Origin of the sequence: Blautia sp. HCP3S3_C12 (assembly GCF_052064155.1) — a bacterium.
In the GTDB taxonomy this organism is placed as follows: Bacteria; Bacillota; Clostridia; order Lachnospirales; family Lachnospiraceae; genus Blautia_A.
In genome coordinates this window covers 115,343-173,013 of record NZ_JBQHWC010000003.1, presented here as the reverse complement: position 1 = coordinate 173,013, position 57,671 = coordinate 115,343, and the positions used below count along the sequence as shown (strand labels likewise).

48 protein-coding genes (2 of these 48 running past the window's edge) are annotated in these 57,671 nt (G+C 42.8%); 44 read left to right on the top strand and 4 right to left on the bottom strand.

Translation table 11 applies throughout. The features are described from left to right. Nucleotides 1-480, bottom strand: the 5' portion of a protein-coding gene (locus tag ACTNDS_RS04805) for an ATP-binding protein (protein WP_441034069.1). It extends 66 nt beyond the left edge of the window; only the first 480 of its 546 coding nucleotides appear in the window; it begins with the start codon at nucleotides 478-480; its stop codon lies beyond the left edge, outside the window. A 190-nt stretch (nucleotides 481-670) separates the two neighbouring features. Beyond that, entirely contained in the window at nucleotides 671-1,195 is a 525-nt protein-coding gene (locus ACTNDS_RS04800) for a LytR/AlgR family response regulator transcription factor (protein ID WP_441034067.1), read from the bottom strand. Between the two features lie 257 nt (nucleotides 1,196-1,452). Between ACTNDS_RS04800 and ACTNDS_RS04795 the strand changes: the two genes are divergently transcribed. The 11 genes from ACTNDS_RS04795 (at nucleotide 1,453) to holA (ending at nucleotide 10,936) form a co-directional block, all read left to right on the top strand. Continuing rightward, the gene (locus ACTNDS_RS04795) at nucleotides 1,453-1,827 is read left to right on the top strand and encodes a response regulator (protein WP_441034065.1); all 375 of its coding nucleotides are present in this window, start codon (nucleotides 1,453-1,455) and stop codon (nucleotides 1,825-1,827) included. A gap of 26 nt (nucleotides 1,828-1,853) precedes the next feature. Beyond that, entirely contained in the window at nucleotides 1,854-1,994 is a 141-nt protein-coding gene (locus ACTNDS_RS04790; protein ID WP_441034063.1) for a hypothetical protein, read from the top strand. 229 nt (nucleotides 1,995-2,223) lie between these two features. Continuing rightward, nucleotides 2,224-2,811 carry a GGDEF domain-containing protein gene (locus tag ACTNDS_RS04785; protein WP_441034061.1) on the top strand — a complete coding sequence of 196 codons (588 nt, stop codon included), beginning with the start codon at nucleotides 2,224-2,226 and terminating at the stop codon, nucleotides 2,809-2,811. Nucleotides 2,812-3,008: 197 nt separating this feature from the next. Then, the gene (locus ACTNDS_RS04780; RefSeq protein ID WP_441034059.1) at nucleotides 3,009-3,443 is read left to right on the top strand and encodes a DMT family transporter; all 435 of its coding nucleotides are present in this window, start codon (nucleotides 3,009-3,011) and stop codon (nucleotides 3,441-3,443) included. Nucleotides 3,444-3,584: 141 nt separating this feature from the next. Continuing rightward, nucleotides 3,585-4,358, top strand: a complete 774-nt coding sequence (locus ACTNDS_RS04775; RefSeq protein ID WP_441034057.1) for a helix-hairpin-helix domain-containing protein — start codon at nucleotides 3,585-3,587, stop codon at nucleotides 4,356-4,358. A gap of 10 nt (nucleotides 4,359-4,368) precedes the next feature. Continuing rightward, nucleotides 4,369-5,061: a response regulator transcription factor gene (locus ACTNDS_RS04770; protein WP_019160710.1), complete on the top strand. Its 693-nt coding sequence runs from the start codon at nucleotides 4,369-4,371 to the stop codon at nucleotides 5,059-5,061. A gap of 98 nt (nucleotides 5,062-5,159) precedes the next feature. Continuing rightward, nucleotides 5,160-6,584, top strand: a complete 1,425-nt coding sequence (locus ACTNDS_RS04765; protein WP_019160711.1) for an ATP-binding protein — start codon at nucleotides 5,160-5,162, stop codon at nucleotides 6,582-6,584. Nucleotides 6,585-6,595: 11 nt separating this feature from the next. After that, nucleotides 6,596-7,543 (top strand): GerMN domain-containing protein, encoded by a 948-nt coding sequence (locus ACTNDS_RS04760; RefSeq protein ID WP_303242133.1) that lies wholly within the window; start codon nucleotides 6,596-6,598, stop codon nucleotides 7,541-7,543. A gap of 11 nt (nucleotides 7,544-7,554) precedes the next feature. Beyond that, nucleotides 7,555-8,940, top strand: coding sequence for a ComEC/Rec2 family competence protein (locus ACTNDS_RS04755; protein ID WP_441034054.1), 1,386 nt, complete (start codon nucleotides 7,555-7,557; stop codon nucleotides 8,938-8,940). Between the two features lie 35 nt (nucleotides 8,941-8,975). Continuing rightward, nucleotides 8,976-9,896, top strand: a complete 921-nt coding sequence (locus ACTNDS_RS04750) for a ComEC/Rec2 family competence protein (protein ID WP_441034052.1) — start codon at nucleotides 8,976-8,978, stop codon at nucleotides 9,894-9,896. Between the two features lie 56 nt (nucleotides 9,897-9,952). After that, nucleotides 9,953-10,936: a DNA polymerase III subunit delta gene (holA, locus tag ACTNDS_RS04745; protein ID WP_019160714.1), complete on the top strand. Its 984-nt coding sequence runs from the start codon at nucleotides 9,953-9,955 to the stop codon at nucleotides 10,934-10,936. A 74-nt stretch (nucleotides 10,937-11,010) separates the two neighbouring features. Here holA and rpsT read toward each other — a convergent pair whose 3' ends face one another. Further along, on the bottom strand, nucleotides 11,011-11,274 hold the full coding sequence (gene rpsT / locus ACTNDS_RS04740; RefSeq protein WP_019160715.1) for a 30S ribosomal protein S20: 264 nt from the start codon (nucleotides 11,272-11,274) through the stop codon (nucleotides 11,011-11,013). A 301-nt stretch (nucleotides 11,275-11,575) separates the two neighbouring features. On the opposite strand from rpsT, the gene gpr reads away from it, so the two are divergent. The 31 genes from gpr to ACTNDS_RS04585 all read left to right on the top strand — a co-directional run bounded on the left by gpr (nucleotide 11,576) and on the right by ACTNDS_RS04585 (nucleotide 54,059). Continuing rightward, nucleotides 11,576-12,478, top strand: a complete 903-nt coding sequence (gpr, locus tag ACTNDS_RS04735) for a GPR endopeptidase (protein ID WP_441034049.1) — start codon at nucleotides 11,576-11,578, stop codon at nucleotides 12,476-12,478. A gap of 58 nt (nucleotides 12,479-12,536) precedes the next feature. After that, nucleotides 12,537-13,679, top strand: a complete 1,143-nt coding sequence (locus ACTNDS_RS04730) for a stage II sporulation protein P (RefSeq protein ID WP_441034047.1) — start codon at nucleotides 12,537-12,539, stop codon at nucleotides 13,677-13,679. Nucleotides 13,680-13,778: 99 nt separating this feature from the next. Next, nucleotides 13,779-15,587 carry a translation elongation factor 4 gene (lepA, locus tag ACTNDS_RS04725; protein WP_173742799.1) on the top strand — a complete coding sequence of 603 codons (1,809 nt, stop codon included), beginning with the start codon at nucleotides 13,779-13,781 and terminating at the stop codon, nucleotides 15,585-15,587. Nucleotides 15,588-15,618: 31 nt separating this feature from the next. Next, complete coding sequence (locus ACTNDS_RS04720; RefSeq protein WP_433845092.1) at nucleotides 15,619-15,861, top strand: hypothetical protein; 243 nt, start codon at nucleotides 15,619-15,621, stop codon at nucleotides 15,859-15,861. Further along, on the top strand, nucleotides 15,851-16,990 hold the full coding sequence (hemW, locus tag ACTNDS_RS04715) for a radical SAM family heme chaperone HemW (protein ID WP_441034044.1): 1,140 nt from the start codon (nucleotides 15,851-15,853) through the stop codon (nucleotides 16,988-16,990). The genes ACTNDS_RS04720 and hemW overlap by 11 nt, the downstream gene beginning before the upstream one ends. 94 nt (nucleotides 16,991-17,084) lie before the next feature. Further along, a complete protein-coding gene (gene uvrA, locus ACTNDS_RS04710) occupies nucleotides 17,085-19,925 on the top strand; it encodes an excinuclease ABC subunit UvrA (protein WP_441034042.1) in 2,841 nt (946 codons plus the stop codon). Between the two features lie 118 nt (nucleotides 19,926-20,043). After that, nucleotides 20,044-21,033, top strand: a complete 990-nt coding sequence (locus ACTNDS_RS04705; protein WP_441034040.1) for a rod shape-determining protein — start codon at nucleotides 20,044-20,046, stop codon at nucleotides 21,031-21,033. 146 nt (nucleotides 21,034-21,179) lie between these two features. Further along, the gene (gene recD2 / locus ACTNDS_RS04700) at nucleotides 21,180-23,432 is read left to right on the top strand and encodes an SF1B family DNA helicase RecD2 (RefSeq protein ID WP_441034038.1); all 2,253 of its coding nucleotides are present in this window, start codon (nucleotides 21,180-21,182) and stop codon (nucleotides 23,430-23,432) included. Beyond that, the gene (locus ACTNDS_RS04695; protein WP_441034036.1) at nucleotides 23,429-24,133 is read left to right on the top strand and encodes a ComF family protein; all 705 of its coding nucleotides are present in this window, start codon (nucleotides 23,429-23,431) and stop codon (nucleotides 24,131-24,133) included. The genes recD2 and ACTNDS_RS04695 overlap by 4 nt, the downstream gene beginning before the upstream one ends. A gap of 87 nt (nucleotides 24,134-24,220) precedes the next feature. Next, a complete protein-coding gene (locus ACTNDS_RS04690) occupies nucleotides 24,221-24,655 on the top strand; it encodes a hypothetical protein (RefSeq protein ID WP_303242125.1) in 435 nt (144 codons plus the stop codon). Further along, nucleotides 24,652-25,749, top strand: a complete 1,098-nt coding sequence (locus ACTNDS_RS04685) for a hypothetical protein (RefSeq protein ID WP_441034034.1) — start codon at nucleotides 24,652-24,654, stop codon at nucleotides 25,747-25,749. The genes ACTNDS_RS04690 and ACTNDS_RS04685 overlap by 4 nt, the downstream gene beginning before the upstream one ends. A 61-nt stretch (nucleotides 25,750-25,810) precedes the next feature. Beyond that, nucleotides 25,811-26,698, top strand: a complete 888-nt coding sequence (cdaA, locus tag ACTNDS_RS04680) for a diadenylate cyclase CdaA (RefSeq protein ID WP_441034032.1) — start codon at nucleotides 25,811-25,813, stop codon at nucleotides 26,696-26,698. Next, the gene (locus tag ACTNDS_RS04675) at nucleotides 26,676-27,986 is read left to right on the top strand and encodes a CdaR family protein (RefSeq protein ID WP_441034030.1); all 1,311 of its coding nucleotides are present in this window, start codon (nucleotides 26,676-26,678) and stop codon (nucleotides 27,984-27,986) included. The genes cdaA and ACTNDS_RS04675 overlap by 23 nt, the downstream gene beginning before the upstream one ends. Before the next feature lie 15 nt (nucleotides 27,987-28,001). Then, a complete protein-coding gene (locus ACTNDS_RS04670; protein ID WP_441034028.1) occupies nucleotides 28,002-28,265 on the top strand; it encodes an HPr family phosphocarrier protein in 264 nt (87 codons plus the stop codon). 47 nt (nucleotides 28,266-28,312) lie between these two features. Next, complete coding sequence (locus ACTNDS_RS04665; protein WP_441034026.1) at nucleotides 28,313-30,853, top strand: L,D-transpeptidase family protein; 2,541 nt, start codon at nucleotides 28,313-28,315, stop codon at nucleotides 30,851-30,853. Nucleotides 30,854-31,136: 283 nt separating this feature from the next. Beyond that, on the top strand, nucleotides 31,137-32,588 hold the full coding sequence (locus ACTNDS_RS04660) for a GH25 family lysozyme (RefSeq protein ID WP_441034023.1): 1,452 nt from the start codon (nucleotides 31,137-31,139) through the stop codon (nucleotides 32,586-32,588). Nucleotides 32,589-32,606: 18 nt separating this feature from the next. Next, nucleotides 32,607-33,929 carry an N-acetylmuramoyl-L-alanine amidase gene (locus ACTNDS_RS04655; RefSeq protein WP_441034021.1) on the top strand — a complete coding sequence of 441 codons (1,323 nt, stop codon included), beginning with the start codon at nucleotides 32,607-32,609 and terminating at the stop codon, nucleotides 33,927-33,929. Between the two features lie 171 nt (nucleotides 33,930-34,100). Then, complete coding sequence (locus ACTNDS_RS04650) at nucleotides 34,101-36,206, top strand: pyridoxal-phosphate dependent enzyme (RefSeq protein WP_441034019.1); 2,106 nt, start codon at nucleotides 34,101-34,103, stop codon at nucleotides 36,204-36,206. Nucleotides 36,207-36,208: 2 nt separating this feature from the next. Then, a complete protein-coding gene (locus tag ACTNDS_RS04645; protein WP_441034017.1) occupies nucleotides 36,209-37,396 on the top strand; it encodes an ATP-grasp domain-containing protein in 1,188 nt (395 codons plus the stop codon). A 15-nt stretch (nucleotides 37,397-37,411) separates the two neighbouring features. Then, complete coding sequence (locus tag ACTNDS_RS04640; protein ID WP_441034015.1) at nucleotides 37,412-37,801, top strand: transporter; 390 nt, start codon at nucleotides 37,412-37,414, stop codon at nucleotides 37,799-37,801. Further along, nucleotides 37,794-38,138: an EamA family transporter gene (locus ACTNDS_RS04635; RefSeq protein WP_173682747.1), complete on the top strand. Its 345-nt coding sequence runs from the start codon at nucleotides 37,794-37,796 to the stop codon at nucleotides 38,136-38,138. Before ACTNDS_RS04640 ends, ACTNDS_RS04635 begins: the two co-directional genes overlap by 8 nt. Before the next feature lie 80 nt (nucleotides 38,139-38,218). Then, nucleotides 38,219-39,229: a glycosyltransferase family 2 protein gene (locus ACTNDS_RS04630; protein ID WP_441034012.1), complete on the top strand. Its 1,011-nt coding sequence runs from the start codon at nucleotides 38,219-38,221 to the stop codon at nucleotides 39,227-39,229. After that, complete coding sequence (gene rffA / locus ACTNDS_RS04625) at nucleotides 39,222-40,352, top strand: dTDP-4-amino-4,6-dideoxygalactose transaminase (protein WP_441034010.1); 1,131 nt, start codon at nucleotides 39,222-39,224, stop codon at nucleotides 40,350-40,352. The genes ACTNDS_RS04630 and rffA overlap by 8 nt, the downstream gene beginning before the upstream one ends. A gap of 54 nt (nucleotides 40,353-40,406) precedes the next feature. Next, nucleotides 40,407-41,678 carry a D-alanyl-D-alanine carboxypeptidase family protein gene (locus ACTNDS_RS04620; protein ID WP_441034008.1) on the top strand — a complete coding sequence of 424 codons (1,272 nt, stop codon included), beginning with the start codon at nucleotides 40,407-40,409 and terminating at the stop codon, nucleotides 41,676-41,678. Between the two features lie 20 nt (nucleotides 41,679-41,698). Then, nucleotides 41,699-42,253: a dTDP-4-dehydrorhamnose 3,5-epimerase gene (gene rfbC, locus ACTNDS_RS04615; RefSeq protein ID WP_173682751.1), complete on the top strand. Its 555-nt coding sequence runs from the start codon at nucleotides 41,699-41,701 to the stop codon at nucleotides 42,251-42,253. Between the two features lie 12 nt (nucleotides 42,254-42,265). Then, nucleotides 42,266-43,081: an ABC transporter permease gene (locus tag ACTNDS_RS04610; RefSeq protein WP_441034005.1), complete on the top strand. Its 816-nt coding sequence runs from the start codon at nucleotides 42,266-42,268 to the stop codon at nucleotides 43,079-43,081. Nucleotides 43,082-43,192: 111 nt separating this feature from the next. After that, a complete protein-coding gene (locus ACTNDS_RS04605) occupies nucleotides 43,193-44,422 on the top strand; it encodes an ABC transporter ATP-binding protein (protein ID WP_303242171.1) in 1,230 nt (409 codons plus the stop codon). Nucleotides 44,423-44,424: 2 nt separating this feature from the next. Then, entirely contained in the window at nucleotides 44,425-46,614 is a 2,190-nt protein-coding gene (locus ACTNDS_RS04600) for an SAM-dependent methyltransferase (RefSeq protein ID WP_441034003.1), read from the top strand. Between the two features lie 27 nt (nucleotides 46,615-46,641). Further along, nucleotides 46,642-49,161 carry a glycosyltransferase family 2 protein gene (locus tag ACTNDS_RS04595; protein ID WP_441034001.1) on the top strand — a complete coding sequence of 840 codons (2,520 nt, stop codon included), beginning with the start codon at nucleotides 46,642-46,644 and terminating at the stop codon, nucleotides 49,159-49,161. Continuing rightward, nucleotides 49,154-51,589: a glycosyltransferase family 2 protein gene (locus ACTNDS_RS04590; protein WP_441033999.1), complete on the top strand. Its 2,436-nt coding sequence runs from the start codon at nucleotides 49,154-49,156 to the stop codon at nucleotides 51,587-51,589. The genes ACTNDS_RS04595 and ACTNDS_RS04590 overlap by 8 nt, the downstream gene beginning before the upstream one ends. Nucleotide 51,590: 1 nt before the next feature. Further along, on the top strand, nucleotides 51,591-54,059 hold the full coding sequence (locus ACTNDS_RS04585) for a YfhO family protein (RefSeq protein WP_441033997.1): 2,469 nt from the start codon (nucleotides 51,591-51,593) through the stop codon (nucleotides 54,057-54,059). Between the two features lie 90 nt (nucleotides 54,060-54,149). Here the strand turns inward: ACTNDS_RS04585 and ACTNDS_RS04580 are convergent, their stop codons facing one another. Continuing rightward, nucleotides 54,150-55,427 (bottom strand): D-alanyl-D-alanine carboxypeptidase family protein, encoded by a 1,278-nt coding sequence (locus tag ACTNDS_RS04580; RefSeq protein WP_441033995.1) that lies wholly within the window; start codon nucleotides 55,425-55,427, stop codon nucleotides 54,150-54,152. Nucleotides 55,428-55,589: 162 nt separating this feature from the next. Here ACTNDS_RS04580 and ACTNDS_RS04575 point away from each other — a divergent pair, with 162 nt between their 5' ends. Continuing rightward, nucleotides 55,590-57,512: a glycosyltransferase family 2 protein gene (locus tag ACTNDS_RS04575; protein ID WP_441033993.1), complete on the top strand. Its 1,923-nt coding sequence runs from the start codon at nucleotides 55,590-55,592 to the stop codon at nucleotides 57,510-57,512. Next, nucleotides 57,478-57,671, top strand: partial view of a glycosyltransferase family 2 protein gene (locus ACTNDS_RS04570; protein ID WP_441033991.1) — the 5' portion only. It continues 763 nt past the right edge of the window; only the first 194 of its 957 coding nucleotides appear in the window; its start codon is at nucleotides 57,478-57,480; the stop codon falls past the right edge of the window. Before ACTNDS_RS04575 ends, ACTNDS_RS04570 begins: the two co-directional genes overlap by 35 nt.

Sequence of the window (57,671 nt, the reverse complement as noted above, 5' to 3'; positions counted from 1 at the left end):
TTCGATTCCTATTCCGTTTCCGGAGTGTTTGGAGGATTGGAAAATATTGTTTTTTTGCTGTATTTTGCCATCGAAGGTATTTTCCACATGGATCAGAAGGAGATGATTATGGTGGGGATAAACTTCCACATTAATCTTTCTGCGGGCGGGTACTGTTTTCACGCTTGCCTGGATGGCATTTTCCAGCAGATTGGAGAACACAAGGCACAGATTGATCTCATCTATGGAAAGATCAGCAGGCAGGGAAACCATTGCATGAAAAGGAATGTTTTCTCTTTGGGCAAGGGTGGAATAATATCCGAAAACACTGTCAACAGCCTGATTTTCACAGAAATGCAGATTATAGTCAGAGATTTTGCCGGTTGCAGCAGAGAGATATTCTTTAATTTTTTCTATGTCACCCTGTTCTGCCAGAGCGGACAGACGGACAAAATGATGGCGGATATCGTGACGTGCCTGCCTTGCTTCTTCAATGGCCATGCAGAGATTCTCGTATCTTTCCTGTTGAAGGGAAAGAAAATGGTTCTCCTGCTGAAGTCTGGCATTTCTGTTCAGGCTGACTGCCATTATAAGAAACATGGCATAAAACATGAGCAGGATTATGAGCAGTACAAGACTGAAAACAATATAGCACTGCAGGATCCGTTCGGTATATAAAGTACTGCGGTATTTAGGAATCAAAGTACTGACGGGTGACCAGTTCCTTTTCACCGGCAGTGTGGATGTGGATCATATGGGAAAAATGCTCTGCGTAGATTATTTTCCGGAAGGGAATCTGAATATTGCTGCCGTTTACCTTTACATCTATGTATTTCCCGGAATCCGGGATGCGGGAAAGGATTTCATCTGTCAGTGCGGAAATATCATTTTCACTGTAGGGCTTTACAAGATAATGCAGAGCCCGGACCTGAAATCCTTCTAAAGCATGGTCAGTGGAAGTTGTTGTAAAGATCAGCAGACAGTCAGTATCTGATCTGCGAAGTTCTTTTGCTGTATCAATCCCGTTAGAACCATTCATATAAATATCCAGAAACACTACCGTGAAAGGACATTCCTTCGCTGCAGAGAGGAAAGTTTCTCCATTTTCATATTCAAATATATCTACGTGGACATTGCGCCTGGAAAACTGAGATTCCAGTCTGTTGCGAAGCAGTGTCCGTTCTTTTGAAATATCATCAACAATTGCAATTCTCATAGTAAATCTTCCTTATATATATTTATAAAATTTCGCCTGCTGAGACTTTTTCATCTGTACAATCTATAGCCGCAGACGAGCAAGTGGTGTAGCTATTTCAAAAACGCTCTGATAACAATATATCACAAAACAATATCATAGATTTGCAATTCGTGTCATTTTTTGTCGTTTCGTGACAGAATTATTGAAAAAATTTCTGACTTTTTTATAATGAGAATAACAAATGGGAGTACATCGAATGGAAGAGGAGGGATGTCGTGTATTGTATTGCCATATTGACTGATCAGGAACAGGAAGGACAGAACTGTGCGGAATACATCAGAAATTACTGTACAGAAAAGAAAGTTTTTCCATTGATTGAAATCTATCAGGATCAGGAACAGTTTTTTGGGCGGACACGAAAAACAGTACCGGCAGTGGTGTTTCTTGCATTGCCAGGGGTGTCCGGGCTGAATGCGGCAGAACATCTCCGTTCCCTATATCCGAAATGTGGGATCATCTGGTGCAGTGATCTTGATTTTTCGCTTCATGCGTTCAGGATGCGGATAGAATATTTTTTTATGAAACCTGTGGAAGAGCAGAAAATAAAAGAAGGACTCTCCATCTGGTTTGAACGCAGAAATGTAATATGACAAAAACACTCAGGAGGAAAACAATTATGAAGAAAAGAGCTTTAATTCTTGCAATGATCGCTTTTATAGCAGCTACAACATCTGAACCGTCAATAAATATGGTACGTGCAGAGGAAACACAGGTAGAAGAAACGCAGACAGAGGAAAGCTTCTTATCTCATTTTTGAAAATGCGTAATTCATTTATAAAGTCAAATAAAGAGGCAAAGCTCAGTAGTTATTCGTCGCTTTCCAAAATCTATACATCTATGCATTTGGTTGATGTGCAGACAAAAAGATATCACATTGTAAAAATGACAGATCAGGTTCTGGAATATTTGGGAAAAGATTTTAAAATGGGAGAAGCCGAAGCAGGTTTATTCCTGTAGACTACGATGAAGATGGAAAACTTTTGCATGTGCTTTTCTGTATTGAGTGTATAGAAGAAGAAAAAAAGCGTGAGAACAGGCTGATTTATCTGGCGCAGACAGATCTTACGACAGGATTATGTAATCGTGGAAGCGGAGAAAAAAAGATTACTGAATTTTTAAAGAAAAAAACAGGAGGATTGCTTTGCCTGATCGACTGTGACAAATTTAAATCCATCAATGATAATTACGGACACTCTGTAGGAGATAAGGTGATCATAGCCGTTGCGGAGAAGTTACAGAAAACATGTCGTGACAGTGATGTGGTTTTGCGGCTCGGAGGTGATGAGTTCGCAATATTTATGCCGAAAATGTTGGAGCGAACAGTAGCTGAGAAATTTTTTGAACGACTTTTTGATAATATTCGACAGATTGATATCATAGAGATGCAGGGAAAGAGCATAGAAATAAGTCTGGGTGCATGTTTTTATGATGGATATGAAGAGGCTTCTTTTGATCAGTTATACAGAAAGGCTGACAGGGCAATGTATCAGAGTAAAAATCAGAAAGGCTGCAGCGCTGTAATTTACGGGGAGGAGATGTCGAATTCTTTTCGGATGCAACCGGGTCAACTGTAACCGAATAAAAATATCGTTATCAATCAGGGAGTGAATGCTAGCTGTCACTGCATAAAATCAGTCGGAATAATATTTGTAAAACAGAATAAACTAATAATAAAGAATAAAAGAGGTACTGCTAAACAGCGGTGCCTCTTTTCGACATAAGAAAACGAAAACTGTTTTGTAATTTATCAGGTTATCAGGAGGGGAAGTTTATGTGGGGATTTATAGTGGCGCTGATTTCGGGAGTACTGATGAGCATTCAGGGTGTTTTTAATACGGAAGTGACAAAGCAGACCAGCCTTTGGGTATCAACCGGATGGGTGCAGCTGTCGGCTTTTGCAGTCTGTGTTTTGGCCTGGTTTTTCACAGGACGAGAAAGTGTGGCTGCACTTTGGCAGGTGGACAATAAATATACACTCCTTGGTGGTGTGATCGGAGCGTTTATTACAATTACAGTAATCCAGAGTATGGGAGCACTTGGACCGGCAAAGGCAGCAATGCTGATCGTTATTTCGCAGCTGGCAGTTGCTTATGTAATTGAATTGGCTGGGTTGTTTGGGGTAGATAAAGAACCATTTGAATGGCGTAAGGTAATGGGATTGCTTATTGCAATAGCCGGAATTGTAATATTTAAATGGGAAAATTGACGGGAAAGAATAGGTGCTGTTATTGCAGGGTGAGATAGGAATTTTTTAAAATTACTATTGTAAAAACGTTAAGATTTCGTTACAATAGAGTATGGCATTATGGACAAGGGGACTCTGACTTTGAAAGGGGAGGAGAGAACCTTGCGGAAAAACAGAAATCAAAAACGTCTGTGCTGTCTGATGATGGCAGTGTTATTTTTGATTTTTACAGCTCTGACAGGATGTAAAAATCAAGAAGCACAGTTTCTCATCGATGGATTTCAGGAGGCAAAGGCTGAGGTAGATGCTGAGGAAGCGCAGAAAGCAGACTCCGAAGGACAGGAACGGCAGACGGAAACTGATAAAAAGGAAAAGCATTCTGAAAAAGAACAGGTTCGGGAACCTGAGACAGAAGCTACAGAGGTTTCTCAGCAGGAGAAACCAGAAAAGAGTAAGATTTATGTGGATATTTGTGGAGCAGTGGTGAATCCGGGTGTGTTTCAGTTTGAAGAGGGAAGCCGGGTTTTCCAGGCAATAGAAGCAGCCGGTGGATTTTTACCGGAGGCAGCGCAGACCTGCGTAAATCGTGCCGGCATTCTCACAGACGGGGAACAGCTTTATATACTGACCCGGGAGGAGCAGACACAGATGAACCTGAAGCCAGGGCAGAGTGCTGACGGAACCGGACAGATTCAGGAAACAGCCGGAGGTACTGTGACAGGCGAAGGCCTGGAACAGAATGGAAAGGTTAATATAAATACAGCGGATGAGTCAGGTCTGACCACGTTAAGTGGAATCGGGGATACCAGAGCGAAGGCGATTATTGCCTATCGGGAAGAGAATGGACCATTTGCAACAATTGAGGACATTATGAATGTATCGGGCATCAAGGAAGGTACATTTGAAAAGATAAAAGATGACATAGTAGTAGGATAAGGAGAAGCTGATGAGCAGGAAAGTTTTGGTAGTAGACGATGAGAAGTTAATTGTAAAGGGAATCCGTTTCAGCCTGGAGCAGGATGGAATGGAGGTTGACTGCGCCTATGACGGTGAGGAGGCAGTGGAGAAAGCCAAGGAGAAAAAATACGATATCATTCTTCTGGATCTGATGCTTCCAAAGATGGACGGTCTGGAGGTATGTCAGCAGATCCGTGAATTCTCCAATGTGCCTATTGTCATGCTTACTGCCAAGGGTGAGGATATGGATAAGATCCTGGGTCTGGAATATGGCGCTGATGATTATATTACCAAGCCCTTTAATATTCTGGAGGTAAAAGCCCGTATTAAAGCTATTATGCGCCGTGCCGGAAGTGACCACGATGAGAAAGAAAAGGCAAAGACAATTGAGGTTGGAGATCTCCACATGGACTGTGAGGGAAGACGTGTATTTATTGCAGGAAAAGAAATTAACCTTACTGCAAAGGAATTCGATGTTCTGGAACTTCTGGTATTCAATCCCAATAAAGTATACAGCCGTGAGAATCTGTTGAATATTGTCTGGGGATATGAATATCCGGGAGATGTCCGTACTGTGGATGTACATATCCGTCGCCTTCGTGAGAAGATTGAGACCAATCCAAGTGAGCCGAAATATGTGCATACCAAATGGGGCGTGGGCTATTATTTCCAGGCACAATGATCTGTCAGAATGAAATGAAGAAACTGGCACAGTATGATAACTGATTATCTGCTGTGCTTTTTAAATTAACATGACAAAAGAGAACGAGGTTAGGCAAAATGAAAAAGAGAACAAATTTTTTCAAAAGTCTGCGTTTTCGTATTTTGATTATCTTAATTATTCTTGGAATTGTACCCAGCGTGATTGTGACCTATACGATGCTTCATAATTATCAGGATCGTGCAGTTTCCATGCTTACGGAGACGGTGCAGGATCAGAGTGAGATCCTGTGCAATTTGATCATTAAGGAGAATTATCTGAATGATACCGGCTCTCAGACTGTAAATACCAAGCTGGAAATGTTTGCAGACCTTTACAATGGTCGTGTCCTTCTGGCAGACAGGGATTTTAAGATTGTAGGAGATACGTTTCACACAGAAGAGGGAAAAACACTTCTCAGCTCTCTTGCAGTGAAGTGTTTTAAAGGAGAAAAAGCAAGCAATTTTGATCTGAAAAGTAAAGTGCTGGAGGTTGCAGTCCCTGTACAAAGCCCGGATGTACAGCAGATACAGGGTGTGATGCTGATGACCATTTCTACCATTGAGATCGGAGATATGATGGCTGAACTGGAGCAGAAAGGAATGATGCTGATTGGTATTATTGTAGTGCTTTCTATTTTCCTGTCATGGCTGCTGTCAACGATCCTTGTAAAACCACTGGCAAGAGTTACCAAAGCAATAGAGGATCTTACGGACGGTATGCAGGATGATGCCATCAGCGTACCTGATTATACAGAAACTGAGCTGATCACAGATGCTTTCAATAAGATGGTGAACAGGATGAAAATCCTGGATGAATCCCGTCAGGAGTTTGTATCAAATGTGTCTCATGAATTAAAAACACCTTTGACTTCCATGAAGGTTCTGGCAGATTCACTGGTGGGACAGCAGGGAGTTCCGGAGGAGCTTTATCAGGAGTTTATGGGAGATATCACAGCGGAGATTGACCGGGAGAATAAGATTATCACAGATCTTTTGTCATTGGTAAAAATGGATAAAAAGGCGGCAGATCTGAACATTACCCATATGGATATCAATCAGCTGCTGGAGGACATTTTGAAGAGATTACGTCCTATTGCAGACAAGAGGAATATTGATCTGATCCTGGACTGCTTCCGTCCTGTGGAAGCAGATGTGGATGAAGTAAAATTTACTCTTGCCATCAGCAATCTGGTAGAAAATGGTATTAAATACAATGTAGATGATGGATGGGTCAGGGTATCTCTGGATGCGGATCATAAATATTTTTATGTAACTGTGGCAGATTCCGGTATGGGAATTCCTGAGGACAGTATTGAGAGGATTTTTGAACGTTTTTACCGTGTGGATAAGTCACATTCCAAAGAAATCGGCGGAACAGGACTTGGACTTGCCATCACAAGAAGTGCCATTGCCATGCATCACGGAGCAATCAAAGTATTCAGTAAAGAAGGGGAAGGGACTACTTTTTCTGTTCGCATTCCTCTGTCTTATATTGCGTCCTAGGAGGTGCTGTTGTGAAGAGATTGATTTACGGGATTTTTACTGTACTGTTGCTTGGAATCCTTCTCACAGGATGCTCTGTAGAGGTACAGGAGGATCAGGATAAAAATAATACTGCCGAATACTATCTGTATGATATTAACGGGGATGAGACGGCTCTGGTCAGGGAAGCTTATACGCCGGAGGAAAGCACGGCAGAATATATGCTGAAAGATATGATGCAGCGGATGAATAACAAAGAGTCCGGAAAAGAAGCCATAAGTCTTCTGCCGGATGAACTTCAGATGAATTACAGTGTTGAAGCTCCTGTTCTGGTTGTGAATTTTAACAGCAGCTACAAGGATATGAGTGCTGCAAGGGAAATTTTGGTACGTGCAGGAGTAGTAAAGTCTTTTCTGCAGGTGCCTGGGATCACAGCAGTGCGCTTTACTGTAGAGAATGAAGAACTTCTGGATTCCAGAGGAAATCCGGTGGGAGATATGACTGAGGATACCTTTGCAGAATTTACAGGAAATGAGCCGGATGCCTATTGCAGCAATACGTTTACTCTGTATTTTACAGATAAGGAAGGAACCCACCTGGTAAAGGAACAGAGAACTGTGCGATATAAGCGTACAATTCCAAGGGAACGGATCATTCTGGAACAGCTGATGAAGGGGCCCATGGAAAAAGGACATTATCCTACCATTCCGGAGAATACGGAGCTTCTGAATGTAACCATTGCAGACGGAGTATGCTATGTGGCATTTGATCAGGTGTTTTCCTCCTATGCACTGGAGGTGTCAGAGAAGATTCCAGTATATTCAGTGGTGAATTCTCTGCTGGATGCAGTGGATGCAGATAAAGTGCAGATTACTGTAGGGGAAAAAGAAAAATTAGACACTTTTGGCCAGAAAATGGCTCTATATCGTTTTTATGAGAGAAATGACAAGCTTGTAGTTGATGAAAAAGAGACAAAATAAGGAGGCATGCAATGAGGGGACGGCCTGTCTGTATCCTGTGCCTGCTTCTGGTTGTTTTTCTGTGTGTGACAGACTGGCTGGGGTTTTCCATGACAAGTGGAAATCCTCTGCCGGAACCTGTACAGACATGGATTAAAAAGCACCCGGAATCCACTATCTGCGGGGAGGTGGTCAGGTGCCAGGAAAATGAAAATTATCAATCTATATATCTGAGAAATACATATCTTATTTACAATTCTGAAAAAGTTTCCATTGATGAAGTAAAAGTTTATATGAAAAATAAGAAGCTTCCCGGTGATTTGCCAAAGGCAGGAAGTATGATTTTGGTGTCCGGAAAACTGGAGGAAATAGAAGGTCCGCGTAATCCAGGCGAATTTAACAGTAAAAATTACAATGCCTGCAGACACATTTATTATGCATTGAAAAAAGCAATAATAAAGAAGCAATCCCGGACCCATTCTGTATATGGACAGTTTTTGATCAGTCTGAGAGAAAGATTTACAGAGATATTGGAAACTGTCTGTGACAGTGAGGCGGGAGCCTTTGAAGCAATTGTTCTGGGAGACAAGACCAATCTGGATCCGGAACTGAAAATGCGTTACCAGATGGGCGGAATCATTCATATTCTGGCTATTTCGGGACTACACATCAGCCTGTTGGGTCTGGGGCTTTATAATTTCCTGAAATGGATAGGTCTGGGAATCTGGCCTGCCGGGATGCTGGCGTTGGTGATCATAGTTCAGTATGGAATGATGACAGGAGGCGGAGTTTCCACAATGAGAGCTGTGACCATGTTTTTGCTGTCTGTAGGAGCGAAGATTGTCGGACGGATTTATGATCTGCCCACAGCCATGGCTGTGGCTGCAATCCTGATTCTTGTGGAAAGTCCGGCATATATGCTGGACGGGGGATTTCTGTTGTCTTTTGGTGCTGTGACAGGAGTTGGATGTATATGGCCATTGATATGGGAAGGAATGGAAAGAGCAGAAAAAAGGAAAAGCACAGGCGGAAAGTTCCGGCAAAGCTTTCTGGCATCTGTGGTAGTACAGCTTACCACACTTCCCATTGTGCTGTGGTTTTATGGAGAAGTGTCGGTGATAGGGATTTTTCTGAATTTACTGGTACTTCCTACAGTGGGAGTGGTGCTGGGAAGTGGGACTGCAGCAGCTTTGATGGGACTTTTCAGCCTGAGGGCATCCTGGCTGGCAGCTATTCCGGGCAGAGTGGTGCTTGGGGCCTATGAATGGATATGTATAGCTGCCGGAAGGCTTCCGTTTTGTACCTGGGTGGGAGGAAAACCGCGGATTTGGCAGATTGCAGGGTATTATTTGCTGGTGGGTGGGAGCATATGGATATATAGAGTTTATTGTATGGGGAAAGAGAATTCCATAAGCTGAAATTTATTATATGTTAGAGAGCGCAGTATTTTACAATGATGTATGAAAAACGGATAGAGAGAATACAGAGGGTGCGTATACGCAGATGGAAGCTTCCAATGTTGTGTGTCGGGATGCTTGGGTTTGGAATTTGGCTGTTGGGGTACAGGGCAAGACCAAATCTGCGGATTGCCTGTCTGGATGTGGGCCAGGGGGATGGCATTGTACTGGAGATTGAAGGAACCTGGAATCTGCTTATTGACGGAGGAAGCAGCAACAAAAGTGCTGTGGGACAGTATCAGATCCTGCCTTATCTGAAAAGCAGGGGCATATCCAGGCTGGATGGGATTTTTATTTCCCATACAGATGGAGACCATATCAGTGGTACAGAGGAAATTCTTGAGTATGTGGGGAAGGGGCTCACTTCCATAAGGGTCGATCATTTGATTTTGCCGGACTGGGAAGAAGAACCGGAAAATTATCTGAAACTGAGAGAGCTTGCGCAGACTGCAGATGTGCAGGTGCTTCAGGTAAAGGCAGGAGACAGGATCTGTTATGGAAATGCGCAGCTGGATATTCTCTGGCCGGAAAAAGGTGCTGTGGGGGAGGATGTGAATGAGGAAGCCATGGTGATGGAACTGGAATATGGGAAATTCAAGGGGCTTTTTACAGGAGACATTGGTATGGAAACAGAGAAAAAACTTCAGAGTGCCCACCGTCTGGAGAATGTGGATTTTCTAAAAGTAGCCCATCATGGTTCGCGGTATTCTACAGGTGAAGAATTTCTGAATGTAGTAAAACCAGAGCTGGCAGTAATTTCCTGTTCCGCCTCTAATACCTATGGGCATCCTTCACCGGAAACACTCCGCCGCCTGGAGAATGCAGGAACTGAAATCTGCAGGACAGACAGAAGTGGAGCAGTGATAGTGGAAGTTGATGAGGAAAAAATGAAAGTACAGAGGTTTGTTATTGACTGATCTTCAGATTTCCGCTAGACTGAAAGAAAATGAACAGAAATGGCTGGTAAAGACTATTGAAAAATATACAGGAAGACATTAAAACAGGGAATTTCAGAAAAGCATATCTTTTATATGGAGAAGAAGCTTATCTGAAGCAGCAGTATAAAACAAATCTGGAAAAAGCCTTGAATCCAGACGGAGATACTATGAACTTTGCGCATTATGAAGGAAAAGGCATTGATATCCGTCAGCTTATTGATCTGTGTGAAACTATGCCCTTTTTTGCAGACAGAAGAGTGATTATTCTGGAGGATACCGGCTTTTTCAAAAATAAATGTGAGGAACTGGCAGAGTACATGAAGGAGCTTCCGGATTATCTCTGTATGGTATTTGTAGAATCAGAGGTAGATAAGCGCAGCCGTATGTATAAAGCGGTGAAGTCCTGTGGGGCTATCGCGGAATTTATCAGACAGGATGAGAAAACATTGATGCGCTGGGCAGCCGGACTTCTGGGAAAAGCCGGAAAAAGAATTACACAGAGGGATATGGAGCTGCTTCTGACAAAAACAGGTACAGACATGGGAAACCTGCGCATGGAGCTTGAAAAGCTGATCTGCTACACAGAAGGACGGGATGTTGTCACTGGGGGAGATATTGAAGAGATTTGTACGACTCAGACCACGAACCGTATTTTCGATATGGTGCGTGCAGTAACGGAGAAAAATCAAAAACGGGCCCTGGAGCTTTATTATGATCTCCTTACTCTGAAGGAGCCTCCTATGCGTATTCTTTTTCTTCTTGCCAGACAATACAGACAGCTTCTTCTGGCCAAACAATTTACAGCTTCCGGTCTTGGGCAAACTGAGATCGCTTCTAAACTTGGAATTCCGGTTTTTGCCCTTCGCAACGTTCTTTCCTGCGCCCGGGCCTATACGGTCTCAGAGCTGGAATGTGCAGTAGAAGATTTTGTGGATGCAGAAGAAGCTGTAAAAACCGGCAGGCTGGAGGATAAGCTCAGTGTAGAATTGCTGATCATCAAATACAGTTCAAAAGCATAAAAAAAGACAGCCACATGACGGTGATGGCTGTCTCTTTTAATCATAAGCTTATAATTAAAATCTAAAATATATTATTATGCAATGCTGTTAACAGCTTTGGATAAACGAGCAACTTTTCTTGCGCAGTTGTTTTTGTGGTAAACACCTTTAGATGTAGCCTTGCTGATTGTAGAAACTGCATCCTTTAATGCTACTTCTGCAGCTGCTTTATCCTTGTTCTCTACAGCAACCTCAACTTTTTTGATAGAAGTCTTAACAGCAGATTTGATAGATTTGTTTCTAGCTGCTTTTGTTCTGTTTACTAAAATTCTTTTCTTAGCAGATTTAATGTTAGCCAATTCGTACACCTCCAATTTTATTCGATTTAAATGTCCTGTCATAGAAACAGACACGGGCGTTCCTATGAACATGCTTATATATATTATTACAGTTTTTTTGACTTGTCAATATATTTTTGGCCTAAAATAAAGAAAAAATCATATTATTATAGAGGAAAATACAACATATTTGTGACAGTGTATAATTTATCATGAAAACGTGGAAAATGACAATGTAAAAATAAATTTGCACTTCGCAGGGAATCCAGTGTAAATGGCAATAAAGACTTTGAGAGTACATTAGATACACAGGAGGAAAATTATGTTGGGAAGTTACGAAATCCGGACAGACCTGGCACTGGAAGCCAGGGAGCAGTTTACAGAAAAAAATATGGAAATACGGGGCGTTGAGGTTCGTGAGAATTATGATGAGGAAAAGGATATTCGGACTACAGTGGTAAAAATAACTACAGAAAACGGTGCCAAAGCAATGGGAAGACCTCAGGGAAATTATATTACAATAGAAGCCCCGGGGCTTTCTATGCCGGATGAGGATTATCACAGAGAAATTTCCCGGGAAATTGCCACACATCTCAGAAATCTGATCTCATTGGAACGGGAAACGTCCATATTGGTAGCAGGGCTGGGAAATTCGGCTATCACAGCAGATTCCCTGGGACCTCATGTGGTGGAAAATCTCCGGATCACAAGACATATGATAAAGGAATACGGATTAAAGAGTCTGGGAAAAGAACAGATGCACCGCATCAGTGGGATTATTCCCGGTGTAATGGCGCAGACAGGAATGGAAACTTCCGAGATCCTTAAAGGAATTGTGGCAGAGACCAGACCGGATGTGGTAATTGCCATAGATGCGCTGGCAGCCAGAAGTACCAGACGGTTAAACAGAACTATACAGATCACAGATACAGGAATCCATCCGGGATCCGGCGTTGGAAATCACAGAATTGGACTGACAGAGAAAAATTTACAGACAAAAGTGATCGGAATCGGAGTTCCTACAGTGGTAGATGCAGCAACGATTGTTCATGATTCCATGGCCCATCTGCTGGATGTCCTGGAAGAGGCCGAACGGAAGGAATTTCTGGAGGAAATGATCTCACCTCATCTTCATACCATGTTTGTAACACCAAAGGATGTGGATGAAACTGTAAAATATTTAAGCTTTACTATTTCAGAGGGGCTGAATCTGGCTTTTTGCTGACAGGTCAGAAGTATATTTAAGGAAAGTTTGTCATAGGATTCTCCTGAGAGGTGATCATGTGACCAGATTTCAGAAAGCGCTTGGAATATTGCTGAGTCTGTGCTTTTTTACAATTCTGACAATTGTGCCAGAGCCTGTTTTTACAGGAAAAAATGTGTACAGGCATCTGCCGCTGTATCGTTTTCTGGAAAAGAAATCCCGGGAAATAGACCAGTATGGTGATCAGAAAACTTATGAGGCCATTGCCAGTGAAAATGGAAAATATCTGAGACAAAAGGCGAAGGAAGAGCAAACTTCAATTTCAGAGAAGGAAAAGAAGAAAAATTCCAAAAGCAAGAAGAAGCAGAAAACAAAGAAACAGAAAACCAAGAAGACTGAAAAAAAGGATACTTCCCGGGAGACTATTTCAACAGCAGTTCCTGATCCGGCAATTGATCTGTCTCCTGATCTGCTGGCTGACTATGATTATCTGCTGGGACAGTTTTATATTGTAGATTCCAATACAGAAACCAATCCTGCACAGCTGAATGCTCAAGATTTTCTGAAACAGGATTTTAAAATTTCAAAAGACACAGATACACCCCAGATCCTAATCTATCACAGTCATTCACAGGAAACATTTGCAGATTCCAGAGAAGGGGAAGAAGCGGATACTATTGTAGGAGTGGGAGATTATCTGACACAGCTTCTTGCAGAAAATTATGGATATCAGGTTGTCCATCTCAAAGAACAGTTCGACATGGCAGGAGGGGAACTGGATCGCAGTGCTGCCTATGATTATGCCCGGGATTATCTGGAACCCTATCTTCAGGAAAATCCGGATATCCAGGTGATCATAGACCTCCATCGAGATGGTGTTCCCGAGGACCGCCACCTTGTAACAGAGATTAATGGAAAACCTACAGCTCAGATCCTTTTTTATAATGGATTGAGCTACACTACAGCTAAAGGTTCACTGGAATATCTTCCAAATCCATACATACAGCAAAACCTGGCATTTTCTTTTCAGCTGGAATACCAGACAGCCCAATATTATCCTGAATTTTACAGGGGAATCTACCTTGCAGGCTATCGTTATAACCTTCATTTACGCCCCCGTTCCATCCTTCTGGAAGCCGGTGCACAGACCAATACTGTCCAGGAAGTAAAAAACGCCATGGAACCATTTGCTTACATCCTCAATAAAGTCTTGCAGGGATAAGAAGTAGATGACAAACCCTTCCCCCATATGCTATAATACAAAATTAGCAAAACCAACAACTACAGTAGATTAAGAAAGAACTTAGGAGGGAATTCCTGAATGATAGATCAGAGCAAAATCAGAAATTTCTGTATTATTGCACATATAGACCATGGCAAATCCACTCTTGCCGACCGAATCATCGAAATGACCGGAACTTTGACTGAACGTGAAATGCAGTCACAGGTACTGGACAACATGGAACTTGAAAGAGAGCGCGGGATCACCATCAAATCCCAGGCAGTGCGTATTGTATACAAAGCCAAAGATGGGGAAGAATATATCTTTAATCTCATTGATACCCCTGGACATGTGGATTTTAACTATGAGGTATCCCGAAGCCTTGCAGCCTGTGACGGTGCGATTCTGGTAGTAGATGCAGCACAGGGAATCGAAGCCCAGACACTGGCAAATGTATATCTTGCACTTGACCATGATCTGGATGTTCTTCCTGTTATCAACAAGATCGATCTGCCAAGTGCAGAGCCGGACCGTGTAGTAAATGAGATTGAAGATGTCATTGGCCTTGAAGCTCATGACGCTCCGAGAATCTCTGCCAAAACAGGACTTAATATAGAAGAAGTGCTTGAACAGATCGTGACAAAGATCCCGGCACCTCACGGTGATGTAGATGCACCACTGAAGGCACTGATCTTTGACTCAATCTACGATGCATACAAAGGCGTTATCGTATTCTGCCGTGTTATGGATGGACGTGTGAAAAGAGGCACCCAGATCCATATGATGGCAACAGGCTTTACCACAGAGGTTGTAGAAGTAGGATACTTTGGTGCAGGTCAGTTTATTCCATGCGAGGAACTGACAGCAGGTATGGTAGGCTACATTACTGCCAGCATTAAAAACCTTGGTGATACTCGCGTAGGTGATACAGTTACAGATAAGGACAGACCATGTGCAGAAGCACTTCCGGGCTATAAAAAAGTAAATCCTATGGTATACTGCGGATTATATCCTGCAGACGGTGCTAAATATGGAGATTTAAGAGATGCACTTGAGAAACTTCAGCTTAACGATGCTTCTCTTTTCTATGAGCCGGAGACTTCTGTAGCTCTTGGATTTGGTTTCCGCTGTGGTTTCCTGGGACTTCTTCATCTGGAAATTATTCAGGAACGTCTGGAAAGAGAATATAACCTTGACCTTGTAACTACAGCACCCGGTGTTATCTACAAGGTACACAAAACCAATGGTGAAGTTATCAATCTGACGAATCCAAGCAATCTGCCTGATCCGTCAGAAATCGAATATATGGAAGAGCCTATGGTAAATGCTGAGATCATGGTAACAACAGAATTTATCGGTGCCATCATGGATCTCTGTCAGGAGAGAAGAGGACAGTATCTGGGAATGGATTATATGGAAGAAACACGTGCGCTTCTGAAATATAAGCTTCCATTAAATGAGATCATCTACGATTTCTTTGATGCTCTGAAATCCCGTTCCAGAGGTTATGCTTCCCTGGACTATGAACTCTGTGGATATGAGAGAAGTGAACTTGTGAAGCTGGATATTCTGGTAAATAAAGAAGAGGTGGATGCCCTTTCTTTTATTGTACATGCAGATACTGCCTATGAGAGAGGCCGTAAGATGTGCGAGAAACTGAAGGATGAGATTCCGCGTCAGCTCTTTGAAATTCCCATCCAGGCTGCCATCGGAAGCAAGATCATTGCAAGAGAAACGGTACGTGCTATGCGTAAGGACGTTCTTGCCAAATGTTACGGTGGTGATATTTCCCGTAAGAAGAAACTTCTGGAGAAACAGAAGGAAGGTAAGAAGCGTATGCGCCAGGTAGGTAATGTGGAAATCCCGCAGAAAGCCTTTATGAGTGTACTGAAGCTGGATGATAAATAAAAACCGCACAGAAGAATAGAGGGTGTTTGGCATGATGAAAATAAATAGAAGGGCAGTGGTCATTTTACTGACAGGTTTATCCTGTGTCATAATAGCTGGCTGTGGAAAAAAGAAGGAATTGGATGCGGCTTCTTCCAAGGTGCTGCCTATTACTGTGGCGGCGCCTTCTAATACACCTACTCCTTCTGTGGAACAGGTGGACTCTGCAGCGGTTACTACAAACGGAAACCTGACAATGGTGAATGAATATCTGGCAGGGGAAAATGAAGAATAGGAAAGAAAATTCTCCCATGGAAATCTATATCCACATTCCGTTCTGTATCAGAAAATGTGATTACTGTGATTTCCTTTCAGGGCCTTCGGGACCAGAAGAGCAGGCTGATTATGTACAGGCTCTTCTGAGGGAAATACAGGCAGTAGAGGAAGGTGAAGGAAGGAGTGTATCCTCCATATTTATTGGAGGAGGCACTCCTTCTGTGCTGGATGAGAGACTGCTGGGAGATATACTGAGAGAAATCAGAAACAGATTTAAAATGGAAGAGGATGCAGAGATTACCATAGAGGTAAATCCTGGAACAGCAAATATCGGAAAGCTTCAGGCATACAGAGAAATGGGAATCAACCGATTGAGTATAGGACTGCAGTCCCCTGAGGACAGGGAGTTGAAAATTCTGGGAAGGATTCATAATTACGGGCAGTTTTTGGAAACCTATCAAGAGGCAAGGACAGTTGGATTTGACAATATTAACATTGATTTAATGAGTGCGATCCCGGATCAGACCTATGAGGGATGGGTGAAAAATCTGCGCACAGTTGCAGAATTGGAACCGGAACATATTTCTGCATATAGCCTGATCGTGGAAGAGGGGACACCTTTTGCTGCGCGGAAGCTTAATCTGCCTGATGAAGATACAGAATACAATATGTATGAGGCAACTGCGCAGATCCTGAAGGAATATGGGTTTGAACAGTATGAGATTTCCAATTATGCCAGAAAAGGAAGGGAATGCAGACATAACGTAGGCTACTGGACCAGACAGGATTACCTGGGATTTGGTCTGGGAGCTTCTTCTCTTTATGGAAAAGAACGTTTTGCCAATACGGCAGATATGAAAAAATATCTGGAAAACAGCAAAAATCCGGAAAAAATAAGGGAAAAAGAGCCATCCCTCACAAGAGAAGATGAGATGGCAGAGTTTATGTTTCTTGGGCTTCGCATGACGAAGGGAATCTCAAAGGCTGATTTTCAGAGGTGTTTTGGCTGTACAATAGAGTCAGTATATGGAGAGGTTCTGGAGAAATATGAGTCCATGGAACTGCTGTTGGAGAAAGACGGCAGGATTTTCCTAAGCAGGGAAGGAATCCATGTAAGTAATTCGATTATGGCGGAATTTTTGCTGTAAACAGCTTGACGAACAAATGTTCCTATATTATACTGGGAACAGAATTCGGAAATGAAGTGGTGGAATGAAGTACTATAGGAAACAGGAGGCAGAAATGGCTGCGGATACAACGAAGAAACAATTTATCAGAATCAGAGGCGCCAATGTAAACAATCTTAAGAATTTAAGTGTGGATATTCCCAGAGACCAGTTTGTGGTGCTTACCGGACTGAGCGGTTCCGGCAAGTCATCACTGGCTTTTGATACCATTTATGCAGAGGGACAGAGACGATATATGGAATCCCTTTCTTCTTATGCGAGACAGTTCCTGGGGCAGATGGAGAAGCCGGATGTGGAGAGTATCGAGGGCTTGCCCCCTGCCATTTCCATTGATCAGAAATCGACTAACCGCAATCCACGTTCCACAGTAGGGACTGTGACGGAGATTTATGACTATTTCAGACTTCTGTATGCCAGAGTGGGAATTCCCCATTGTCCCAAATGCGGAAGAGAGATTAAGAAGCAGACAGTAGACCAGATGGTGGACAGTATTATGTCTTTTCCTGAGAGAACAAAGATTCAACTGCTGGCTCCTGTTGTGAGAGGACGTAAGGGAACCCATGCCAAGCTTCTGGAGCAGGCCAAGCGAAGCGGTTACGTCCGTGTGCAGATTGATGGAAATATGTACGAATTATCTGAGGAGATCAGTCTGGATAAGAATATCAAACATAATATAGAGATCGTTGTAGACCGTCTGATCGTAAAGCCGGGGATCGAGAAGAGGCTGTCCGATTCCATTGAGACTGTACTGGAGCTGGCAGAAGGGCTTTTGATGGTAGATACCATGGATGGGAATATCCATAATTTCAGCCAGAGTTTCTCCTGTCCGGACTGTGAAGTGAGTATTGATGAGATCGAGCCCAGAAGTTTTTCCTTCAACAATCCCTTTGGTGCCTGCCCGGACTGTCTGGGACTGGGATATAAGATGGAATTTGACATTGATCTGATGATTCCGGATAAATCATTGAGCATCCTTGAGGGTGCCATTGTGGTGACAGGATGGCAGTCATGTACAAGCGAGGGCAGTTTTTCCAGAGCAATCCTGGATGCACTTGCCAGGGAATATGATTTCAGTCTGGCAACCCCGTTTGAGAATTATCCGGAGAAGATCAAGGATATCCTGATTAATGGAACCAATGGGCATTCTGTTAAGGTTTATTATAAAGGCCAGCGCGGAGAGGGTGTTTATGATGTGGCATTCCCGGGACTGATCCGAAATGTGGAGCAGAGATACCGGGAGACAGGCTCAGATACCATGAAGCAGGAGTATGAGTCTTTTATGCGCATCACTCCCTGTAAAACCTGTAAAGGACAGAGACTGAAGAAAGAATCCCTGGCTGTAACAGTGGCAGATAAGAATATCTATGAGATTACCAATCTTTCTATAGAGAAGCTGAAGGCTTTTCTGGCGGATATGCAGTTATCGGAACAGCAATTGCTGATCGGTAAGCAGATACTGAAGGAAATCAGAGCGAGAGTCAGCTTTCTGTCTGATGTAGGTCTGGATTATTTGTCCTTGGGCCGTGCTACGGGTACTCTTTCCGGCGGGGAAGCACAAAGGATCCGTCTGGCTACACAGATCGGCTCCGGTCTGGTAGGTGTTGCCTATATTCTGGATGAGCCCAGTATCGGACTTCATCAGAGAGACAATGACAGGCTTCTCAGTTCTCTGATGAAGCTTCGTGATCTGGGAAACAGTCTGATCGTTGTAGAACATGATGAGGATACCATGCGTGCTGCAGACTGCATTGTGGATATCGGGCCGGGAGCAGGAGAGCATGGTGGACAGCTGGTTGCTATGGGAACAGCCGAAGATCTGATGAGGAATGAAAATTCTATTACAGGAGCTTATCTGAGTGGAAAATTAAAGATTCCGGTGCCTGCGCAGAGACGTAAACCCACCGGGTTCCTTACAATCAAAGGGGCAGCAGAGAATAATCTTAAGAATATTGATGTGAAAGTTCCGTTGGGGATTATGACCTGCATTACCGGAGTTTCCGGATCAGGTAAGAGTTCTCTGATCAATGAGATTCTGTATAAGCGTCTGGCCAGAGATCTGAACCGGGCCAGAGTGATTCCTGGTAAACATAAGGATATTCTGGGAGTAGACCAGCTTGACAAGGTGATCAATATTGACCAGTCACCGATCGGGCGTACACCCAGATCCAATCCTGCAACTTATACCGGAGTGTTTGATCAGATCAGGGATCTTTTTGCGGCCACAGCAGATGCCAAGGCGAGAGGTTACAAGAAGGGACGCTTCAGCTTTAATGTGAAAGGCGGCAGATGTGAGGCCTGCAGTGGTGACGGTATTATTAAGATAGAGATGCATTTTCTTCCGGATGTATATGTGCCCTGTGAAGTCTGCAAGGGAAAACGCTATAACAGAGAAACTCTGGAAGTAAAATATAAGGACAAGAGTATTTACGATGTATTGAATATGACTGTGGAGGAGGCACTGACCTTTTTTGAAAATGTTCCTTCGATTAAAAGAAAGATCCAGACCCTTTATGATGTGGGACTTTCTTATATCCGCCTGGGACAGCCTTCTACAGAGCTTTCCGGAGGAGAAGCCCAGAGGATCAAGCTTGCCACAGAATTGAGTAAGAGAAGTACAGGCAAAACCATCTATATTCTGGATGAACCCACAACAGGCCTTCATTTTGCTGATGTGCATAAACTTGTAGAGATTCTGAAACGATTATCAGAGGGCGGCAATACGGTAGTAGTCATCGAACATAATCTGGATGTGATCAAGACAGCCGATTATATTATTGATATTGGTCCGGAAGGGGGCGACAAGGGAGGTACGGTAGTTGCTTGTGGAACACCGGAGGAAGTAGCACAGTCACCGGTTTCTTATACCGGAAAATATGTGAAAAAATACCTGGAATAATATCTGAAATAACATTGCAGGGCTTTCTTTTTCAATAAAAGTTGTATATAATGAATACGCAAACAGCAGAGCGGATGATTTTATCCGCTTGATCAAAACAGAAAGAAAGGGGATTCCTATGCCTGCAAGTGATATTGGAATTGACCTGGGGACCAGGAACAGTCTGGCTTATTCTACAACAAGAGGTCTGGTGCTTAATGAGCCTTCCGTTGTAGTTTATGATAAAAATACAGAGAAGATCAGAGCAATCGGGGAAGAAGCACGCAGTGCGGAGGCACACATTACTTCTGATATGGAGATTATCCGCCCTATCCGACAGGGCGTGATCGTAGATTATAATGTTATGGAAAAAATGCTGAAATATTTTATTTCCAAAGCAATGGGAAGGCGTGCTTTCCGTAAGCCCAGGATCAGTATTTGTGTTCCAAGCGGAATTACAGAGATTGAGAGAAAGGCAGTAGAGGAAGCTACTTATCAGGCGGGAGCCAGGAATGTTTATATGGTGGAGGAGCCTATTGCAGCAGCCATCGGAGCAGGACTGGATGTGACCAAGCCCTTTGGAAATCTGGTAGTGGATATTGGCGCCGGAACTACAGATGTTGCAGTGATTTCCATGGGAGGAGTAGTTGTTTCTGCTTCTATCAAGGTGGCCGGAGATATTTTTAACCAGGCGATCATGAATTATGCCAGAAAAAGTCATGGCCTTTTTATAGGAGAAGATATGGCAGAGAAGATTAAAATACAGATCGGAACTGCCTGTGAGGAACCAGACCCCAGAACTATGGAGGTAAAGGGACGTAATATAAACACAGGACTTCCCAAGGTTGTTACACTTACCTCAGAGGAAATCCGGGTGGCCCTTAAGGATGCTACAGGACAAATCGTGGAAGCAGTTCATGGGGTTCTTGAGAAGACCCCTCCGGAACTGGCAGCAGATATTGTGGACAGGGGAATTGTCCTTACCGGAGGTGGGGCATTACTTCATGGAATGGACGCATTGATCGAGCAGAGAACCGGTGTGAGTACGCTGACAGTGCAGAATGCAATGGGTGTAGTTGCAGTAGGTACAGGAAAATATGCAGAAGTCGTGGCCAGGCTCGACGGATAAATGAAAGAGGGTTGCCGGAGTAAGCATTTTTGGATATTATATATGCTTATATGGCAGCCTTTTTGCTTTAGGAATGGGTTATGACTTCAATGGCAAGCAGTAATTTACCTCATAGATTGGACGGATCAGGGAAAGGAAGAAAATAAATGAGTGAAACTGTTACAGGATATATAGATCATATCATTTTTAGAAATGAAGAAAATGGTTATACAGTTATGGTGGTGAAAAATTCAGAAAACGAGGAAGAACTAACCTGCGTGGGAAGCTTTCCGGCTGTATCGCAGGGGACAACCATCCAGGCATCCGGTATTTATACCCATCATCCTGTATATGGAAAACAGTTTCAGATTTCATCTTTTGTAGAGAAGATTCCGGAGGACACATATGCTATGGAACGATATCTGGGTTCCGGAGCGATCAAAGGTATTGGTGCAGCACTGGCAGCCAGGATTGTGCGCAGATTTGGCGAGGATACCATCCGGATTGTGGAAGAGGAACCGGAGAGACTGGCTGAAGTGAAGGGAATCAGCGAGAAGAAAGCTAGAGAAATTGCAGCTCAGGTAACAGAAAAAACAGAAATGCGCAAGGCTATGATTTTTTTGCAGAAGTATGGGATTTCTCTGAATCTGGGAGCTAAAATATATCAGAAGTACAAGGATTCCCTTTATACAGTACTGCAGGAAAATCCCTACAGACTGGCAGAGGACATTTCGGGGGTAGGATTTAAGATCGCAGATGAGATTGCAGCCAGAATAGGAATCCATGCAGATTCAGATTACAGAATCCGCAGTGGAATGTTGTATACTTTGCTGCAGGCTTCGGGAGAAGGACATACGTACCTTCCAAAGGATCAGCTTTTTGCCAGATGTGCAAAGCTTCTGGGAGTGGATGAATCTTATATGGAGAAGCATCTAATGGATATGCTTTTGGACAGAAAGCTGGTAATGCAGGAAAAGAAGGGCGAAAAAATCATCTATCCCAGCCAGTATTATTATCTGGAGCTGAATACTGCCAGAATGCTCTGTGAGTTGAATATCTGTTGTCCTGAGGATGAGAATATTGTAGAAAAGAGGATCGCATCTATTGAAAAGGAAACAGGTACAGTGCTGGATGAAATGCAGAAAAAAGCAGTGACAGAAGCAGCTGGCCATGGACTTTTCATACTGACCGGAGGACCAGGTACAGGAAAAACAACTACGATCAATGCAATCATCCGATTTTTTGAGGGAGAAGGTGCTGAGCTTCGGCTGGCTGCACCTACAGGCAGGGCAGCCAAACGAATGACAGAGGCTACCGGATATGAGGCACAGACCATACACAGACTTCTGGAGCTGAATGGGATGCCGGAGGATGACAGAAGTACAGGGGCTGTGCATTTTGAGAGAAATGCACAGAATCCTCTGGAGGCAGATGTGATTATTATTGATGAGATGTCTATGGTGGATATTCATCTGATGCATTCCCTGCTTTTGGCAATTACAGCGGGAACCAGACTGATCCTGGTAGGGGATGAAAACCAGCTCCCCAGTGTGGGACCGGGAAATGTGCTGAGAGATATTATCCACAGCGGCTGCTTTCCGGTGATAGAGCTGACGAAGATCTTCCGTCAGGCTTCTGAAAGTGACATTGTGGTGAATGCCCATAAGATCAACCGTGGAGAACCGGTAGAGATCCATAATAAAAGCCGAGATTTCTTTTTCCTGAAGAGATATGATGCGGATATGATCATCCGTGTGGTGATTGCGTTGATCCAGGATAAGCTGCCCAGATATGTAAATGCCAGACCTTTTGAAATCCAGGTACTGACACCCATGCGAAAAGGTCTTCTGGGAGTGGAACGGCTAAACCAGATGCTCCAGAGATATCTGAATCCTCAGGATGGTTCCAAAAAGGAAAAAACACTGGGAGACCGCCTGTTCCGTCAGGGGGATAAGGTAATGCAGATCAAGAATGATTATCAGATGGAATGGGAGGTCAGAGGAAGATACGGGATCCCGGTAGAAAAGGGAATTGGAGTTTTTAACGGTGATACCGGAATTTTACGTGAGATTAATGAATTTGCCGAAACTGCGGAGGTTGAGTTTGAGGATGGACGTTTTGCAACCTATTCTTTTAAGCAGCTGGAGGAGCTGGAGCTGGCCTACGCCATTACCATACATAAATCCCAGGGTTCGGAATATCCGGCAGTGATCCTGCCTGTTTTGTCCGGCCCTCAGATGCTTTTAAACAGAAACCTTTTGTATACTGCTGTGACCAGAGCCAGGAAATGTGTAACTGTGGTAGGCAGTGAGGAAACCTTTGCGGAGATGATTCGCAATGAAAAACAGCAGAAACGTTACAGTGCCCTGGATGAGCGGATCCGGGAGCTGAATGAGTCAATAAAGAAAGGCGAAGAGTGAATTCACTGCTGAGAAATATCTTGAATGTTTTTTACCCCAGATGTTGTCCGGTGTGTCAGAAAATACTAAAGGATCAGAACAGACTGATCTGTCCGGAATGTGAAAAAAAACTGAAACCTATCGGTCAGCCCAGATGCTATTTGTGTGGGAAGCCTGTGGAAAAAGGGGAATACTGCGCAGATTGTCTCAGGCATCCCCACATTTTTGATCAGGGCAGAGGTATCTTTGTATATGATGACAGGATGCGAAAATCTGTTCTCAGATATAAATACAGTGGATGCAGGGAATACGGAGAGTTTTATGCCAGGGCAATGTATCTTTACGGCAACAGGGATGTAAGAGACTGGAATCCGGATCTAATCGTGCCTGTGCCTGTACATCGTACAAAGCTTCGGATGCGGGGATTTAATCAGGCTGCATTTCTTGCAGAAAAACTGGGCAGTTACACAGGAATTCCTGTCAGCCAGGAGCTGGTTCTTAAAATCCGGAAGACAAAATCTCAGAAAAAGCTCAGTGCAGTACAGAGAAGAAAAAATCTGGAGGAAGCCTTTCTGGTAAATGAAGATGTGTTGGGAAAGAGGATTCTGGTGGTGGATGATGTTTATACTACTGGCAGTACCATAGATGCCATGGCTTCCTGTCTGAAGAAAAAAGGGGCATCGGCAGTTTATTTTCTCACTGTGTGTATCGGCAGGATATAAATTGGATTTAAGGCTTTCATTAACCGATGATGTATGATACAATTAATCTGTATGATTACAAGTTCACGTGCGTTTAAGGAGTTATTTATGTTAAATGAAGAAAAGATAAAAATCATGAATAAGCTTGCAATGTATGAACAGGGAGAGGGGAAAAAATATCTTCCGGTGAGTAAATATTACAGAAGTGATTATATCGGTCTGGCTCTGATCAAGAATTTTTTCCTTGTGACCATAGGATATGGCCTGGCACTGGCTGGAGTTGCAGCATATTTCGGAGAATACCTGATGGAGAATATCCATAAAATGAATCTGGTAAAGCTGGGAACAGAGATTGTTGTGGGGTATGTGGCCGTGTTGATCGTTTTCTCACTGCTTACATACATACAGTATTCTGTGAAGTATCACCGTGCCAAAAAAAGCGTGAAAAAATATTACAGTGAACTGATACAGCTGAACAAGATATATGGACGTGAAGAGAAAAAATCCTCGGCCAGAGGAATTCCAGGAGGGTATAAAAAATGACAGCATTACTTGAATTAAAACAGAAGATTAAAAATTTATATGGGCAGTATGAAATTTATATCCTGCCGGTGCTTCGTTGTATTCTGGCATTTTTGTATTTTACATGGATCAATGTAAATATGGGATATATGAGCCAGCTCAATAATATATTTATTGTTCTTATCCTGGCTCTGATCTGTTCGATTTTACCTTCCGGAGTTATGATTTTTGCAGGTTTTGCTCTGATGATTGCTCACGGGTATGCGTTGGGGGTGGAAGTGGCAGGTTTTCTGCTGTTACTGATCTTATTTATGCTGATCCTTTTTCTGAGATTCAGTTCAGGTACAAATCTGGTACTGGTATTTACTCCTCTTTCTTTCGGATTCAGAATACCGGCTCTTCTTCCTATTGGAAGTGGTTTGTTAAGCAGTGCAGTTTCTGCGCTTCCGGCAGGCTGTGGAGTAATTGTTTATTATTTTATTCGTTTTCTGAAGGTGCAGCATAAGCTTCTGGAGAATCCGGATGTTCTTATGACAGATAAGCTGAAGCTTCTGGCAGACGGAGTAGTACAGAACTGGGGAATGTGGATCACAGTGGTGGCTTTTGTGGCGGTGATCCTCCTTGTGAATCTGATCCGTACCCGTTCTTTTGATTATGCATGGAGAATTTCCATTGTAATGGGCGGCGTGGTTTATGTGCTCATAATTCTGGCCGGTGGTTTCTATTTTGGACTGAATATTAATATTGTGCAGACTATTATTTATACAGTAGTATCTGTAGTGGTAGGATTACTTCTGGAATTTCTGGTATTTGGTGGAGATTACAGCCGGACCGAGAGACTGGAATATGAGGATGATGAGTATTATTACTATGTGAAAGCTGTTCCCAAGGCAGCGGTAGCTACTTCTGAGCGGAGTATCAAGAAGATAAATGCGGAACCTGTAAAAGAGGATACAGCAGTGGAGGATCAGGTGGTTTCCTATGCAAATCCTATTTTCCACGGTGAAAATACTGCATCACAGCAGGCTGCAGATGCAGTGCCTGTGGTCAGGCAGAATGAGGTGGATCCCTCAGATTTTGAGAAAAAACTGGAAGAATCTTTAAAAGATTTATAAAATTCGAATTACAGATTTAAAATAACCGGGGGCGCTCTGTTATTTTGGAAAGGAGAACGTTATGCAGAATATTGCGGGAAATCTGGTGGAAATGTTATCAAGAATCGCTTTTCCCAAGGTAGGCATAATCGACATTATTCAGATTGCACTGATCGCTTTTTTTGTATATCAGTTCATGGTATGGATAAAATATACCCATGCTTATACCCTGCTGAAAGGAATTCTGGTAGTTCTCCTGTTTATCCTTGTTGCTTATATCTTCAAGATGAATACCATTTTGTGGATTTTTTCCAATCTGGCCAGCACTTTGATCGTAGGTGTGATCGTTATATTCCAGCCGGAGCTTCGTAAAGTTCTGGAGCAGCTGGGACAAAAGAAGATCATGGCTGCCCTCATTCCCTTTGACGCGGGCAAGGAGGTTAAGGAGAGATTTACAGATAAAACAATCAGTGAACTGGTGAAGGCATGCTTTGACATGGGAGAAGTAAAGACAGGGGCATTGATTGTGATTGAGCAGGAGGAAAAGCTGACAGATTATATTCGTACAGGTATTAATGTGGATGCAATTCTGACCAGCCAGCTTCTGATCAATATTTTTGAACACAATACTCCGCTTCATGACGGAGCTGTGATCGTGAGAGAGAACCGAATTGTGGCAGCAACCTGTTACTTGCCTCTTTCAGATAATATGGAACTGAGTAAACAGCTGGGAACACGGCACAGAGCAGGTGTTGGAATCAGTGAACAGACAGATTCTGTGACGATTATTGTATCGGAGGAGACAGGACAGGTATCTGTGGCTCAGAATGGAAGATTGATCCGGGGAGTAAACAGTGCCAAACTCAGAGAGATTCTGGTAAGGGCTCAGAATAAACAGGTTGTAGACAACAGCAAGCTTCGGCATTTACTGAAAGGAAGAATGAAGCATGAAGAAGAGAAAAATCACTGATAATCTTTCTTTGAAGATCATGTCTGTGGCAATCGCAATTGTTGTATGGCTAATTGTAGTGAATATCGATAATCCTGTTGGTACGAATTATTATACGATTACAGATGTGGAACTGATCAATAAGGAATATGTAGAATCTTCAGATACCATCGGTAAAATGTGTATGCCGGAAGAAAACCAGGATTCTGTAAGGGTTGCTATTACTGCAAGTAAAAAGATCAGAGACAGGATCAGGCTGTCAGATATTACAGCTGTGGCAGATCTGCAGCAGGCGGTAAGTTTGGACACAGATCCGGTGATGGTTCCGATCACAGTCACCTGTTCGGCATCTGGAGTGTTGCCAAGTGATATTAAGGTTACACCTCAGAATCTTACGGTTAATCTGGATGAAAAAGAAACCCAGGAATTTGTGGTGAATGTGAGTAAGGGAGACACAAAGCCGGGAAAGGATTATGAGGTGGGAAGCCTGACTGCCAGTCCGGAGAAAATAAGAATTACAGGTCCCAAAACCCTGGTGAATAAAATAGATAAGGTAAATGCTGCTATTGCCCTGGATGGCAATACAGAGGACTATACCCAGGAAGTAAATCTTACGATCTATGATAAGAATCAGGAGGCACTTTCTGAATCGGAGATGAATTCTCTGAGAATTGAGAATAATGCCAAGGTTGTTGTTACTGCCAAGCTCTGGAAAATCCGCACAGGAGTTAAAATTGCAGCAGGATATGTAGGAACACCTGCTGGCGGATACCAGGTTGGATCTGTGAAGACTGTGCCGGATACGATCAGCGTTGCAGGAAATACAGAGGATCTGGAGAGTTTGTCTGAAAATGATAATATGATTACTATTCCGGCAGATCGTATTGATATTTCAGGTGAATCCAAGGATGTGGAGAGAAAAATCAGTCTGAAGAATCTCCTTCCGGATAATGTGAAGCTTACCAGTGATTCCAGTGAAGATGTGTGGGTAACGGTGAGTATTCTTCCGGTTGGAAGCCAGGAATTTAATTTGCCGACCAAGAATATAGAGGTTAAGAATAAACCGGATAATCTGCAGGTAACATTTGAAACTGCACAGATTGCCCTCAGGATTAGATCAGAATCAGAGGATCTGGCAGATCTGAATATTGATGAGGATGTTAAGGCTGAGATAGATCTGAAGGATAAGCAAGTCGGAAACTATAAGGTTCCTGTAAAGCTGAGCCTTCCGGATGGATATGAAATGGTGGAGGATGTCTATACAGAGGTTGTGATCTCGCCCGCCTCCGTTTCAGATGAGAGCAAGTGATAAGAGGTAAAGAGAATGGTCAGTAAGAAAGTAACAATTAAGAATCCCACGGGTCTTCATCTGAGACCAGCAGGAATCCTCTGCAATGAGGCAATAAAATATCAGTCTAAGGTAACTTTTGCTTACTGTGGAGGAACTGCCAATGCAAAGAGTGTACTCAGTGTATTGGGTGCCTGTATAAAATGTGGGGATGAAATAGAACTTATATGTGAAGGAATTGATGAGCAGGAGGCTCTGGACAGTCTGACAGGAGCAATTGATGACGGACTGGGAGAATAAAGCTGTGAATTCCGGATATAGGGAAATATAAGAAGGAGGATGTTATTGTGAAGAAAAGATTGGTTGCAGTGATGTTGGGACTGACGTTAAGTCTGGCTACTGTGGGAGAAGCAGGAGCAGCGGCATTCAGTTCACCGGACAGCGAGATGGTTCAGGCAGAAATGGAAGAAACAGAAAATGTTGATGTGTTTTCTGCAGGCGATGGGGATGAGCAGGATGCTCAGACAGATGAGGCTGACCACATACAGGATGAGTTCAGTTCTGATGTAGAGGATGAGTTATCTACTGTAACGGCCGGAACTGTTGTAGCAGATGGTTCTCTGGAGACCGGGACAGCAGTGGTTGTCCAGGCTGAAGACTGGGTTCAGGAAAACGGACATTTTAAATTACACAAAACAGTGACTGCACCGGAAGCAGAAGAGAAAAACCAGGTATCTGCTGAGTTTGGGACAGATGCAGCAGAGGAGGTTTATGCGCAGCCGGAAGTAGAGGATGAGACAGCTTCCCCTGAAATAGTTGAGGAAGCTTCCGTACAGCCGGATGCTTCAGAGGCTTCCGTACAGCAGAACGAGCTTCCATCGGAGAGCTTTTATACAGCAGCAGATGGTCTTGTGGAAATCAGCACGGAGTACAAAGGGGAATTACATACAGGATGTTACCTTTTTGATGAAAATGGTTATATGGTGACCGGACAGGCTGAGGTAAATCCGGAAACAGCAGATGTTACCACCGAAGTGGAAGAAGCAGAGAGCAGCGCAGAAGCTGTAGTTGGTGCAGCAGAAGCCACTGAGGATACTGTACAGTATTATTTTACAACAGTAGAGGAAGCGGTTGCATATCCGGGCTGTGAAAATGAAGCTGTAACTCCCTATGCTTCTACAGTAGGACAGCAGAAGAAAGCAACCTGGCAGTGGGACGGCAGCGTATTCCGTTATTTTGATGCCAATGGTGTGCAGGAAACCATTACACAGCTGGAAAAGAAACAGAAGGAAACCGGAACATACACTGGTTACTTTAAGATCGATGGTGAATATTACTGTCTGGATGAAAACGGAAAACCGCGGACAGGAGATATCACATTGACTGTAAACGGAGTTTCCAATCAGTATTATTTTGAAGAAAACAGTACAATTCCGGGACGGATGTTCCATGAAGGCTGGAGACAGGTGATTGACAGCAAAGGGGAACGTTGGCTCTATTACAGCATGGGTGCTGATATTAAGGATATCGGTAAGTATTATAAGCGTGATGTAACTGCCACAAAACTGGACAAAAATATCAAAGGAGATTCCACTTATCTGCTGGATGCCAATGGCTATATCCTGAAAAGCACCATGAAAAAGGCTGCCAATGGAGCTTATTATGCAACAGATAAAAACGGTGTGATCTACAGAGATACACTGGTAAGATACAATAACTACAGATATTATTTTGCTGCCAATGGTAAAAGAGTTTCCTGGAAAAACAGATGGAACCGTGTAGGAAATCATTATTATTATTTCGGAAAAACTCCGGGCAGAGTAGAAGAGAAGCACGGATGGCAGAAGATCACAAGAACAAATGGTAAGTATGTGGGATGGTTCTACTTTGATTCCAAGGGAAATCATTATACAGATAAGCTGACCTCAGCTGGGTTGTATTTTACCCCAAGCGGAAAACTGGCCAGTGGTCTTACAAAAATGAACGGAAAAATGTATCTGTTTGAGGTTTCCAATGCACAGGTCCACAAGGGAACTATGTACAAAAATACCATGGTGCGTTACAGGAATAACTGGTATATTGCATCTTCCACCGGCGGTCTGTATACAGACAGATGGAAAAAGTATAATGGATCCTGGTATTATCTGAAGAATTACAAAGTACAGACCAATCAGTTCATGAAGAAGAATGGTGTTAACGGATATCTGGATGCTACCGGAAAATACAGTACAGGATGGGTAATTGTAAGTAATGCACAGAATCTGGTGAAATACATTGATCCAAATGGAAATGGATTTGCAAAAAATACCAGCCTGAGAGTAAATGGTGTACTTTACTACTTTGATAAAAATGGATACAGAATTTCAGATGTGACCAGTATGTACAGAAGAAGTTCTTATTTCCTGGAAGTTGACAGGGTTAATGGTGTTATGACTGTTTATACGGATTCTTCCAAGACAATACCGATCAAGACAATCCGCGTATCCGTAGGCTTGCCGGGAACACCTACCTGGACGGGAACCTACAGACTTAGCCGTAGTGCTGTATGGCAGCCATTGATGGGACCATCCTGGGGACAGTACGGAACTCATGTAGATGGATGCGGACAGGGAGGAATCTTTATTCATTCTATTGCCTGCGGTCAGCCTAACCGTTATAATCTTCCGGTTGGAGAGTACTTGAAGCTTGGACAGCCGGCATCCCATGGTTGTATCCGTGCATGTGTTGCTGATGCAAAATGGGTATATGAAAACTGCAATGGTTCTGTTATCCACATTATGGATGGAAAGTACAAAGCAGATGACGTCTTTAAGGGACCGCTTGGAAAGAAACCAATTACTCCTCTGAGAGGGGCAGGAAATTTTGATCCTACAGATCCTGCAGCATAGTAAACATATAATGAACAAAAGAAAAGCGTTTCGGGTTGATGAATCCCGATACGCTTTTTGTTTTTTTCATTAAATGAAGTAAGTCTCCTGCTCAGTTGTAACTGTTGTCTTGCAAGATAAGAGGGGAACGTGTATAATATTCTTAACAAAAATGTAACAAATATATAAGACAACAAAGAAACACAATAGTGATTATAAATTTGACCGAATCAAGTAGCGAAGCGGATTGGGAATATCCGCTTGACGAATAAAAAACAGAATATGAATGAACAGGAGAAAAAGTATGAGAAAAGCGGATTATGTGAAAAAGGGACTGCTGGCAGGATTGCTGGCGATATCTGTATGTATGGCATTTCCATTGCATTCTGCGAAGGCCAATCCTCATTATGACAGGCGAAGCACAGTGGCAGAGGAAGAACTGGAAGGTGTACCCTCAGCAGGGGCTTCAGAGAAAACTGAAAAAAAGGTATCCCCCAAAGCATGGAAAAAAATAAACGGGGTCTGCTATAACGGCAGCGGCGTGGCTATACCGGGAGCTATTACATGGGGAATGGATGTTTCTGAATGGCAGGGGAAAATAAACTGGACAAAGGTTAAGAACGCAGGGATTGATTTCGCACTTGTGAGAGTTTCTTATGGTTTGAACTATATAGATAAAACCTATGATTATAATATGACCCAGGCAGAGCTGGCAGGTGTTCCTGTGGGAACCTATGTGTTCAGCACTGCGACAAGTACAGAAACAGCCTTGAAAGAGGCTCAGCTTGCTATTTCGAAAATGGACGGTTATAAGGTTTCTTATCCGGTAGTTTATGACCTGGAATATAGTGGGATGCAGAAGCTTTCTTCTACAGAGATTTCCAGACTGGTGCTGACTTTTTGCAATGAGGTACGGAAGGCAGGATACTATCCTATGGTCTATTGTAATACATACTGGCATGATACTTATGTGGACTGGAGCCTTTTATCCGGTCTGGATGTGTGGATCGCCAGGTACGGAGATGCTATTCAGGCTCCGGATGCAGAACGCTATTCCTATACAATATGGCAGGCTACAGACGGAAATACTGCAAATAGACTGAACTCTACCAGAGGGCTGATTCCTGGAATTCCCGCAGAGAATGATGTAGATGTGGATTTTGGATATGTAGATTACACCAGAAAGATTACGCCCAGATGGAAGGCGGATTCCAATTATACACCTTCTGTAAAGCCGGATCAGGACGGAGACAGTGTACAGGAGCCTGTCAAAAATGGCTGGATAGAGGAGGATGGCACCCTCTGCTATTATACTGAAGGAGTGAAAGCTACAGGCTGGCAGACAATAGAGGGAAAAACCTATTATTTTTCGGAAAACGGTGCTGCAGCTAAGGGGATGAAAAAGATTGACGGTAAATATTACTGGTTCCATGCCAAAAAGGGATGGATGTATAAAAACCGCCGGGTAACCAGGACAAACGGGGATATCTATTTCTTTGGCAAGGATGGTGTCAGATACCAAAATGGTATGTTCAGAGTAAAAGAAAGTGGAGTATATCATACCTATTATTTCCAGAAAAATGGAAAAGCATATAAAGGCTGGTTGACATATCAGGGTAAAAAGTATTATTTTTATAAAGGCAGTTCTAAGCTTTCAGGGACCCGGGCAGAAAATATTACCCTGACCAGTGCCAGAAAGATAGTATCTGTATTTGACAAAGATGGTATATGTATCAGACAGTATAAGAAAAAATAAATGAAAAGAAGGATGAAAATGAAAAAGACGAAGAAAATAATAGGCATCGTTTTAGCAGCAGCAGTGGGAATTTCAAGCTTGTCTGCCGGAACATCAGTATATGCAGATAGTGAAACAACATCAGTACAGAAGCATGTAGTAGTATTGGATCCGGGACATGGGGGCGGAGAGTCAGGTGCCAGTGCTGTATATAAAGGTAAGGTATACCGAGAAGAGGAGATCAACTGGAAGATTGCCAATTACACGATGCAGGCATTAAGTAAAGAGAACAATATTGAGGTTTATCTTACCAAATCCAAAAATGAGACAAAGGGACTCAGTGAGAGAGTGATGATCGCAAAGCAGTATCATGCTGATCTGCTGGTAAGTCAGCATATTAATGATTCTGAGAGTTCTTCGCCCAATGGTGCATCTGTAATGATCTCCAAGGGAACTTACAGACCAAAGCTGGCTGTACAGGAAAAGCTGTTTGGCAGTTATGTGGTGGAAGAACTGAAAAAACTGGGGCTTCGTATCCGCTTTCCGGAAACAAAGGGAATGGAATACCGGATGAGTGAAAGCGGAAGCAAATATCCTAATGGAAAACCACGAGATTATTATGGGATTGTTGCACAGAGTGTGGAGGCAAATATTCCGGGAGTGATCATTGAGCATGCATTTATCAGTAATCGGTCAGATGTTACCAGATTCCTGAGTTCCAATGCCAAATTGAAGAAGATCGGTCAGGCAGATGCCAATGCCATTGTCCGGTATTGCAAACAGCTGCCTGATAAAGTTATTATGGAAACACCAACTCCTACACCGACTCCCGTACCCTCTGAACCGGAGAAGTTTTGGAAAGAGAAGAACGGAGATTACTATTATTATATAAAGGGAAAAGTGCAGAAGAACAAGATCCTTAATCTGGAGGATGGTATTTATTATGTAGATAAAACCGGAAAACGGCAGTATGGCTGGCAGACTGTGAAGGAAAAAACTTATTATTTCCAGAAAGACGGAAAAGCTCAGCTTGGATGGCTGGAGTTAGATGGAAGCTGGTATTATTTTAATACGAAATCCGGTTTTATGTATAAAAATATCATGTTAATTTCCCCGGACTCTTCCAAGAGATATATTTTTGATAAAAATGGAAAGAGATGCAGTGGATGGTGTACCTATAAAAAGAACCGTTATTATATAGATAAACAGGGATATGCGTATACAGGATGGCTGCGTCTGAATGGAAAATGGTATTATTTTAACAGAAAGACGGCCTGCATGTACAGGAATATGACTGTGAAATCTGCTTCGGGAAAGAAGTACATCTTCGATTCCAAGGGAGTTTGCACAAACAGGAAGTGATTATGATTACTATTTTCAGAAAGATGGAAAAGCATAAAACAGTATAAAAAGAAATAGAAGCAATTTGATCCAAAAGACTCTGGAATTTAATTACGGAGTCTTTTTCAAATGGAAATATAGAAATAGTGTAGTATAATAAATACAGCAATCACAAATATGAGGAGAGTGGACATGAAGAAAATTGTGATCATAGGTGCAAATGATTTTCAGAGACCGTTAATTCAGAAAGCTCATGAAATGGGATATGAAACTCATGTGTTTGCCTGGAGAGAAGGTGCGACAGGAGCCAAAGATGCAGATTATTTTTATGAAATAAGCATTACGGAAAAAGAAAAAATCCTAAAGATATGTCAGCAGATCAGACCGCAGGCAGTCACTACCATAGGATCGGATCTGGCAAATATTACAGTACAGTATCTGGCAGAAAAACTGGGACTTCCGGGAAACAGCAAAGAATGTATTGAAAATTCCACTAACAAATTTCAGATGCGCAGTGCATTTTTAAAGGCAGGGATCTGGACTCCGTTTTTTGGCGTTGTGGGGGAGAATGACGTAATACAGGTTCCGGACTATCCGGTCATTGTGAAACCTACAGACCGTTCAGGAAGCCGTGGGATTACCAGGGTAGAACGTGAGGAGGAATTGCAGGCTGCAGTTTCCAGGGCAATAGAACAGTCTTTTGAAAAGAAAGCAATCATAGAGGAATACATAAAAGGTGCGGAATACAGTGTAGAGACGATCAGTTATCAGGGCAGACACACTCTTCTGGCTGTCACAAAGAAATATACTACAGGAAATCCTCATTACATAGAAGTCGGACATCTGGAACCTGCACCATTGAAACCGGAAATAAAAGAGAAAATCAGGAAAACAGTTTTTGCAGCACTGGATGCCCTGAAAGTGGAGAATGGCGCAGGGCACAGTGAGCTGCGTATTGACAGAGATGGAAATGTAAGAATTATTGAGATTGGTTCAAGAATGGGCGGTGACTGTATAGGCTCAGATCTTGTGCCATTATCTTCCGGACAGGATTTTGTGGGCATGGTAATAGATGTAGCTGCTGGAAATCCCCCTCAGATAAAGAAGAATGTGAAACAGCATGTTTCTGCCATACGTTTTCTGATGAATATGAAAGAAATCCACAATCTGAACCGGATAAAGGAGAATTATCCACAGACTGTCAGAAAAATTGTGCAGGAAAGTGCTGTGGAGGGAGCATCTATTGTGGATAGTGGAAGCAGACCGGGATTTTATATTCTTCAGACAGATTCTATGGAAGAAATGGAGAAACTTCTGCATCCGGGACCGGAAGTGAATCCAATCCAGATATTTGAAACACCAGTCCAGAAACTGGGCAGTTATGACAAAGAAAATCATTTCTATATGAAACGAGATGATCTGCTTCCGTTTTCTTTCGGGGGGAATAAGGTTCGGTTTGCCCGGGAATTTGTGGAGGATATGAAAGAGAAGCACTGTGACAGTATGATCATTTATGGGAATTATCATTCCAATCTCTGCAGGATACTGGCAACTCTCTGCCATCAGTTGTCCGTTCCGTGTTATATGATCCACAACACAGAAGATATTAAGGATAACCGCGAGACGAATAACAGCCGTATTATCCGCAGGATGGGAGTCAGAGAAATCCGCTGCGGCAAACAGACGATAGCAGAGGCTGTGCAGACAGCCATGGATGAACTTACGGAAAAAGGATACCGTCCCTATTATATTTACGGAAATACAAGGGGTGAGGGAAATGAGCATATTCCTATGCGGTCCTATGAGAAAACATATGATGAACTGTACAACTGGGAGAAAGAAAATCATACATTCTTCGATTATATTTTCCTTGCATCCAGTACCAACGCTACTCAGTCCGGTCTATTGGCAGGAAGCCTGAAATATGAAGATAACTGTAAAATCGTAGGAATCTCCGTATCCCGAAATGAGAAACGCGGAAAAGAAGTGATTGCCGGAAATGTTCGAAAGTATGCAGAACTTTATTCACAGATGCTGTCGGAGAACTGGGAACAGAAAATATATTTTACAGATGAATATATGGAAGGCGGGTATGCTTCTTATTCTGAAGCAGTAGCACAGACTATCCGACAGGTCTATGACAGTGATGGGATTCCTCTTGATATGACATATACAGGAAAGGCTTTTTATGGTATGATGGAATATCTGAAAAAGCAGAAGATTACAGGGAAAAATATTTTATTTCTCCATACAGGAGGTCTTCCGCTATTCTTTGATTTTCTGGAGGATGATAAATAGAAATGAAGAAACTGATGATTCTTGGGGCAAGCTATTCTCAGCTTCCCCTGTATAAGACTGCGGCTGATCTGGGGATTGCAACTGTGGCTGTCAGTACGCCGGGAGACTGGCCGGGATTTCAATTGGCAGATGAGTGTTCTTATACAGATATCTCAGATCCGGAAGCTGTTCTGGAGGCAGCGCAGAAACATAAGATCAATGGAATTGCTACCTGTTGTCTGGATGCGGGAATCCGCTCTGTGGGATATGTCTGTGAACATATGGGGCTTAAGGGGCTTTCAGCGGAAGCAGGAAAGTTATGCTCAGATAAATATCTTATGAAAGAAGCGTTTGTAAGGAATGGTGTAAACTGTGCGCGGCATATCTGTATACGAAACAGAGAAGAGCTGGAAACAGCAGTCGGAACCCTGAAATTCCCGGTAATCCTTAAAGCAGTAGATCTTATGGGAAGCAGAGGGATTTTTCGATGCAATACAAAAGAAGAAGTTTACTCTCATTATGCAGATACAATGACAGCAACCGGAAAAGATTATTGTCTGCTGGAAGAATTTATTGAAGGCGAGATGCTGGGATGTGAGGCAATGATCTGCGATGGGGAACTTCTGTATTGCCTTCCGAATAATATTGAAAATTATCCGGGGTTTGTGCCCACACCGATTGGACATTCGGTTCCATACAGAAAGCAGGAAATTCTCGGAGAAGAAGTGCGAAGGCAGGTAATTCTGGCCTTGAATGCTCTTGGAATGGATAATTGTCCTGTAAACTGCGATCTGATGGAGAAGGACGGAAAGATTTATGTGATTGAAATTACGGGAAGGGCAGGAGGAAACTGTCTGCCGGAAATCGCAGGGCTTTATTATGGAATAAACTATTATGAAGCAATCGTCAGGCTTTCCATGGATATGGATGAAAAGAATCTGTTTGCGGGGAAAAGCCTGAGACCGGCAGTTTTGTCTCATATCCTTACTTCTGATAAAGATGGGATCCTGAAACAGATACATAATGAAAACAATCCGCAGCCGGATCTGGCAGATCTTTCTTTTAATGTGAGCCCGGGTGATGAAATCCGCCATTATGAAAACGGAAGAGACAGGCTCGGACAGGTGATCCTGACAGGGAAAAACCTGCAGGGATGTGAGAATCGTCTGGCTGAGGTTTTGTCTAAAATTAGCATTGAATTTATAGCTTGATTGTGAGAAAATAGCATGAGTAATTATATAAATGAAAAAAAGAGCCTGTTTTTACTGTTACATATAAGTCTTCTGTTCAGTTCTTTAAGCGGGGTGTGTTCGAAGTTTGCATCCGGTTATACAGATAATATTTTTTCCATACAGTTTGTATTCTGGTTTGGTCTGGTTTTTGTGATCATGTTTGGCTATGCCATTATCTGGCAGCAGGTATTGAAAAGGATGCCGCTGACGGTCGCATATGCAAACAAACCGGTTACTCTGATCTGGGGCATTATCTGGGGAAGACTGATCTTTGGGGAAAAGATAACATGGAATATGCTGGCAGGGGCCGCAGTAATATTTTGGGGGATTTATCTGGTAATCAGCCGGAAATCAGAGAATGAGGGAGGAGAGATGCATGAGTAAATCCGTAGGTGCAGTGTGTCTGCTTTTATTTTCGGTATTTATATCTTCTGTTTCTCAGATCCTTTTGAAAAAAGCGGCAAATAAAACTTATAAAGACCATATTCGGGAATATATCAATCCACTGGTTATTTTTGCATACGGGATGTTTTTTGGTTCGGTGATTCTGACTATGTTGTCACTGAAGAATATACCCCTGTCCATGCAGCCAATCCTGGAATCGGCAGGGTATATTTTTGTGACGGTTATGGGATATTTATTCCTGGGAGAGAAGATAGGAAAGAGAAAGTTTGCAGGGATCGGACTGATCATGCTGGGGATTCTGATTTTTTCCCTGTAGATATTATAAGTTAAAATTTCGTCATATCATATGGCGGTAATATGAAAGTGATAAACAGGTATTAAGGAGAGACAAAGGAAATGTTGGTATCTATTGTTATACCATGTTACAATTCAGAACACACTATCGGAGAAGTTGTGGAACTGGCTATACAGGAATTTGATAAACTGGACAGATATGAATGTGAGTTTGTTCTTGTAAATGATTATTCCAGAGACGGTACATGGAACTCTATCTGTTGTCTGGCTGATCGTTATCCCAATGTGAAAGGCATTAATCTGGCAAAGAATTTTGGACAGCATAATGCAATCATGGCAGCAATGTCTCAGGCAGAAGGTGATCTGATTGTGGGAATGGATGATGATATGCAGAACCATCCGTCCCAGATTCCTCAGTTTCTGGCAAAGATTGAAGAGGGATATGACATTGTTTTCGGTGTATTTAAGCAGAGAAAATTTTCTGTGATAAAGAATATCACAGGAGCTGTCAGCAGATTTCTGCTCTGGCATCTTCTGGACAGACCGAAGGATATCCAGATGAGCAGTTTCTGGTGCTGTAGGAAGTATGTCAGGGATGAAGTGGTCAGATATGACGGGTATAATATTTTTCTTCAGGTACTTTTTTTCCGCACCACACATAATATCGCAAATATAGAAATTGAACATTTTGCCAGAGAGGTAGGAGAGTCCAATTATAATTTCCGCAGAGGGCTGAAGCTGTTTATGTCCTGCCTGAATTTTACGGTCATTCCATTGCGTCTGGCAACATTTTTCGGAACAGTATTTTCAGCGGCCGGTTTTGTGGGGGCGCTTGTAGTTTTTATAAGGAAGCTTCTGGATCCGTCGATTGCGATCGGATGGTCTTCTATGATGTGTGCGTTTCTTGTATTGTTTGGAATCTGTTTCCTGATGTTGGGAATCATTGGAGAATACATAGGAAAACTGATCCTTAATATTAATAAAACGCCACAGTATGTTGTGCGTGAGACACGCAATGTAAGGACGGCAGCAGAAAACGGATTTTCTGAGATATCTGATGAAACCAGAAGACCGGAAAATACAGGGGAAACAGATGAGGTAACAGATGATTGATTTTAACAGACCTGCGTATGCAGGCAGGGAACTTGAATATATTAAGGATGCAGTACAGAGGGGGATGCTCTGCGGAGACGGAGAGTATACAAAGAGATGCTCTGCATGGATGGAAGAGAGATTTCACGCAGGTCATGTGATGCTGACGACCTCCTGCACACATGCACTGGAAATGGCAGCCTATCTCTGTGAGATAGAACCCGGGGATGAAGTGATCATGCCTTCCTATACGTTTGTATCTACTGCCGATGCTTTTGTTTTACGGCAGGCGAAGATTGTATTTGTGGATATCAGACCGGATACCATGAATATGGATGAGAAGCTGATCGAGCAGGCGATTACAGACAGAACAAAGGTGATCGTACCGGTTCATTATGCAGGAGTTGCCTGTGAGATGGACACGATCATGAAGATTGCCCGAAAGTACGGACTTAAGGTAGTGGAGGATGCTGCCCAGGGTGTGGATGCATTCTACAAGGGAAAGGCACTTGGAACTATTGGTGATTTTGGATGTTACAGTTTCCATGAGACTAAGAATTATACCATGGGAGAGGGCGGAGCTCTGCTTTACAATGATGACAGATATCAGGAGAAAGCAGAAATCCTTCGGGAAAAGGGAACAGACAGAAGCAAGTTCTTCCGTGGACAGGTGGATAAATACCGCTGGATGGATTATGGTTCCTCCTATCTTCCAAGTGAATTGAACGCAGCGTATCTCTTTGCCCAGCTTGAGGAAAGGGAGAAGATTTATAATAAACGTATGGAAATTTATGAGTATTACCACAGAAATCTGGCACATTTGGCAGCAGAAGGAAAAATAGAGCAGCCATTTGTGCCAGAGGGATGTATTCATAATGCACATATGTATTATATTAAGGTACATGATATGGAGGTCCGCACAAGACTGATCAGGTATCTTAGAGAAAAGGGAATCTGTTCCGTGTTTCATTATGTACCGTTGCATTCTGCACCAGCAGGCATAAAATACGGAAGATTCGCTGGAGAAGATGTTTATACAACAAAAGAAAGTGAAAGACTGGTTCGTCTGCCCATGTTTTATAATCTTGATATGGAAGATGTAAAATATGTGACGGATACCATTGATCAGTTTGATGGATTTTAACAATTATATGTCCGTCGGAAACTGGAAGGTTTTAAAGAGGATTAAAAGATTATTATGAAAAAATGGAAACGGTTACTGCTGATCGGACTATCTGCCTGTATGCTGGCAGTTCCGGCAGCAGATGTATCAGCAGCAGTGGATCTGAATGCAAAATATGATATTTCTTCAAATCAGATCTCGGGATGGCCCACAGGTCCGGAGATTACCTCTGATACAGGTGTATTAATGGATGCAGACAGTGGAATCCTTTTATATAATAAGGGTGGTGATGAACAGCGTTATCCGGCAAGTATCACAAAAATCATGACGCTTCTTGTTGCCGTAGAGAATTCTTCCCTGGATGATCAGGTTACATTTACGGAAACAGGTATCAGAGATATTTCCTGGGATTCCGGAAATATCGGAATGCAGCTTGGAGAAGTGATGAGTATGAGGGATTGTCTCTACGCTCTGTTTATCCAGTCTGCCAATGAAGTGGCTGCTCAGATTGCCGAATATGTGGGAGGTACAGAGCAGGATTTTATCGATATGATGAATAAGAGAGCTGCGGAGATTGGATGTACGAATACACATTTTACCAATGCAAGTGGACTTCCGGACGATAATCATTATTCGACTGCAAGGGATATGGCACTTATCATGCGGGAAGCCATAAAAAATAAAACTTTCCAAAAGATCATGAAGAAGCAGACCTATACGATAAAGCCGACGAATATGAACAGTGAGTCAAGAAGACTTCATACACATCATCCTATGTTTGCAGAGGAATCTCCCTATCATTATGAGGGCTGTATTGGAGGAAAAACAGGCTCTACAAATGCTGCGGGAAGTACACTTGTCACAGTAGTGAAGAGAAAAGCAGGAACTTATATTGCTGTTACCATGAAGGCACAGGAACAGGGATATGCAGTTGCTGATTCAGCAGCAATGTTTGATTATGCATATGATAATTTCAGCAGGATTAAGGTTGAGGGCGGAAGTGTTCTGGTTCCAAATGGAACAGATATAAATTCGCTGACAGCAGATACACAGACAGGCAATGACAGTGAACAGAAAACCTATTATCTGGGGGATTATATGGTGGGAACGGCAACAGTTCCTCTGGTATCACAGGTACCGGATACACCGGCTGTGACAGAAGAACCTGTCACTGATAACAGTGCAGATAATGATGAGGCTGAAAATGAAAGCACAGAAAGTACAGATGCCGTAACAGAAAAAAAAACATCACATAGTCTGTTACAGATTTTGCTGATCATAATGGCCGGGATGGTACTGCTTCTGATCATTCTGGTCATAGCACTTGTAAAAAAAGAAAGAAGATAAATAGAAAAGAGGAAAAGAAAATGGGAAAAATCAAAGTTACAGAATGTGGTGGAATCAAAGGTTTAAAGGTTGTGGAACCTACAGTTTTCGGAGATGCAAGAGGCTACTTTATGGAAACCTATAACTATAATGATTTTAAAGAAGCCGGGATTGATGTAGAGTTTGTACAGGATAATCAGTCAAGCTCTCATAAAGGTGTTCTCCGAGGACTCCATTTCCAGATCAGTTATCCTCAGGATAAGCTGGTACGTGTTGTAAACGGCGAGGTATTTGATGTGGCAGTAGACCTTCGTGAAGGTTCTGAGACCTATGGCAAATGGTTTGGCGTTGTTCTTTCAGCAGAGAATAAAAAGCAGTTTTTTATTCCGAAGGGATTTGCGCACGGATTTCTTGTTCTGTCTGACCATGCGGAATTTGTCTATAAATGTTCTGATTTCTATCATCCGAATGATGAGGGCGGACTGATCTGGAATGATCCGGATATCGGGGTTGAATGGCCGATTCCGGAAGGAATGGAATTAAGCTTTTCTGATAAAGATACAAAATGGGGAAGCTTTAAGGATTACCGTAAATAGGAGAATGCGAGATTGAATACGATTTTTTCATTGCCGATGGATATTTATAAAAACAGACGTCTTGTGGGTAAGCTGGCGAAGAATGATTTTAAAACCAGATATGCAGGTTCTTATCTGGGAATCGTGTGGGCATTTATTCAGCCTGTGATCACAATTCTTGTATACTGGTTTGTATTCTCTGTGGGCTTTCGTTCAGGCACAGGAGATCTGGGAGTTCCCTTTGTTCTTTACCTGGTTGCGGGAATCGTACCGTGGTTCTTCTTTCAGGACGCATTGATCGGGGGAACGAATTCCCTGCTGGAATATAATTATCTGGTAAAAAAAGTAGTTTTTAATATCAGTGTGCTTCCTGTGGTGAAGATTATTTCTGCCATGTTTGTACATGCATTCTTTATACTGTTTACCATTATTTTGTATGCAGCCTATGGAAAATTTCCTGACATCTATTATCTGCAGATCATTTATTACAGTGGATGTGTGTTCCTTCTGGTATTAGGACTTTCCTATGCAACAAGTGCAATTGTTATCTTTTTCAGAGACCTGACACAGATCATCAATATTGTGCTTCAGGTGGGAGTCTGGCTGACTCCGATAATGTGGATCGTGGAGAATTCACCTCTGCAGGGACATCCTATGATCATGAAAATCCTGAAACTGAATCCTATGTATTATATTGTTTCAGGATACAGGGATACATTTCTGATGAAAAACTGGTTCTGGGAACATGCGGGATGGACTGTTTATTTCTGGGTATTTACAATTCTGTGTTTCCTGTTTGGAAGCTGGGTATTTAAACGCCTGCGCATACATTTTGCAGATGTGCTGTAAAAAGGCAGATATCCTGTAATAAAGAAAGTGTCAGAGAAACAGGTATGGCAGAAAGGAAATAATGATAACGTGGAGAGTAAGAAAGTAATTCAGGTGAAAGATCTCACCAAAATGTATAAATTATATGATAAGCCATCTGACAGACTGAAGGAAGCACTGGGGCTTACCAGAAAGAAACTTTATAAAGAGCACTATGCATTGCATGATGTGACATTTGATATTAATGAAGGGGAGTGCGTGGGAATTATCGGAACCAATGGTTCCGGTAAATCTACAATCCTTAAAATCATTACCGGTGTGCTGACTCCCACAGAGGGTGAAGTAAAGGTAGACGGAAGGATTTCAGCACTTCTGGAGCTTGGTGCCGGCTTTAATATGGAATATTCAGGTCTTGAAAATGTGTATCTTAACGGTACCATGATTGGCTTTTCAAAAGAAGAAATTGATGCCAGACTGGACGATATTCTGGAATTTGCAGACATTGGAGACTTTATCCATCAGCCTGTAAAGACATATTCCAGTGGTATGTTCGTGCGTCTGGCTTTTGCTGTTGCGATCAATATTGATCCGGAAATCCTGGTGGTAGATGAGGCATTATCTGTAGGTGATGTCTTTTTCCAGGCAAAATGCTACCACAAATTTGAAGAGTTTAAGAAACAGGGAAAGACAATCCTGTTTGTAAGCCATGACCTGAGCAGCGTATCCAAATACTGTGACAGGGTAATTCTTTTAAATAAAGGTGTAAAGCTGGATGAAGGTTCACCGAAGCAGATGGTAGACCTGTATAAGCAGCTTCTGGTAGGACAGAACCCTGTGAAGCAGAATGGAACTGACAGCGGAGAAAACACGCCGAAAACAGAAAAAGATCATGGGAGCTTTCAGGCAAATCCCAATCTTCTGGAGTATGGAAACCGCATGGCTGAGATCATAGATTTTGAAGTGCTTGATGATAAGGGGATGCTTTCCAATACTATTGAAAAGGGGACTTCTTTTAAGATCAGGCTGAAAGCAAGATTTAATGAAGATATTCAGGAGCCTATTCTTGCATATACCTTTAAGAATATAAAAGGTACAGAGATCACCGGAACCAATACCATGTTCGAGAAAGTACAGGTGGAGAAATCAGGGAAAGGTGATGTGTGCACAGTTACTTTTACCCAGGAGATGAATCTTCAGGGTGGAGAGTATCTTCTTTCCTTCGGATGTACAGGATATAAAGACGGAGATTTCACAGTGTTCCACAGACTTTATGATGCCTGCAATATCACGGTAGTCTCTGCAAAGAACACAGTGGGCTTTTATGACATGAATTCCAGAGTAGAAATACAGTGTGAGGATTAAGTATGGGAGAGAGAATTGGAAAGGTGTTCCTGGATACCACTTATTATCCGGGCGAAGATTTATACAGTGACGGTGCTATTGAGGATGAGATGCTTGCCATTGCTAGGGATCATGCACCGGAAGAATTTAACCAGGTGATTGCTGAGAGGGAGAGTTGGCCGATCCTGTATCATTTTTCCCATATCAGGGAGAATATCTTAAGCTGGGTTCCTTTTAAGGGTGATGAGAAGGTTCTGGAAGTCGGTGCAGGCTGTGGTGCTGTCACAGGTGCACTGTGCCGTAATGCAGGTGAGGTGACAAGCATTGATCTTTCCATGAAGAGGAGTAGGATCAATGCCTATCGCCACAGGGACCAGGAGAATCTTAAGATTCTTGTGGGCAATTTTCAGGAGATCGAGAAGAATCTCACAGAGAAATATGATTACATTACACTGATCGGTGTGTTCGAATATGGCGAGGCATATATTCAGAGTGAAGATCCTTATGTGGACTTTCTGAAGATCATTTCCAGACATCTGAAACCGGATGGAAAGATCATCCTTGCCATTGAGAACCGCCTGGGTCTGAAGTACTGGGCAGGATGCACAGAGGATCATTTCGGAACTCTCTTTGAAGGACTGGAAGGTTATCCGAGGACAAAAGGTGTCAAGACTTTCACCAGAAAAGAATTCCGTCAGATACTGAAACAGGCTGGGGATCTCAAGGCTTCTTGGTATTATCCGTTCCCGGATTACAAATTTCCCATGACTGTATATTCTGAGGAATATCTTCCGAAAAAAGGTGAGCTGAACCGGACAGAATATAATTTTGACCGCTTCCGCCTGCAGCTTTTTCAGGAATCTCCGGTGTATGATACACTTCTTGACAATGATCTGTATCAGGAGTTTGCCAATTCTTTCCTGCTTATGATCGGCAGGGAGCAGCCTGAGATGGAGACTGTGTATGTGAAATTTTCCAATGAGAGAGATCGTAGCTTTTCTATCCGCACAGAGATTGATTCTACAGAAAACGGCCGTCTGGTAAAAAAAGTTCCAGAGACAAAAGAGGCAGAGAGCCATGTAAACAGGCTGGGAAAAATCTGCACAGAGCTTGGTAAGCTTTATGAGCCGGCAGGGATCCAGGCGAACCACTGCAAGGCACAGCCGGAAGAAGCAGAATTCGAGTATCTTACGGGAGTTACCTTGGAGGAGAAACTGGATACGCTTCTCGAAAACGGAAAAGAAAACCAGTTAGAGGAGCTGCTTTTTTCTTATATTGATAAAGTAAAACAGATCCATGAGAGGGAAGAATTCCATAAGACGGTTGAATTTACGGAAGTATTCGGAGATGTGGAGCTGCCGGAGAATCTTAAAGCCGCTCCGCTTTCTAACATTGATTTCGTTCCTGCAAATGTGATTCTTGAGGGCGAAAAGGCTACAGTCATTGATTATGAATGGACTTTCTTTTTCCCGGTACCATCCAATTTCCTTGTATATCGTATGATCCATTATTATCTGGAAAGCGATGGCAAACGTGAAAGCCTGAAGAGCCGGAACTTCTATGAGAAATCCGGGTTGACAGAGAAAGAAAGCCAGGCTTACAAGGAGATGGAAAAGAATTTCCAGAAGTATATACTTGGCAATCACAACGCCATGCTGGACCTCTACGAAAAAATTTCGCCGGGCAAAGCAGATGCTGTACAGTATTATAAAGAAAAGAAAGCAGAAGCAACCCAGGTGCTTCAGGTATTCTGGGACACAGGCAGTGATTTTAGTGAGGAAAACTCTTCCAGGTATCCGGTAAAAAACAAGAAGATCAAGGCAGTGGTTACAGTTCCTGCGCATACACGCAGACTGCGTCTTGATCCGGGTGAACTGCGAAGCGGCATGCATATTATAAAAATGTGCTGGGAGAATGGAATTCCTGCGAAATTTTTTACAGAAGGAGTCAGTCTCGGCAGAGATGTTTATTACTTCGGTGTAGGGGATCCACAGTTTATCATAGATGAAATACCGGAACTGTCTGGAAAGCTGGAAGTTGAGATAGAATTTCTTGATGAAAAGAAATCCGGTCAGAAATTCTGGGAAAGATATCAGAAGAGAGAACAGAAGCTTCGTCAGATAAAAGCGGAAATAGACCAGAACGAAAAAATGCTGGATGTTATGAAGCACAGCAGATTATGGCGTGCATACCGTATATTTAAGAAACTGTAAGTGCCTGTTCGCAAGAGGAATATGACTATGGCAACAAAAATATTCAGAAATTTTGAAAATCAAAAATATGATCACACAAATGCTCATACTCTGATCCTGAGCGGATGGGCAGTTTCGCCGGAAAACCAGAAGGGCAGTTTTGCTCTTTGGGGAGATGGAAAAGAACTTTTCGGGTTGGAACCGGAATATGTAAACAGGCCGGATGTATCCAGAAATCTCAGGAGACTTGGCAAGATAAAGGATGCCGGCTTTGTTGTACGGATACCGGAGATCCTGAAGCTGGCAGATAAGTACAGAAAGCTGGAGCTGCGCCTGACAATGGGTGACAGGACAGTTGTGCTCTGGAAGGCAGATACCGATAAGCTTAAACTTTTCTGTGCAGACAGTGTTTTGGAATACTATGTCGACAGAGAACAGATCATGAGTAGTAATACGCTGATGATCGACGGCTGGGTTCTGGATGAAAAACAGCCTGCGAAGGTTCTGGTGAAAGATCATTCAGGTAAACCGCTGAAATGCAGCATCACCAGAAGCAGAAGACCGGATGTGGAAGAAGCCAGGGGTCTGCAGCCAGAGAAAGAACGGAAGATCGGTTTTTCTGTCAGGATAGATTTGAATAAGATATCTGAGAGGAATATATACATCCATTTTAAAGGACGCGTAGCGTCTAAGGTTTATAAGATCAGTATTTCGAAACTTCGAAAAAAAGATTCCATTTTGTATCAGCGTATGAATCTTCTCAGACCGAAGAATGGAAGAAAAAATTTATCATATATCCGGGAAAAAGGGTTCAGAGAATTTATCCGCTATGTTGAAAACTATCAGCCGGAGGGACGTTCCCAGGATTATGAGATCTGGCTCCGTGAGCATGCAGCCGGAAAGAGGGAACTGAAAAAACAGAGAGAGACAGTATTTTCCAGAACTCCTCTGATCAGTATAGTGATCCCTATGTACAATACACCGGAAGAATATCTGAAGGAGCTTCTGGATTCTGTAACAGGACAGTCATACAGAAACTGGCAGCTTTGTCTTGCTGACGGCAGCGAAGATGACAGGATAGGAAGCTTTATTCAGGAAAAATACGGGGAAGATAAGAGAATCGTTTATAAGAAGCTGAAGGAAAACAGGGGAATCTCTGAGAATACCAATGCTGCGATAGATTTGGCAGCAGGTGAATATGTCCTGCTCTGTGATCATGATGATGTGCTGACACCGGATGCACTTTTTCATATAGCAAAAGCCATTACAGAGAAAAATGCAGATGTTATCTATACAGATGAAGATAAGGTCAGCATGGACGGAAAGCATTATTTTGAACCGAACTTCAAGCCGGATTTCAATCTGTTCCGTCTCCGTGAGAACAATTATATCTGTCATATTTTTGCATTCAGGAAGAATCTTCTGGATAAGGTTGGAGCTTTCCGCAGTGAATATGACGGAGCACAGGATTTTGATCTGATTTTACGGTGCTGCGAGCAGACGGAACATATCGTTCATATACCGAGAGTTCTGTATCACTGGAGAAGCCATATGAATTCCACAGCTGCGAATCCGGAGAGCAAGAGATATGCTTTCGAAGCGGGAAGAAGAGCAATCGAGGATCACTATCGGAGGTTGGGAATCCAGGCAGAGGTGGAGATGACGAAGCATCCGGGTTGGTACAGAAGTCATGTGGTCATTACCGGCGAACCTCTGATTTCCATAATCATTCCAAATAAAGATCATATTGAGGATCTGGATCTTTGCGTTACATCCATAGAGGAGAAATCTACATGGAAAAATTACGAGATCCTTGTGGTAGAGAACAACAGTGAAAATAAAGAGACCTTTGTATATTATGAGGAGCTTCAGCGCAGATACGACAATGTAAGAGTTTTTACCTGGAAAAAAGAATTCAACTATTCTGCGATCAACAATTTTGCTGTGCGAGAATCAAGAGGCGAATACCTTTTGTTCCTGAACAATGATGTGGAGATCATCACACCGTCCTGGATGGAGGAGATGCTTCAGATCTGCCAGCAGAAGGGCGTTGGAATGGTTGGAGCGAAGCTGTATTATCCGGATGATACGATTCAGCATGCAGGTGTTGTCATCGGTCTTGGCGGAATTGCAGGACACGTTATGTGTAAGGCTCCGGGAAATGAGATCGGTTATATGGGCCGACTTATCAGCGTTCAGGAAATCAGTGCAGTTACAGCCGCATGTATGCTGGTAAAAGCTTCTGTATTTAAGACAGCAGGCGGTTTTGATGAGAAGCTGAAGGTTGCATTTAATGATATTGACCTGTGCATGCAGGTGCGAAGCATGAATGAAAAAATTGTGTTTACCCCGTATGCAGAGCTGTATCACTATGAGTCAAAGTCCAGAGGAATGGAAGATACTCCGGAAAAGGTAGCGCGTTTCAGCAGGGAAGTGAAGTGTTTCCGTGACAAATGGAAAAAAGAGCTTCAGGCAGGAGATCCTTATTACAGTCCTAATCTGACTTTGAAGGCAGGGGACTGCTCACTGCAGAAAATGGAAGAAAGAAATGAGGAGTATGATGTCTGAAAAAATATTCGGAGTTCAGAGCGAGAGATTTCACCTTCTGGACAGAAATCAGTATATTGTACAGGGAATCCGGCCAAAGGGTGCCAGGATGCAGGCTTATCTGGATGGCAGAAAACTGAAAACAGCTGTAAAAGCTCCGGAATCCGTACAGCATGAACTGAGGCAGGGCGAAAAGATCACAGTTGAGATCGAACTTCCGGATGATATTTCCGGATTCCGTAAGCTGATGGTCTGCACAGAGATAAACGGCAGAAAAACTCAGTGGTTTTCCATTTCTGTGAAAGCACTTGAGAAAAAAAGAGACAAGCCTCAGGTATATTTTGAGGAAGAAAAGGTTCGTCAGGGGAATGTGCGTGTGAAAGGCTGGGCCATTGCCGACCGCCCGGTGGTGATCCGTATTTACGATGAGAATAAAAAAACGGTAAAGGCTGAGATAAAAAGAACAGACAGGATCGATGTGACACAGCTTTATCAGGAAGCAGAAGATCCTGGAGAGACAGGCTTTTATGTGGAACTTGCCGGACTTACCGGGCAGTGTCTCTATATGGTATTCCAGGCAGGCTCAAAAAAAACAGTAAAAAAAATCTCCATGCAGAAATCCAGGCTCATAGCCGCCAAAATAGAAAAATACGCGGAGAAAGGCTTCTATTACTGGAAAAATCAGGGAAACAAAGCACTTTTAAGAAAAATTGCAGCAAAAATAAAACATACGTCAGGAGAAGATATCTCCTATCAGAAATGGCTCAAATATCATATGCCAGACAAGGCAGAACTGGTGCAGCAGAGAAAAAACAGATTCGAGTACAGCCCCAAGATATCCATTGTTGTGCCGCTGTACAAGACACCTGAGAAATATTTAAGAAGCCTGGTGGCCTCTGTGCAGGCACAGACATATGAAAACTGGGAATTATGCCTGTCCGATGGAAGTGGTGCCGGTTCTCCCCTGACAGGACTTCTGAAAGAATTATCTGCAAAGGAAAAAAGGATCCGCGTGATTTCTCATGACAGTGCATTACAGATATCAGAGAATACAAACAGCGCCATTGAGGCAGCAACAGGGGATTTTATCGCATTTGCAGATCACGATGATGAACTGACACCGAATGCACTGTTTGAGTGTGTGAAAGTACTGAATGAGAAACCAGGAACAAAGATCCTCTATTCTGATGAAGATAAGATGTCCATGGACGGACGAAAGTTTTTTGAACCGAACCTGAAATCAGATTTTAACCTGCAGTTGCTTTGCACTGTGAATTATATCTGTCATCTGTTTGTTGTTTCCCGTGAGGTGCTTAAGAAGACAGGAATGCTCCGCAGTGAATATGACGGAGCACAGGATTATGATTTTGTTTTCCGCAGTACAGAAGCTGTAAGTGAGAAAGAAATCGTTCATATTCCGAAGATCCTGTATCACTGGAGATGCCATATGGATTCCACAGCTGAGAATCCGGAAAGCAAGAGATACGCTTTTGGGGCAGGAAAGAGAGCAATAGAGGCTCACTACCGGAGACTTGGAATCCAGGCAGAAGTAGAAATGACAGAGCATCCGGGCTGGTACCGCAGTCATGTGGCTATTGTGGGAGAGCCGATGGTTTCCATTATTATTCCGAACAAAGATCATATCCAGGATCTTGAATTATGTATTTCATCCATAGAGAAGAAGTCAACCTGGAAGAATTATGAGATCATAGTTGTGGAGAACAACAGTGAAAAGGATGAAACCTTTGCATATTATAAGAAGCTTTCAGAGAGATTCGGAAATGTCCGTGTCCTTACCTGGAAAAAAGGCTTCAACTACGCTGCAATCAATAATTTTGCAGTGGAACAGGCTGGAGGAGAATATGTTCTGTTTCTGAATAACGACGTTGAGATCATTACAGATTCCTGGCTGGAGGAAATGATGCAGATCTGTCAGCAGGATGGAATCGGAATGGTAGGAGCAAAGCTGTATTATCCGGACGATACGATCCAGCATGCAGGTGTTGTCATCGGGCTTGGAGGAATCGCAGGCCATGTTATGTGCCACGCTCCGAGATATGATATCGGATATATGGGACGTATGATTAGCGTACAGGATATCAGCGCAGTAACAGGAGCCTGCATGATGGTAAAGACGTCATCATTCAGAAATGTCGGCGGGTTCGACGAGGATTTCGGTGTTGCGTTCAATGATGTGGATCTCTGCATGAAGATCAGGAATAACGGCGATAAGGTGGTGTTTACCCCTTACGCTGAGCTGTACCATTATGAGTCGAAATCCAGAGGTATGGAAGATACGCCTGAAAAAGTGGCGCGATTTAACAAAGAGATCGCCCTGTTCGAAAAGAAATGGCCGGATATCCTGAAAAAAGGAGATCCTTACTATAATCCGAATCTTACATTAAAGAGCCAGTTTTGTTATCTGAAACAGATACAGGAGGAACGGTAAGATGAAATTAATAACTAAAGATTCAAAGGCAAGGTTGCTGCTTCTGGCAACTTTGTTTTTTAGTTGCCTTTTTATTTTCAGACAGTATCTGTTTGGAAATTCAGTGCTTGTTTATAATGACGTTGGAGGAGATACCTGGCAGCAGTATACAGCATATTATGCAAGTGTTGTGAATCATTTGCGGGCGGGAAACTTTGCATGGTGGGATTTTACCAATGGGCTGGGAATTAACCTTTTTTCCTGGTTGCAGATGGATCCGTCCATGATCCTGCTTTTTCTCATTGGGGTCATACTAGGACCTGCACATATGCTGTATTATCTGGTGGTTTTGCAGATTTTAAAGATTCTGGCAGCTGGAATTTTGTTTTATATGTTCCTCTCAGAATTTTCTTACAGCATACCGGCGAAATTCCTGACAGCTTTTGTCTATGGACTGAATGGATATCTGTTAGTATGGGGACAGCATTATCAGTTCGGAATGGTTACTGTCTATTTTCCGCTTATGCTTTTGTTTGCGGAAAGATATATACGTGGAAAAAAGGGAAAAGCTTTTTTTTGTGTGTCTGTATTTCTCAGTGGGATTTACAGTGTATATCTGTCTTATATGAGCCTGATCGGAATAGGTTTTTATCTGCTGTTCAGATCTATTATGACAGAAAAAAGACCGGGCGCAGTATTCAGAAAGTTTTTTATCGGATGTGGACAGATTGTTCTGGGAATTGGTATGAGTCTGGGAATGTTTCTGCCGATGGCAGAGGGAATAATGAATTCCTCCAGAGTTTCTCCTGCATCAGGAGGTATACTGGAAATTCTGAAAAGCTATTTCCTTCCATATCAAAATAGCAGATATTATAATTCGCTGTTGATCCGTCCCTTTTCCACTAACCTGCAGAATCTGCAGAAACTGGGAAAAGCCAAATATGAGGGATATAAGAATTATTATGAAGATCCGGTATTATTTTGTTCAACTCTGTCCGTGATATTTTTAGTTCAGTTTCTTATTGTATTTCGAAAAAAGGAAAAAGACAGAAAAGCCAGAGGATGTGTTTACGGTGCGGTAGTATTGATAATGCTAACTTTATTATTGCCTTTTGGCGGCCGTATATTTAATGCATTTACGGAAGCACCTACGGATCGTTACACATATATACTGATAACATTTTTTCTGATGATATTTGCATGGATGTGGGACTATCTAAGGCAGGGCGGAAAGGTCAGTATTCTGGCATTACTGATTACAGAAGTATTGATGTTGAGGGCATATTTTTTCGGATATTCGGACAGTGTTTTTGGGGAATACAGAGCAAATGCTTTGATCCTTGCAGTGACAGGCACAGTTATGGTTGCATGTGTGTTGTATCTGGGCACTGATTTCAGGCAAAGAGGAAAAAAACTGGCCACAGTACTGTTGGTGGTAATGGTGTTTGTTAATGTGATAGCAGAAGGAGGGATCACATATATAGACAGGATTTGCCTGAGAAAAACGGATACTCCTGAGGAACAGATTGCGGCGCTTGAAGAAGAAACCATACGGCTTGAAGCGTCAGAGGATTCAGAGACTCAGGCAAGAGCGGTACTGAACAGACCCCAGACTTATTACAGAAGCCTGTACAGCCAAGATATTCAAGATGCTCTGAAATATTTAAGGGAAACAGATCAGGAGTTTTACAGAGTGGAGAAAGATTTTTCATCAGGAACTGTTTCCATGGATTCGCAGATTCAGGGGTACAGAGGAGTCAGTACATATAATTCAGTTATGAACGGAAATGTAAAAGAATTTGTGAATACCTGTTATCCGGAGTTTCTGTATATAGATAAGAATAGATATACGTTTTGGCCTATTGCGCAGGATACATTTTTTGCTTCTTTTATGGGAGTGAGGTATCTTATTTCAGAGAATCCGAATCTTGATAACACGAAATATGAACAGATAGCTCAGTTTGGCAAAGTCTTTTTATATAAAAATATAAAAGAGGCAAATGTTGCAAGATTTTATGAGAATACGATTTCAGAAGAGAGTTTGCGAAGATTATGTAGTGGAAAAAACAGAAAGAAGAACAGGGAGCGTATCTTGGAAAATTATCTGGCGACAGAGGATGGTACAAATATTTCAGAGATGTCTCAGTTGACAGAGGTTCCGAAAAAGCAGAAAAATTCTGCGGTCATGTTAGAGATAGCAGAAAAAGATTCTCATTTAACCGGAAGTGTATCAACACAGGCCGATGGTTACGTCATGTGTATGATTCCATGGGAAAAAGGCTGGACGGTTACTGTTGACGGAGAAAATGTCCGTACTCAGAGAGGTGATCTGGGATTTCTTGCATTTCAGGTTGATGAAGGGGAACATCAGCTGGAACTGAATTATCAGGTTCCGGGGCTGAAAACAGGAATGGTTGCAAGCGCGGTTTGCTGGTGCATTTATATGGCAATATGCTTATATCAGAGCAGAAAGAAGAGAGAAAATTTATAAACAAAGGGCCATCGCATTGGAAAATCTATATAAATGCGATAGCCCTTTTTTCTATTACAGTAAGACATAGCTGTCTGGTAGTTCACTATATCAGGATTTGATCACATGAATCATAAGGAAAAGGAAGAAGAGCAGGAATGCGGCTCCGATAGCTCCGATAATATAATAGGGAGCATAGGTTCTGGAAGAAGAAAATTCCTGGGCTGCTTTCATGTTTTTGGTGCCGGTTTCTCCGGCAGTATCCTTTTCCTGCTGGACATCCTCCAGAATAGCAGTTCCCACAGGGGTACCTCCGAAATAATACTGGCGCTGGATCTGTCCGTCTGAGGCAGTATCCTCTGTAGTAAGAGAATCTGCTGCAGCTCCGTTTGGAACGATTACAGTACCTCCGGAGAGACGGTTGAAATCATCATCCGGGAGAGTGAGGGGAGCAAAATTGTCGAAACCGTAATTTAAAAGTGCAATGGCCTCATCATCTGTAGCGCCGGAAGCTCCGTTTAATACCACACATACAAGTTTCATATTATTTTTGGCAGCTTCACATACGAGAGTACTTCCGGAAGCCTGGGTATATCCTTCTTTTCCTCCGATGCAGGCTTCATAATAGCCGTCACTGGTATTATTGATCATTGTAAAATTGTTGGTCAGGACTCTGTCACCGCCGGAAACGTTTGTGGCCGGGATGGTGTAGGAGGTGGTGGCGGCAATGGTGCGGAAAGTATCATTGGCCATGGCAGCCTCCATGATCAATGCCATATCATGGGCGGTTATATGCTGATTCTCATCGGGAAGGCCGGTAGGATTGGTAAATACGGTATTGGTACAGCCGAGCTCCTGAGCCCGGGCATTCATTGCTGCTACAAAGGCATCTACAGATCCGCTTATATGTTCAGCCACCTGAAGGGCAATATCGTTGGCAGATGCTACCATAATGGCATAGAGACATTGCTCCATGGTAAAAACCTCATCCAATTGTGCTGAGATATTTACACCCCCGTCTGTAACTCCGGATACACCGGTGGCTGTCATGGTAACCTGGTCATCCAGACTGCTGTTTTCCAGGGCAAGCAGGCAGGTCATGATCTTGACTGCACTGGCCGGATAAAGTGCCTGGTCTGAATTTTTTGAATAAAGAACTGTATTAGTGGAGGTTTCCATTACAACAGCCGCTGTAGAAGAAATATCAGTGGCCTGAGGCCATCCTGCAATACCGTTGGTAGTGACAATGGAAGGATCAGCTGTCTGTACCTGGGCTGATGTATCTGCAGTGGTTTCCTCAGTGGCAGATACAGGAATCTGGGAGACTGCAGTGGAAACGCAAAGTCCCAGCGCCAGAAGTGCAGCAGTAAAGCGTATATGTTTTTTCATGATAAGAATACTCCTGTTTATATATTTGTTTTTATTACTGTTCATTCCGTTTTCAATAACTAATTGTGAATAATAGTATAGCATACTTTACAGGTTTCTTGCAAAAAATATCATACAATGTTAAAATAAAATATCTTATTGACAAAAAATCGAGGTTGAAACATGAATAAACAACAATCTACAGGGGGAAAAATCCAGTGGCTGAGGGTTTTGAAAAAACTTTCTCCCTACACAGTGCAAAAGGGTTTTCGGTATCTGAAGCATTATGGGCCAAAGGAATTCTGGATTCGTCTTCATGAAAGATTTGAACCGGAGGAAGTGCCATATGCCCCATGGTATCAGGCCTATGCTCCGGATGAGGAAACACTGGACAGACAGAGAACTCACAGATTTAAATATGAGCCGCTGATCAGTATTATAGTACCTGCCTATCAGACTCCCACAGAATTCCTGAAACAGATGATCGATTCTGTAACAGGACAGACCTATGGAGTATGGGAACTTTGCATTGCCAATGCAAGTCCTGATAATGAAGAGATGCAGAGAATTCTGGCAGAGTATGCAGCCCGGGATGAGAGGGTGCGTTTTTGTAATCTGAAAGAAAATCTGGGTATTGCAGAGAATACAAACAAAGCATTTGCCATGGCAAAGGGAGAATTTCTCGGGCTTCTGGATCATGATGATCTGCTGGCACCCAATGCACTTTATGAAATCGTGCAGACGCTGCAGACACATCCGGAGGCAGATGCTGTTTATACAGATGAGGATAAGGTTACCACAGAGCTGGATGAGCATTTTCAGCCTCACCTGAAACCTGATTTTAACCTGGATCTTTTAAGGTCTAATAATTATATCTGCCATTTTTTTATGGTTCGCAGAAGTGTGGTGGAGCAGGCGGGAGGTTTTCGCAGGGAATTTGACGGAGCGCAGGATTATGATTTTATTTTCCGTTGCACAGAGGCTGCCAGGGAGGTAGTTCATGTACCGGAGATCCTCTATCACTGGAGAACCCATAAAGCATCTACTGCAGACAATCCGGCAAGTAAGATGTATGCCTTTGAAGCCGGAAAGCGTGCCATTGAAGAACACCTGAAAAGAACCGGTGTCAGGGGAGTGGTAAGCCATACCCCGGATTTGGGATTTTACCGTGTCCAATATCCGGTTCAGGGGCAGCCGTTGGTATCGGTGATCATCCCCAATAAAGATGAAAAAGAAACTTTGCAGACTTGTATGGAATCTCTGAAAAGTAATACAGATTATCAGAATTTTGAAATCATTATTGTGGAAAATAACAGCACTACAGAAGAGATTTTTCAATATTACAAAGAACTTTCCAGGGATCCCCGGATCCGGCTTCTGCGGTGGACAAAGGCGTTTAATTATTCTGCCATCAATAATTTCGGGGCATCTCATGCAAGGGGCGAGTATCTGCTGTTTTTGAATAATGATATAAAAACAATCCTACCTTCATGGATGGAGGAGATGCTGGGAGTATGCCAGCGACCGGAGGTAGGAGCAGTGGGAGCAAAACTGATTTATCCGGATCATACCATTCAGCATGCAGGCTGTGTGGTAGGGATGGGAGGAATTGCCGGACATATGTTTGTGGATATGCCGGCAGACCGTACCGGTTATCTGCATAAGGCCTCTCTTTTGCAGGATATGAGTGCAGTGACTGCTGCCTGCATGATGATGAAGAAGAAAGTATTTGAGAAAGCAGGCGGTTTTACAGAGGAGCTGGCTGTGGCATTTAATGATGTGGATCTGTGTCTGAAGGTGCGAAAGGAAGATTTTCTCATCGTATATGATCCCTATGCGGAGCTTTATCATATGGAATCAAAAACAAGGGGAGCAGAGGACAGTGAAGAAAAAGTGCGCCGTTTTCAGACTGAAATTGAATATATGCGCTGTCACTGGCTGGATATCCTGAAAAACGGAGATCCTTATTATAATAAAAACCTTTCCCTTACAAAATGGAATTATTCTCTGAAACCACTTCCGGGAATGAGTTGGAAGGATGATGAGAAAAAGAGAGAAGCAGGAGGAAATCATGCAGGAAATATCAGTAATCATTCCCAATTATAACGGGATGGCTTATCTGGATGGAGTACTTTCCGGTCTGGAGTGTCAGACTGTAAAAAATTTTGAGGTGATCCTGGTAGACAATGGTTCCGGTGATGGAAGCTGTGCTTTTGTGGCTGCTTCGTATCCCTGGGTGCGTCTTATTGAGTTTCCTGAGAATTT

Coding starts and splice junctions, on each gene's coding strand:
- ACTNDS_RS04780 (WP_441034059.1), top strand. CDS start 3,009: ATGTGGGGATTTATAGTGGCGCTGATTTCGGGAGTACTGATGAGCATT.
- ACTNDS_RS04595 (WP_441034001.1), top strand. CDS start 46,642: ATGGCAACAAAAATATTCAGAAATTTTGAAAATCAAAAATATGATCAC.
- rffA (WP_441034010.1), top strand. CDS start 39,222: ATGATTGATTTTAACAGACCTGCGTATGCAGGCAGGGAACTTGAATAT.
- ACTNDS_RS04650 (WP_441034019.1), top strand. CDS start 34,101: ATGAAGAAAATTGTGATCATAGGTGCAAATGATTTTCAGAGACCGTTA.
- ACTNDS_RS04590 (WP_441033999.1), top strand. CDS start 49,154: ATGTCTGAAAAAATATTCGGAGTTCAGAGCGAGAGATTTCACCTTCTG.
- ACTNDS_RS04765 (WP_019160711.1), top strand. CDS start 5,160: ATGAAAAAGAGAACAAATTTTTTCAAAAGTCTGCGTTTTCGTATTTTG.
- hemW (WP_441034044.1), top strand. CDS start 15,851: ATGAAGAATAGGAAAGAAAATTCTCCCATGGAAATCTATATCCACATT.
- ACTNDS_RS04620 (WP_441034008.1), top strand. CDS start 40,407: ATGAAAAAATGGAAACGGTTACTGCTGATCGGACTATCTGCCTGTATG.
- gpr (WP_441034049.1), top strand. CDS start 11,576: ATGTTGGGAAGTTACGAAATCCGGACAGACCTGGCACTGGAAGCCAGG.
- ACTNDS_RS04670 (WP_441034028.1), top strand. CDS start 28,002: ATGGTCAGTAAGAAAGTAACAATTAAGAATCCCACGGGTCTTCATCTG.
- ACTNDS_RS04575 (WP_441033993.1), top strand. CDS start 55,590: ATGAATAAACAACAATCTACAGGGGGAAAAATCCAGTGGCTGAGGGTT.
- ACTNDS_RS04790 (WP_441034063.1), top strand. CDS start 1,854: ATGAAGAAAAGAGCTTTAATTCTTGCAATGATCGCTTTTATAGCAGCT.
- lepA (WP_173742799.1), top strand. CDS start 13,779: ATGATAGATCAGAGCAAAATCAGAAATTTCTGTATTATTGCACATATA.
- recD2 (WP_441034038.1), top strand. CDS start 21,180: ATGAGTGAAACTGTTACAGGATATATAGATCATATCATTTTTAGAAAT.
- ACTNDS_RS04655 (WP_441034021.1), top strand. CDS start 32,607: ATGAAAAAGACGAAGAAAATAATAGGCATCGTTTTAGCAGCAGCAGTG.
- ACTNDS_RS04800 (WP_441034067.1), bottom strand. CDS start 1,195: ATGAGAATTGCAATTGTTGATGATATTTCAAAAGAACGGACACTGCTT.
- ACTNDS_RS04645 (WP_441034017.1), top strand. CDS start 36,209: ATGAAGAAACTGATGATTCTTGGGGCAAGCTATTCTCAGCTTCCCCTG.
- ACTNDS_RS04635 (WP_173682747.1), top strand. CDS start 37,794: ATGAGTAAATCCGTAGGTGCAGTGTGTCTGCTTTTATTTTCGGTATTT.
- ACTNDS_RS04660 (WP_441034023.1), top strand. CDS start 31,137: ATGAGAAAAGCGGATTATGTGAAAAAGGGACTGCTGGCAGGATTGCTG.
- ACTNDS_RS04720 (WP_433845092.1), top strand. CDS start 15,619: ATGATGAAAATAAATAGAAGGGCAGTGGTCATTTTACTGACAGGTTTA.
- ACTNDS_RS04600 (WP_441034003.1), top strand. CDS start 44,425: ATGGGAGAGAGAATTGGAAAGGTGTTCCTGGATACCACTTATTATCCG.
- ACTNDS_RS04690 (WP_303242125.1), top strand. CDS start 24,221: ATGTTAAATGAAGAAAAGATAAAAATCATGAATAAGCTTGCAATGTAT.
- ACTNDS_RS04640 (WP_441034015.1), top strand. CDS start 37,412: ATGAGTAATTATATAAATGAAAAAAAGAGCCTGTTTTTACTGTTACAT.
- ACTNDS_RS04705 (WP_441034040.1), top strand. CDS start 20,044: ATGCCTGCAAGTGATATTGGAATTGACCTGGGGACCAGGAACAGTCTG.
- ACTNDS_RS04755 (WP_441034054.1), top strand. CDS start 7,555: ATGAGGGGACGGCCTGTCTGTATCCTGTGCCTGCTTCTGGTTGTTTTT.
- ACTNDS_RS04580 (WP_441033995.1), bottom strand. CDS start 55,427: ATGAAAAAACATATACGCTTTACTGCTGCACTTCTGGCGCTGGGACTT.
- ACTNDS_RS04605 (WP_303242171.1), top strand. CDS start 43,193: ATGTATAAATTATATGATAAGCCATCTGACAGACTGAAGGAAGCACTG.
- cdaA (WP_441034032.1), top strand. CDS start 25,811: ATGCAGAATATTGCGGGAAATCTGGTGGAAATGTTATCAAGAATCGCT.
- ACTNDS_RS04585 (WP_441033997.1), top strand. CDS start 51,591: ATGAAATTAATAACTAAAGATTCAAAGGCAAGGTTGCTGCTTCTGGCA.
- ACTNDS_RS04675 (WP_441034030.1), top strand. CDS start 26,676: ATGAAGAAGAGAAAAATCACTGATAATCTTTCTTTGAAGATCATGTCT.
- ACTNDS_RS04750 (WP_441034052.1), top strand. CDS start 8,976: ATGATGTATGAAAAACGGATAGAGAGAATACAGAGGGTGCGTATACGC.
- ACTNDS_RS04630 (WP_441034012.1), top strand. CDS start 38,219: ATGTTGGTATCTATTGTTATACCATGTTACAATTCAGAACACACTATC.
- ACTNDS_RS04770 (WP_019160710.1), top strand. CDS start 4,369: ATGAGCAGGAAAGTTTTGGTAGTAGACGATGAGAAGTTAATTGTAAAG.
- ACTNDS_RS04685 (WP_441034034.1), top strand. CDS start 24,652: ATGACAGCATTACTTGAATTAAAACAGAAGATTAAAAATTTATATGGG.
- rfbC (WP_173682751.1), top strand. CDS start 41,699: ATGGGAAAAATCAAAGTTACAGAATGTGGTGGAATCAAAGGTTTAAAG.
- uvrA (WP_441034042.1), top strand. CDS start 17,085: ATGGCTGCGGATACAACGAAGAAACAATTTATCAGAATCAGAGGCGCC.